The sequence below is a fragment of the Escherichia sp. MAL-1 genome, assembly GCF_052948035.1.
In genome coordinates, this window is sequence record NZ_CM129609.1 from 2,639,001 (window position 1) to 2,696,022 (window position 57,022).

61 protein-coding genes and 5 pseudogenes (2 of these 66 only partly in view) are annotated in these 57,022 nt (G+C 47.5%); 27 read left to right on the forward strand and 39 right to left on the reverse strand.

Annotated features, from left to right (window positions below; all coding sequences use genetic code 11):
* The 4 genes from uspF to ACU8XX_RS13045 all read left to right on the forward strand — a co-directional run.
* A protein-coding gene (uspF, locus tag ACU8XX_RS13030; RefSeq protein ID WP_001300461.1) for a universal stress protein UspF crosses the window boundary here: on the forward strand, positions 1-86 show its end. The gene continues 349 nt to the left of window position 1, outside the view; 86 of the gene's 435 nt are visible here — the last part of the coding sequence; its start codon lies beyond the left edge, outside the window; it ends in the stop codon at positions 84-86.
* Between the two features lie 777 nt (positions 87-863).
* Positions 864-977, forward strand: a complete 114-nt coding sequence (locus tag ACU8XX_RS13035) for a YnaM/YnfT family protein (protein WP_120795384.1) — start codon at positions 864-866, stop codon at positions 975-977.
* 68 nt (positions 978-1,045) lie between these two features.
* Entirely contained in the window at positions 1,046-1,279 is a 234-nt protein-coding gene (ydfK, locus tag ACU8XX_RS13040) for a cold shock protein YdfK (RefSeq protein ID WP_000836772.1), read from the forward strand.
* Between the two features lie 316 nt (positions 1,280-1,595).
* Positions 1,596-2,186: a recombinase family protein gene (locus ACU8XX_RS13045; protein WP_000086519.1), complete on the forward strand. Its 591-nt coding sequence runs from the start codon at positions 1,596-1,598 to the stop codon at positions 2,184-2,186.
* A 97-nt stretch (positions 2,187-2,283) separates the two neighbouring features.
* On the opposite strand, the gene ACU8XX_RS13050 is transcribed toward ACU8XX_RS13045, so the two are convergent.
* From ACU8XX_RS13050 to ACU8XX_RS13175, 26 genes and pseudogenes are all read right to left on the reverse strand, one after another.
* Positions 2,284-2,859, reverse strand: coding sequence for a tail fiber assembly protein (locus ACU8XX_RS13050; RefSeq protein ID WP_000885599.1), 576 nt, complete (start codon positions 2,857-2,859; stop codon positions 2,284-2,286).
* The gene (locus ACU8XX_RS13055) at positions 2,859-6,086 is read right to left on the reverse strand and encodes a phage tail protein (protein ID WP_446908300.1); all 3,228 of its coding nucleotides are present in this window, start codon (positions 6,084-6,086) and stop codon (positions 2,859-2,861) included. The genes ACU8XX_RS13050 and ACU8XX_RS13055 overlap by 1 nt, the downstream gene beginning before the upstream one ends.
* A gap of 64 nt (positions 6,087-6,150) precedes the next feature.
* On the reverse strand, positions 6,151-6,750 hold the full coding sequence (locus tag ACU8XX_RS13060) for an Ail/Lom family outer membrane beta-barrel protein (protein ID WP_240765168.1): 600 nt from the start codon (positions 6,748-6,750) through the stop codon (positions 6,151-6,153).
* A gap of 66 nt (positions 6,751-6,816) precedes the next feature.
* A pseudogene (locus ACU8XX_RS13065) lies at positions 6,817-8,109 on the reverse strand (phage tail tip domain-containing protein); the annotation flags it as partial.
* Positions 8,088-8,831, reverse strand: a complete 744-nt coding sequence (locus ACU8XX_RS13070) for a C40 family peptidase (protein ID WP_000140696.1) — start codon at positions 8,829-8,831, stop codon at positions 8,088-8,090. The gene ACU8XX_RS13070 and the pseudogene ACU8XX_RS13065, both read right to left, overlap by 22 nt.
* Positions 8,832-8,836: 5 nt before the next feature.
* Positions 8,837-9,178: pseudogene (locus tag ACU8XX_RS13075) on the reverse strand (phage minor tail protein L); the annotation flags it as partial.
* A 72-nt stretch (positions 9,179-9,250) separates the two neighbouring features.
* Positions 9,251-9,436 (reverse strand): annotated as a pseudogene (locus ACU8XX_RS13080) (phage tail protein); the annotation flags it as partial.
* Positions 9,437-9,470: 34 nt separating this feature from the next.
* The gene (locus ACU8XX_RS13085) at positions 9,471-12,704 is read right to left on the reverse strand and encodes a phage tail tape measure protein (RefSeq protein WP_446908301.1); all 3,234 of its coding nucleotides are present in this window, start codon (positions 12,702-12,704) and stop codon (positions 9,471-9,473) included.
* Positions 12,705-13,175: 471 nt separating this feature from the next.
* Positions 13,176-13,535, reverse strand: a complete 360-nt coding sequence (ydaY, locus tag ACU8XX_RS13090) for a protein YdaY (RefSeq protein WP_122452218.1) — start codon at positions 13,533-13,535, stop codon at positions 13,176-13,178.
* Between the two features lie 150 nt (positions 13,536-13,685).
* On the reverse strand, positions 13,686-14,648 hold the full coding sequence (locus ACU8XX_RS13095; RefSeq protein ID WP_001328756.1) for a phage tail tube protein: 963 nt from the start codon (positions 14,646-14,648) through the stop codon (positions 13,686-13,688).
* Positions 14,649-14,674: 26 nt separating this feature from the next.
* Entirely contained in the window at positions 14,675-15,067 is a 393-nt protein-coding gene (locus tag ACU8XX_RS13100) for a phage tail terminator-like protein (RefSeq protein ID WP_032237746.1), read from the reverse strand.
* Positions 15,064-15,444, reverse strand: coding sequence for a hypothetical protein (locus ACU8XX_RS13105; protein ID WP_001029819.1), 381 nt, complete (start codon positions 15,442-15,444; stop codon positions 15,064-15,066). The genes ACU8XX_RS13100 and ACU8XX_RS13105 overlap by 4 nt, the downstream gene beginning before the upstream one ends.
* Positions 15,445-15,828: a hypothetical protein gene (locus ACU8XX_RS13110; RefSeq protein ID WP_000524259.1), complete on the reverse strand. Its 384-nt coding sequence runs from the start codon at positions 15,826-15,828 to the stop codon at positions 15,445-15,447.
* A gap of 74 nt (positions 15,829-15,902) precedes the next feature.
* Positions 15,903-16,583 (reverse strand): annotated as a pseudogene (locus ACU8XX_RS13115) (terminase small subunit); the annotation flags it as partial.
* A gap of 3 nt (positions 16,584-16,586) precedes the next feature.
* A complete protein-coding gene (locus ACU8XX_RS13120; RefSeq protein WP_000126788.1) occupies positions 16,587-16,796 on the reverse strand; it encodes a hypothetical protein in 210 nt (69 codons plus the stop codon).
* Positions 16,774-17,706 (reverse strand): GREB1-related protein, encoded by a 933-nt coding sequence (locus ACU8XX_RS13125; RefSeq protein WP_001204037.1) that lies wholly within the window; start codon positions 17,704-17,706, stop codon positions 16,774-16,776. Before ACU8XX_RS13125 ends, ACU8XX_RS13120 begins: the two co-directional genes overlap by 23 nt.
* Before the next feature lie 526 nt (positions 17,707-18,232).
* Positions 18,233-18,490, reverse strand: a pseudogene (locus ACU8XX_RS13130) (ParB/Srx family N-terminal domain-containing protein); the annotation flags it as partial.
* Positions 18,491-18,627: 137 nt separating this feature from the next.
* On the reverse strand, positions 18,628-20,085 hold the full coding sequence (gene trkG / locus ACU8XX_RS13135; protein ID WP_001097895.1) for a Trk system potassium transporter TrkG: 1,458 nt from the start codon (positions 20,083-20,085) through the stop codon (positions 18,628-18,630).
* Between the two features lie 137 nt (positions 20,086-20,222).
* A complete protein-coding gene (locus ACU8XX_RS13140; protein WP_240765169.1) occupies positions 20,223-20,687 on the reverse strand; it encodes a lysis protein in 465 nt (154 codons plus the stop codon).
* Entirely contained in the window at positions 20,684-21,181 is a 498-nt protein-coding gene (rrrD, locus tag ACU8XX_RS13145; RefSeq protein ID WP_001135310.1) for a lysozyme RrrD, read from the reverse strand. Before rrrD ends, ACU8XX_RS13140 begins: the two co-directional genes overlap by 4 nt.
* Positions 21,181-21,396, reverse strand: coding sequence for a phage lysis protein EssD (gene essD / locus ACU8XX_RS13150; protein ID WP_000839565.1), 216 nt, complete (start codon positions 21,394-21,396; stop codon positions 21,181-21,183). The genes rrrD and essD overlap by 1 nt, the downstream gene beginning before the upstream one ends.
* Before the next feature lie 251 nt (positions 21,397-21,647).
* Positions 21,648-22,022, reverse strand: a complete 375-nt coding sequence (locus ACU8XX_RS13155) for a cell envelope integrity TolA C-terminal domain-containing protein (protein WP_001348108.1) — start codon at positions 22,020-22,022, stop codon at positions 21,648-21,650.
* Positions 22,023-22,193: 171 nt separating this feature from the next.
* Positions 22,194-22,622: a cell envelope integrity protein TolA gene (gene tolA / locus ACU8XX_RS13160; protein ID WP_000506936.1), complete on the reverse strand. Its 429-nt coding sequence runs from the start codon at positions 22,620-22,622 to the stop codon at positions 22,194-22,196.
* A 1,044-nt stretch (positions 22,623-23,666) separates the two neighbouring features.
* Positions 23,667-24,209 (reverse strand): DUF1133 family protein, encoded by a 543-nt coding sequence (locus ACU8XX_RS13165; protein WP_000640161.1) that lies wholly within the window; start codon positions 24,207-24,209, stop codon positions 23,667-23,669.
* Positions 24,206-24,496: a DUF1364 domain-containing protein gene (locus tag ACU8XX_RS13170; protein ID WP_000247763.1), complete on the reverse strand. Its 291-nt coding sequence runs from the start codon at positions 24,494-24,496 to the stop codon at positions 24,206-24,208. Before ACU8XX_RS13170 ends, ACU8XX_RS13165 begins: the two co-directional genes overlap by 4 nt.
* Positions 24,496-25,095, reverse strand: coding sequence for a DUF1367 family protein (locus ACU8XX_RS13175; protein ID WP_000940319.1), 600 nt, complete (start codon positions 25,093-25,095; stop codon positions 24,496-24,498). Before ACU8XX_RS13175 ends, ACU8XX_RS13170 begins: the two co-directional genes overlap by 1 nt.
* Before the next feature lie 813 nt (positions 25,096-25,908).
* On the opposite strand from ACU8XX_RS13175, the gene ACU8XX_RS13180 reads away from it, so the two are divergent.
* The 4 genes from ACU8XX_RS13180 (at position 25,909) to ACU8XX_RS13195 (ending at position 29,752) form a co-directional block, all read left to right on the forward strand.
* On the forward strand, positions 25,909-26,247 hold the full coding sequence (locus tag ACU8XX_RS13180) for a DUF1971 domain-containing protein (protein ID WP_000149055.1): 339 nt from the start codon (positions 25,909-25,911) through the stop codon (positions 26,245-26,247).
* A gap of 723 nt (positions 26,248-26,970) precedes the next feature.
* Positions 26,971-28,170, forward strand: a complete 1,200-nt coding sequence (locus tag ACU8XX_RS13185) for an MFS transporter (RefSeq protein WP_001117226.1) — start codon at positions 26,971-26,973, stop codon at positions 28,168-28,170.
* Positions 28,171-28,181: 11 nt separating this feature from the next.
* On the forward strand, positions 28,182-28,874 hold the full coding sequence (locus tag ACU8XX_RS13190) for a gamma-glutamylcyclotransferase (RefSeq protein WP_000957772.1): 693 nt from the start codon (positions 28,182-28,184) through the stop codon (positions 28,872-28,874).
* Positions 28,871-29,752 carry a LysR family transcriptional regulator gene (locus tag ACU8XX_RS13195; RefSeq protein ID WP_000019009.1) on the forward strand — a complete coding sequence of 294 codons (882 nt, stop codon included), beginning with the start codon at positions 28,871-28,873 and terminating at the stop codon, positions 29,750-29,752. Before ACU8XX_RS13190 ends, ACU8XX_RS13195 begins: the two co-directional genes overlap by 4 nt.
* Positions 29,753-29,882: 130 nt before the next feature.
* On the opposite strand, the gene ACU8XX_RS13200 is transcribed toward ACU8XX_RS13195, so the two are convergent.
* The 6 genes from ACU8XX_RS13200 to ACU8XX_RS13225 form a co-directional block, all read right to left on the reverse strand.
* The gene (locus tag ACU8XX_RS13200; protein WP_000625667.1) at positions 29,883-31,160 is read right to left on the reverse strand and encodes a DUF2254 domain-containing protein; all 1,278 of its coding nucleotides are present in this window, start codon (positions 31,158-31,160) and stop codon (positions 29,883-29,885) included.
* A gap of 63 nt (positions 31,161-31,223) precedes the next feature.
* Entirely contained in the window at positions 31,224-33,221 is a 1,998-nt protein-coding gene (locus tag ACU8XX_RS13205; RefSeq protein ID WP_001676522.1) for a BCCT family transporter, read from the reverse strand.
* A 340-nt stretch (positions 33,222-33,561) separates the two neighbouring features.
* Positions 33,562-33,984, reverse strand: a complete 423-nt coding sequence (locus tag ACU8XX_RS13210; protein ID WP_001151151.1) for a DUF977 family protein — start codon at positions 33,982-33,984, stop codon at positions 33,562-33,564.
* 40 nt (positions 33,985-34,024) lie between these two features.
* The gene (locus tag ACU8XX_RS13215; protein ID WP_001262352.1) at positions 34,025-35,095 is read right to left on the reverse strand and encodes a hypothetical protein; all 1,071 of its coding nucleotides are present in this window, start codon (positions 35,093-35,095) and stop codon (positions 34,025-34,027) included.
* Between the two features lie 71 nt (positions 35,096-35,166).
* On the reverse strand, positions 35,167-35,592 hold the full coding sequence (locus tag ACU8XX_RS13220; protein WP_000693836.1) for a toxin YdaT family protein: 426 nt from the start codon (positions 35,590-35,592) through the stop codon (positions 35,167-35,169).
* The gene (locus tag ACU8XX_RS13225; RefSeq protein WP_000391949.1) at positions 35,576-35,857 is read right to left on the reverse strand and encodes a transcriptional regulator; all 282 of its coding nucleotides are present in this window, start codon (positions 35,855-35,857) and stop codon (positions 35,576-35,578) included. The genes ACU8XX_RS13220 and ACU8XX_RS13225 overlap by 17 nt, the downstream gene beginning before the upstream one ends.
* Before the next feature lie 100 nt (positions 35,858-35,957).
* Here ACU8XX_RS13225 and ACU8XX_RS13230 point away from each other — a divergent pair, with 100 nt between their 5' ends.
* From ACU8XX_RS13230 to ACU8XX_RS13240, 3 genes are all read left to right on the forward strand, one after another.
* Positions 35,958-36,377 carry a hypothetical protein gene (locus ACU8XX_RS13230; protein WP_000362155.1) on the forward strand — a complete coding sequence of 140 codons (420 nt, stop codon included), beginning with the start codon at positions 35,958-35,960 and terminating at the stop codon, positions 36,375-36,377.
* A gap of 254 nt (positions 36,378-36,631) precedes the next feature.
* Positions 36,632-36,766 carry a phage protein gene (locus tag ACU8XX_RS13235; protein ID WP_000233809.1) on the forward strand — a complete coding sequence of 45 codons (135 nt, stop codon included), beginning with the start codon at positions 36,632-36,634 and terminating at the stop codon, positions 36,764-36,766.
* 10 nt (positions 36,767-36,776) lie between these two features.
* The gene (locus tag ACU8XX_RS13240; protein WP_001169151.1) at positions 36,777-36,932 is read left to right on the forward strand and encodes a YdaF family protein; all 156 of its coding nucleotides are present in this window, start codon (positions 36,777-36,779) and stop codon (positions 36,930-36,932) included.
* Here ACU8XX_RS13240 and ACU8XX_RS13245 read toward each other — a convergent pair.
* The gene (locus ACU8XX_RS13245; RefSeq protein WP_001312793.1) at positions 36,929-37,417 is read right to left on the reverse strand and encodes a superinfection exclusion B family protein; all 489 of its coding nucleotides are present in this window, start codon (positions 37,415-37,417) and stop codon (positions 36,929-36,931) included. The genes ACU8XX_RS13240 and ACU8XX_RS13245 overlap by 4 nt on opposite strands.
* Positions 37,418-37,858: 441 nt before the next feature.
* On the opposite strand from ACU8XX_RS13245, the gene kilR reads away from it, so the two are divergent.
* From kilR to ttcA, 10 genes are all read left to right on the forward strand, one after another.
* A complete protein-coding gene (gene kilR / locus ACU8XX_RS13250; RefSeq protein WP_000560225.1) occupies positions 37,859-38,080 on the forward strand; it encodes a killing protein KilR in 222 nt (73 codons plus the stop codon).
* On the forward strand, positions 38,080-38,250 hold the full coding sequence (locus ACU8XX_RS13255) for a YdaE family protein (RefSeq protein ID WP_001352098.1): 171 nt from the start codon (positions 38,080-38,082) through the stop codon (positions 38,248-38,250). Before kilR ends, ACU8XX_RS13255 begins: the two co-directional genes overlap by 1 nt.
* A 74-nt stretch (positions 38,251-38,324) precedes the next feature.
* Positions 38,325-38,600 (forward strand): protein RacC, encoded by a 276-nt coding sequence (locus ACU8XX_RS13260; RefSeq protein WP_000632297.1) that lies wholly within the window; start codon positions 38,325-38,327, stop codon positions 38,598-38,600.
* A gap of 101 nt (positions 38,601-38,701) precedes the next feature.
* Positions 38,702-41,302 (forward strand): exodeoxyribonuclease VIII, encoded by a 2,601-nt coding sequence (recE, locus tag ACU8XX_RS13265; RefSeq protein ID WP_000105143.1) that lies wholly within the window; start codon positions 38,702-38,704, stop codon positions 41,300-41,302.
* Positions 41,295-42,104 (forward strand): recombination protein RecT, encoded by an 810-nt coding sequence (gene recT / locus ACU8XX_RS13270; protein WP_000166319.1) that lies wholly within the window; start codon positions 41,295-41,297, stop codon positions 42,102-42,104. Before recE ends, recT begins: the two co-directional genes overlap by 8 nt.
* 56 nt (positions 42,105-42,160) lie before the next feature.
* The gene (gene ralR, locus ACU8XX_RS13275; protein WP_001317028.1) at positions 42,161-42,355 is read left to right on the forward strand and encodes a type I toxin-antitoxin system endodeoxyribonuclease toxin RalR; all 195 of its coding nucleotides are present in this window, start codon (positions 42,161-42,163) and stop codon (positions 42,353-42,355) included.
* Positions 42,348-42,557: a double-strand break reduction protein RcbA gene (rcbA, locus tag ACU8XX_RS13280; protein WP_000276809.1), complete on the forward strand. Its 210-nt coding sequence runs from the start codon at positions 42,348-42,350 to the stop codon at positions 42,555-42,557. The genes ralR and rcbA overlap by 8 nt, the downstream gene beginning before the upstream one ends.
* 78 nt (positions 42,558-42,635) lie before the next feature.
* Positions 42,636-42,851, forward strand: a complete 216-nt coding sequence (gene xisR / locus ACU8XX_RS13285) for an excisionase XisR (protein WP_000079604.1) — start codon at positions 42,636-42,638, stop codon at positions 42,849-42,851.
* Between the two features lies 1 nt (position 42,852).
* The gene (locus ACU8XX_RS13290; RefSeq protein WP_000040852.1) at positions 42,853-44,088 is read left to right on the forward strand and encodes a tyrosine-type recombinase/integrase; all 1,236 of its coding nucleotides are present in this window, start codon (positions 42,853-42,855) and stop codon (positions 44,086-44,088) included.
* A gap of 51 nt (positions 44,089-44,139) precedes the next feature.
* Positions 44,140-45,075: a tRNA 2-thiocytidine(32) synthetase TtcA gene (gene ttcA, locus ACU8XX_RS13295; protein ID WP_240765170.1), complete on the forward strand. Its 936-nt coding sequence runs from the start codon at positions 44,140-44,142 to the stop codon at positions 45,073-45,075.
* Between the two features lie 128 nt (positions 45,076-45,203).
* On the opposite strand, the gene dbpA is transcribed toward ttcA, so the two are convergent.
* The 4 genes from dbpA to ydaN form a co-directional block, all read right to left on the reverse strand.
* Positions 45,204-46,577, reverse strand: coding sequence for an ATP-dependent RNA helicase DbpA (gene dbpA, locus ACU8XX_RS13300; RefSeq protein WP_000123737.1), 1,374 nt, complete (start codon positions 46,575-46,577; stop codon positions 45,204-45,206).
* 29 nt (positions 46,578-46,606) lie between these two features.
* A complete protein-coding gene (ynaL, locus tag ACU8XX_RS13305; protein ID WP_001296046.1) occupies positions 46,607-46,780 on the reverse strand; it encodes a proline-rich small protein YnaL in 174 nt (57 codons plus the stop codon).
* A 274-nt stretch (positions 46,781-47,054) separates the two neighbouring features.
* Positions 47,055-48,038: a zinc transporter ZntB gene (gene zntB / locus ACU8XX_RS13310; RefSeq protein ID WP_000387388.1), complete on the reverse strand. Its 984-nt coding sequence runs from the start codon at positions 48,036-48,038 to the stop codon at positions 47,055-47,057.
* A gap of 13 nt (positions 48,039-48,051) precedes the next feature.
* The gene (gene ydaN / locus ACU8XX_RS13315) at positions 48,052-48,099 is read right to left on the reverse strand and encodes a protein YnaN (protein ID WP_211180494.1); all 48 of its coding nucleotides are present in this window, start codon (positions 48,097-48,099) and stop codon (positions 48,052-48,054) included.
* A gap of 193 nt (positions 48,100-48,292) precedes the next feature.
* Between ydaN and dgcM the strand changes: the two genes are divergently transcribed.
* A complete protein-coding gene (dgcM, locus tag ACU8XX_RS13320) occupies positions 48,293-49,525 on the forward strand; it encodes a diguanylate cyclase DgcM (protein ID WP_000628058.1) in 1,233 nt (410 codons plus the stop codon).
* Between the two features lie 20 nt (positions 49,526-49,545).
* Here the strand turns inward: dgcM and smrA are convergent, their stop codons facing one another.
* Together smrA and ACU8XX_RS13330 are read right to left on the reverse strand one after the other, a co-directional pair.
* Positions 49,546-50,109, reverse strand: a complete 564-nt coding sequence (gene smrA / locus ACU8XX_RS13325; RefSeq protein ID WP_001046829.1) for a DNA endonuclease SmrA — start codon at positions 50,107-50,109, stop codon at positions 49,546-49,548.
* A gap of 329 nt (positions 50,110-50,438) precedes the next feature.
* Entirely contained in the window at positions 50,439-51,347 is a 909-nt protein-coding gene (locus ACU8XX_RS13330; RefSeq protein ID WP_000885454.1) for a LysR family transcriptional regulator, read from the reverse strand.
* 175 nt (positions 51,348-51,522) lie between these two features.
* Here ACU8XX_RS13330 and abgA point away from each other — a divergent pair, with 175 nt between their 5' ends.
* The 5 genes from abgA to fnr form a co-directional block, all read left to right on the forward strand.
* Entirely contained in the window at positions 51,523-52,833 is a 1,311-nt protein-coding gene (gene abgA / locus ACU8XX_RS13335) for a p-aminobenzoyl-glutamate hydrolase subunit AbgA (protein WP_000444949.1), read from the forward strand.
* Positions 52,833-54,278, forward strand: coding sequence for a p-aminobenzoyl-glutamate hydrolase subunit AbgB (gene abgB / locus ACU8XX_RS13340; RefSeq protein WP_001156412.1), 1,446 nt, complete (start codon positions 52,833-52,835; stop codon positions 54,276-54,278). Before abgA ends, abgB begins: the two co-directional genes overlap by 1 nt.
* Before the next feature lie 33 nt (positions 54,279-54,311).
* Positions 54,312-55,838: a p-aminobenzoyl-glutamate transporter gene (gene abgT, locus ACU8XX_RS13345; RefSeq protein WP_240765172.1), complete on the forward strand. Its 1,527-nt coding sequence runs from the start codon at positions 54,312-54,314 to the stop codon at positions 55,836-55,838.
* Between the two features lie 10 nt (positions 55,839-55,848).
* On the forward strand, positions 55,849-56,364 hold the full coding sequence (gene ogt / locus ACU8XX_RS13350) for a methylated-DNA--[protein]-cysteine S-methyltransferase (protein WP_000945011.1): 516 nt from the start codon (positions 55,849-55,851) through the stop codon (positions 56,362-56,364).
* A 194-nt stretch (positions 56,365-56,558) separates the two neighbouring features.
* Positions 56,559-57,022, forward strand: partial view of a fumarate/nitrate reduction transcriptional regulator Fnr gene (gene fnr / locus ACU8XX_RS13355; protein WP_000611911.1) — the 5' portion only. It continues 289 nt past the right edge of the window; only the first 464 of its 753 coding nucleotides appear in the window; it begins with the start codon at positions 56,559-56,561; its stop codon lies off the right edge, out of view.

The following is a 57,022-nucleotide window of genomic DNA, read 5'->3' on the forward strand; positions in this document are numbered from 1 at the left end:
GACCGGATATCACCACTTATCTGCTCGGTTCCAACGCCGCAGCTGTAGTGCGTCACGCAGAGTGCTCCGTGCTGGTTGTGCGCTGATACTAACGCCCGCACATTGCTGCGGGCTTTTTGATTCATTTCGCAAATGTGCTGACATTTTCCCCTCTAATCCGTACCATACACGCCACAGTTTTTTATATCAGATTTCTTATGCTGGGCGTTCCGGCATGACGCATACTCTTCTGATGCCATATAACGAATTGAGTCGCTTTTAAATGTCGCAAAATCAAGAAATTAGTAAGAAAGAACAATACAACCTGAACAAGTAAGGGCAAAAATCACAACTATCTGACTCATAAGTGTTTTACTTATTTTTCAATGTGTTAAACATCATCAGCGAGAACAATAAACTACGATAATCCACTCTTTTTTTGCCCCTTTTTTGCCCCTTTTGCAGCGTTTTGCCCCATTTTTGCCACAAAAAAAATTCCAAAACGTCTCAATCAAAGTCAAACCAACCGCAGCACGTTCTTGCATACGACGTGACTGCGGTTTTTCAACTATTCAGATACATCACTCCCATCACATTCATTCCTCCGCATCATAGGCATATAGGCTATATCACCTTGATATTTTTCTTCTTCAGATAAAAACTGTTATCTATGTATACTTTTAAACCCAATCTGTGTAGAGTCTCTGCATAAGATAGTTTGCAGTTGCCGCTTCAGCTTGCGCCATAAACCGCCTGATTTTTGCTGCCACCTGTTAGCATTCCTGTATACCTGAAACGACAATGTTTATCTACGAACTTTAAGAACACCCAAGATAAAAATTGTCAACTATATCATATATAACACATTACTAATTCGAGGCTATATGAACAGCATACTGATAATCACATCTCTCCTTATCATATTCAGCATTTTTAGTCATGCCCTAATAAAATTAGGGATTGGCATATCCAATAACCCAGACAAAACCGATGTATAAGTCAACATATCCTGAATCAGACATACAATATCGCAATGAAAATCAATAATATTTTAAGGAATATCTTCATGAAATCAAAAGACACCCTAAAGTGGTTCCCTGCGCAGCTTCCTGAAGTAAGAATTATCCTAGGGAATGCTGTAGTGGAAGTAGCAAAACAGGGAAGACCTATCAATACCAGAACATTGCTTGATTACATTGAAGGAAACATAAAGAAAAAATCATGGCTGGATAACAAAGAATTATTACAAACAGCGATATCAGTTCTTAAAGACAACCAAAATTTAAATGGTAAAATGTAATATAATAAACTTACTTTTTTATCATTTTTCCACTTTAACAACATTTTGCTCCACTTTTCCACGACCAAACAACTTGAAATCTGGTTAAAATAACACGCAACACTATTCTTCTTCCTTGAGTCCGCCCGGAACTCGAAAAACAAACCGAGTTAAAGCCATTTTTCACAAAATCGATTTTGGGTCTCACCAAAATTACGGGGTTGCATACGCATTCGTTTATTTTCGAACGTGTACATACAAATATGCACAAAAATAATCATAATTATTTTCTGAGATGCATTATGATATGAACACCAATTTCGTATAGAGTCTCACTATGTCTCGAATTTTTGCTTACTGTCGGATATCAACGCTGGATCAGACCACCGAAAATCAACGCCGGGAAATCGAAAGTGCAGGTTTTAAAATCAAACCTCAGCAAATAATCGAAGAACACATTAGCGGCTCAGCAGCAACCAGTGAGCGTCCTGGTTTTAACCGGTTGCTTGCTCGCCTGAAATGTGGTGATCAATTGATTGTGACAAAACTGGATCGCCTTGGTTGTAATGCAATGGATATCAGGAAAACAGTGGAACAACTGACCGAAACAGGTATCAGAGTGCATTGCTTAGCATTGGCTGGCATTGACCTGACCAGTCCAACAGGAAAAATGATGATGCAAGTAATTTCAGCAGTCGCTGAATTTGAACGAGACCTTTTACTTGAACGCACTCATTCCGGGATAGTAAGAGCCCGCGGCGCAGGGAAACGTTTTGGTCGACCACCTGTGTTAAATGAAGAACAGAAACAGGTGGTATTCGAACGAATTAAGTCAGGTGTAAGTATAAGTGCCATTGCCCGGGAATTCAAAACCTCGCGGCAAACCATTTTAAGAGCCAAAGCAAAACTTCAGACACCTGACATATAAAAAATAATCTCGGTGTGAGATGCTTTACGTCTTCCAAGCCCCCTTCCTTGCCGTAAATGGAAAGATACATCTAATTATAGAATTTATATGTTTTACCCTACGGCAGTGCTGGCCATTCAATATCCTGTGCAGTTGACGTATCAACACGGTTCAGCAATACCCGATACTTTTTCCATGCTTCCAGCAACGAGATTTCTTCCTCCGTTGCAATTTCCAGATCTGCAGCATCCTGAAGCGGCGCAATATGCTCACTGGCTACCTGCATCAGGTTGTTTTTTGTTTCTTCCGCCTCCCGGATCCGGAACAGTTTTTCTGCTTCCGTATCCTTCACCCAGGCTGTGCCGTTCCACTTCTGATATTCCCCTCCCGGCGATAACCAGGTAACATTTTCCGGTAACGGACCGAGTTCAGAAATAAATAACGCGTCGCCGGAAGCCACGTCATAGACGGTTTTTCCCCGATGATCTTCAACGAGATGCCACGATGCCTCATCACTGTTGAAAACAGCCACGAAGCCTGCCGGAATATCTGGCGGTGCAATATCGGTACTGTTTGCTGGCAGACCTGTATGAGGCGGAATATATGCGTCACCTTCACCAATAAATTCATTAGTTCCGGCCAGCAGATTATAAATTTTTATGGTCCGTGGTTGTTCACTCATTCTGAATGCCATTATGCAAGCCTCACAATATAGTTAAATGCGATGTTTTTGACGGTGTTTTCCGCGTTACCAGCAGCGTTAACGGTGATGGTGTGTCCATGTGAGCCAATCGCAACCGAGTGCGTATGAGCACCAATACCGACAGTATGTGCGTGTGCACCTGCGCTTGCAGCAGTACCCGATACAGAGTGCGTATGAGCGCCTGCAGAAGAAGTGTTAACACTGTATTTAGAATAATCAGGTGATCCACTTCCCGGAGCACCACTGGAACCACCTGAAACAAATGTCATCGAATGGGTATGTGCACCGGCTGAAGCAGCCGTACCGCTAACACTATGGGTATGCGCACCAGTGTTATTCGTGGATTTAGTGCCGTAATCAAACGACGATGTGGTTTTCGTCCCCAAATCCGTACTGGATACGCAGGCGCTGTGGGTGTGTGATTTAATGCCGTCCTGTTCCTGAGACAATACGGCCCGACCACTGGCGGGCTTGCCCTTAATCGTCCAGCCACGCATATCAGGGATCACGCCTGACGGATAAGCGGCTGCAAGTTTCGGGTATGCAGATTTGTCAAAAGTCTGCCCCTGCATCAGGGCATAACCAGACGGAACGGTATCTGATGGCCACGGGATTGGTGCGCCGACTGGGTAGCTTTCTGGTGGAAGATTTTTCGAGGTATAAACTTCTGCCCAGTCTTCCTCAAAACCATAGCCATCTCTTGAGGAACGGTAGAACAGACCTCCATTTCTGTAATGTGCCTTCATCTGCAAGGTCCGGCAACTTCCGACTCCGGTATAGAAGTTAACCAGAATATAGGTGTCGCCAGAGCGGGTGACATTGTAAGCGCCTGATTCGGCATTCCAGGGAACGCCACCATCCGCATCGGCATATGTATCCGTTGCCCTTCTGGCAAAAGCAGCCACATGCGCGGCGGTTAAAGTGATATCAGTAGAACCATCAAATGGAACACCGGATATTTTTCTTGCAGTCTGAAGTTTTGTAGCAGTTGCAGCATTACCAGTGGTGTTCTGATTACCCGTAGTGTTTACACCTGGAAGGTTAATATTTGCAGAACCGTCGAAAACAACTCCACCGATAGATCTTGCCGTCTGCAATTTCGTGGCTGTACTTGCATTACCATTCAATGAACCAGTTAATCCACCTGTAACAGACAACGGACCTGAAACTGTTCCTCCGGTTGTTGGCAGTGCTCCAATATCTGATGGTGTAGGTTTCTGATGTGAGCTATACATCGTATAAACAACACCATAGGTAACGCTGGAAGGCTTACTCGCTGAATATGTTGGCGAGGTATAAACAGAAACTGACGCATTTGCAGTACAATCCCAATGGATATTTACACTCGTCGCATAATTGCCAATCTCAACGTAAATATCATATGTATCGCCGGATGTGTTGATCCAGGCGAAATTCGTTAATCCGACGGCTGTACGCTTCCACAAAGCCCCGGTAATTCCTTTGGGGTTTCCATTGCCTGCTCGTAGAACCAGTTCTGAAATGCCTGCCTGATGTGGGGAACCGACGTTGTAACCAGCGCCACCAATCAATGCGATGTAAACGATGGAACTCGCTTGTGGCATGGTAACCGTAGCCAGTTTGAACCACCCAGCCCCGCCAGAGAAAGACATCGTTACTGAATTTAAAGTACCAATATCTTTCGGCGTTAATGTTATATCCGCAGTCAGTGCTTTTCCGTTAACTTTTCGGTTAGATGGCACCCTGCTATTCGCATTGTCATTGGCTGCTTTAACTGCTTTTGGCGTTGCGGCCAGCGATTCACTGGTGCTATCAACAGCACTGCTAAGTTTCACAACACCTTTAGTTGTAAGGCTTGCGTCTTCCATCGCAACTGCACCGGCAATCTCTTCAGCACGATCAGCAGCAGCTTCCGCACGGGTCGCAGCGGATTCAGCAGTAGTTTTGCTCTGAGATGCTGCCGTCGCACTGCCTGCCGCCTCTGTTGCTTTCGTGGATGCCGTCGTGGCGCTGCCCCGCGCTGCTGACGCCTGTCTGGTCGCCTCATCTTTTGAAGCAGACGCCGATGATGCCGATGACGCCGCCGAACTGGCTGACGATGCGGCAGCCGTTTTTGAGGATTCTGCGCTGGTTTCCGACGCTTTCGCGTTCGTTTCGGATGTCTTCGCTGCGGAAGCAGACCTCGCTGCTGCGCTGGCCTGTTCAGTAGCTTCGCCAGCCTTCGTTGTGGCTGTTGAAGCAGACGATGCGGCACTTTCTGCCGACTTTCCGGCAGCGGTGGCACTGGCTGAGGCCTGCCCGGCACTTGTTGACGCGGCGCTGGCAGATGATGCAGCCGCTGTTTTTGAGTCTGCTGCTGCGGAGGCACTCTGTTCCGCTGCCGTTTCAGAAGACTTAGCGTTCGTCTCGGACGTTTTTGCCGCGTTCGCGGAATTGCCTGCCGCCGTTGCCGAGGAAGCGGAACTACTGGCGCTCGAGGCTGCGCTCATTTCTGATGATTTTGCCGCCTCTTTTGAAGCCGACGCATCCCTGGCTGAGGAGGCAGCTTCTGACGCTTTCGTGGTCGCGGTGGATGCAGAAGTGGCGGCTGATTGTTGTGACGCTGCCGCATTCGTTTCTGACGTTTTTGCCGCACCGGCACTGGTGGCCGCCGCGCTTTTTGAGGACTCTGCAGCGGCAGCACTTTTTAATGCTTCAGTGGCCTTTGTTGATGCCGTTCCTGCGCTGGAAGACGCTGACTGAGCCGACGACGCGGCCTGTCCGGCTGACGTGCTGGCTGCGCGTGCTGAGCCTGCAGCATCAGTCGCATGGGTTGCCGCCTCACGGGCAGATGTGCCGGCATCACTGGCTGACTTCTTCGCGGCTGCCGTGTTCTGTGCCACCGCGGACGCGTTACGCGCCACCTCTTCCACCATCAGTTCAAAACGGCGCAGAGCCTCCGGACGGGCATCATCCTCCGTCATGGCACCGAGAAAATCATTCAGCGTACCGGGTCGGGAATCTTCATACACGGTGATGGTCCCGGCATGTGACGGCGGGAATCCTTCCACCAACAGAATAACGCTGTACTGACCGTACTCAACGTCCATGCTGTAACGCCCGGCTTCATCCGGATTTTCTGAGGCCAGCGTGTTCACCACCACCGTGGTGCTGTTACGTTTTGCTTTCAGCTGGATTGTGCAGTTCTGTACCGGTTTTCCTGTGCCGTCTTTCAGTACACCTGAAATCTTTACTGCCATATTCACCCCACAAAAAAGCCCGCCTGAACCGGCGGGCTGTCATAACACTGTGTTACCTGGCTAATCAGAACTTATAACCGACACCCACGATGAAACCGTCAGTGCGCCAGTCGCCACTGCCGGAGCCTTCATAAGCAATATCAATGGCCACGGATTCGGTCGGGTTAAACTGCACGCCAGCTCCCCACGCCAGAGACGTGTTGCTGTGGCGACCGTCATCACTTCCGGTCAGCACATCGTGCTTTTTCCCCTTGTTGTCAGTTACGCGGAGATAATCCCCGGAGAAAGTCGACACACGGCTGTAAGCCACACCCGCCATCGCATACGCGCTGAACCATTCATTCACGCGCACAGACGGCCCCGCCATTACGCTGAACCAGCGGTTACGAACGGAATCTTCATGCCAGCGGGTATCGCTGTAACGGGTAATCTGGCGATTCTTGTCTCCTGCATAGCTGAACGACGTCACCATCCCCAGTGTGTCCGTAAACTCATAACGGTATTTCACGTTAATCCCGTTCAGATCATCGCTGCCGGGAACGTTCGTCGAGGCATGAAGATACCCCGCGCTCAGCGTGGACTGATGTTCAGACGCCCATGCAGGCGCACCGGATACGGCCAGACAAATGGCTGCGGACAAAATGGCGGCATAAAGTTTACGCATAATTACCTCTCGCTTTTCTGCAATAAAAAAGGCGTCATTTCTGACGCCCGTTATGGGTTATAAAATTCAGCTGATACTGATACCTGCTGTGGATTTCTTCATCACCACAACCAGCAGATCGCTGATACTGGTTGTTGGTGTCCAGTTATTCGCTCCTGATGAAGATACGGTGAATGTCAGTGTCAGTGTCCCCTGTCCGGCAGGCATATCTATAACTGAAGAAAATACGCCCTGAGCATCCGTCGTGGACTGATTAAAAATCTCCTGACCATTGCGGGTCACTCTTAACCGGCAGGTTGAATACCAGTATGACTGTTGGTTATTACTGTTGAAATTCTCATGCTTACCACCGCGGAATAACACTGGCGGTATCATGACCTGCCGGTCAAATTTCTGATCATCACTGATTCTTACCGTGATGGTGCCACTGGCATAACTGTTCGTGCGGGGGAAAGACTTGCTGACCGTTTTGACAATATCGCCTTCAATCTGATTGGCTGACAGTTTCCCCTTAATCTGACAGTTTTCATTAATCGTGACATTGTTGAGCGTCCCTGAATTTGCATTCACATTACCGCTGATATCCGCATTTTTAGCGGTCAGCTTTCCGTCTGGTGTCAGGGAAAATGCCGGCGGATTTCCACCGCTGGTAATGGTGGGAGCCGTCAGGCGTTTCAGGAACACGTCATTCATGAATATCTGGTTGCCCTGCGCCACAAACATCGGCGTTTCATTCCCGTTTGCCGGGTCAATAAACGCGATACGGTTAGCGGCAACCAGAAACTGGCTCAGCTTGCCTTCCTCCGTGTCCTCCATGCTGAGGCCAATACCCGCGACATAATGTTTGCCGTCTTTGGTCTGCTCAATTTTGACGCCCCACATCGCATTCCATTTATCGTTAGCGTCCTTCCACTCTTTCGAAAACTCATCCAGTCTGCTGGCGTTATCCTCCGTCAGATCAACTTTTTCCAGCAGCTCTTTACCGAGATGGGATTCGGTTATCTGGCCTTTGAAAAAATCCAGGTAACCTTCCGCATCATCGCTCGCCCGACCGACGGCCTCCACGAATGCCGATTTGCCAACGGTGTTCACACTGCGGATATAAAAGTAATAATCATGGCCCGGTTTGATATTGATACTGGCGGCTATCCAGTACAGCCCCGCGCCAAGGTAGCGGGCTGTGGTTTCAACCTGCCTGATATCGGTAAGACGGGCTGATAATTCATTTTCGCCTGCATCACGCCCGGCAATGCGCACCTGATACCAGCCCTCATTCAGTTTCTGGCGAAACGACGGAAGCTGCGTGGCCAGCGCCCGGATGGCTTCGGCCCCCGTTTTCACACGAAGGTCGATGCGGCGGCCAAATCGTTGTAAATCCCCGTAAAGGCAGATGCGTGCCATGCCCGGTGACGCCAGAGGGAGTGTGTGCGTCGCTGCCATTTGTCTGTATACCTCTCTCGTTTGCTCAGTTGTTCAGGAATATGGTGCAACAGCTCGCCGTCGCCGCAGTAAATGGCGGCATGATTCGGCACCGATGAACCAAAACAGCACAGCAGCACATCGCCCGGCTGCGCCGCTGACAACGGCACCTGATACAGCCCTGTGGCCTCCAGATTATCCAGATAGAGATTCTGACCGTGACGCCACCAGTCATCCCCGCGATGAAAATCCGGCATCTCAATTCCCGCCAGATGGTAAGCATCCCGGAACAGCGTGTAACAGTCCGTCACCCCGTGCTCAAAGCGCCGCCCGGTGAGATGCGGCACACAGCGGAATTTATGAATCGCCCCCCGGCAGACCAGCCACCACGGCAAATCACTCTGCACCTGCAGCCGCCGGTCGGCCTCACTCAGCCAGGGCAGACCACCGGGGTGACTGTGGACCAGTGCCACAATCTCACCCTGCATCTCTGCCCGCAGCCAGTCCTCCGGCGACATCCGGAAATACTCCTCCGGCTCACCGGAGATATTCACGCAGGGAAAATATCTTTCTCCCTCCGGCGTTTTCACCACGAAGCCGCACGACTCCGCTGGCGCACATCGGCGGGCGTGCGCCAGAATCGCTGATTCTGTCTCTGTCATGGGATTTACTGCGAAAGTTTGTTAATGGAAAGGAAGCTGCCAAAGTTGCCGACATTATTGCGAAACTTACAGCCACTCAGGCATTTGCTGCATTTATCCTTCGTGATATCGGACGTCGGCTGGTCATATTCATCCGCGACCGCCGGACCGTGATAACCGCACTCATCGCCGCGATAGGTCCAGGTGCAGGTGTTGGCCAACATGATACGTCCCGGAAAAACAGCGCCATCTGTTTCCGTCGGCGTGGACAGTACAAAGGAGGCACTCACCGCGCTCAGTTCGCTGCACTGCTCGATGCGCCAGCGGCTGATCACCTCCTGCTCCGGATCGGCGTCACTGTTTCCGTTATAGGTGATATGTTCTGTCGCTGACCACGTTCGACACACCACTCTGATTTTTCTGTTAATACCCGGCGGGCGCCAAAAAAAAGATTTATAGCCTTCATGCCGGGCTAAAAATTTTTCAAATGAATCACGTTCATTCGCCTCAACTTTGAAATCACAGGTGAAAACGCGCAGAGAATGATTAAGTCCATTTGGACTTCGTTGCTCATAACCATCGCCAAATCTTACAGTTTTTATCGATGGTTTATTTTCTGTTTTCATTCCATCCTCTGGTAACCAGTGAAATTCTTCCGTATTAGCCACTTAACATTCCCCCATCACGTCGCATATTTAACAGATTGCCCTGCACCCGCTGATCAACCATCCCCATAAGTGCTTTTATTGCCTGAGGGCCAATCTCTCCATTCTGGCCGTCATTTTGAATAGTGATTTGGTATACAGGGGCATAGGTAATATCTCCGCCTCCATTACCACTTTTACTATTAATAGCTCTGACACCAAGAGAACCATCGGAAGTTCGTGTTAATGGCATAATGGCTTCCGGTCCAGCCTCACCAAAAACACCAGCCCCTTTTGCAAAAGCAAAAAATTGCGGGGAATCATAAATACCGTTCGAATACGTGCTCAATGACGGAGACTCATAAACACCGCCCTTTGCATTCGGAATAAATTTACTAATAGCACTCCCGATAGTTCCTAAAATCCCCCCAGAAGAACTGTTACTAATGCTGTCGAAAATCCCAGTAATTGAAGCCTTTAATGCTATTCGACTAAGATCCGAAATCACGGAAGTAGCGAAAGAACGAAAATTTGCCTTGCCTGTCGTGACAAAATCACCCAGCGCATCGGTCATCCCATCAAACATCTGAGTCGTGGTTGATTTTATCTGCTCACTGATATCCTTAGTGTCATCCAGCCAGTTATTGAATCCCTGGGAGGCACCACTAACCCAGTCTCCTGCCTGAATATCGAGCTGCTCGTTTTTCTGTCTGACAATTTCTTTTTCCCGTTCCAGAGCATCATTCAGAGCCTGCATTTTCTCTTGAAAAACATGATCTGACATTCCACGGGATTTATCTGCATAGTCACGTTCAAGTTGCAGACGCTGATTGTTATATCCATGTTCAATCCGCAGTAATTCCTGCTGGCGTTGCTGATTTTTATCGCCAACCCCATAACCAGCAATCTGAATATCATACCCCTGCTGACGATTATCAATCGAAGCCTGCAATGAATCACGCCATGCTGTTATTTCGGCGGATTCCTTGATTAGCCTGTTATTCTTTTCAATCGCAACATTTTTCTCCATCAACGCGGTTATTTCTTCCCGGTGTAAGAGAAGCGATTTCTGATCCTGGGTTAATTTCGATGATGGTCGTGACTCTAGGTCGGCAATCCGCTGACGCCACTTAACCAGTTCCTGTTCAGAGGAACTTAATTTAACGGTCAACTCAGCTTGTGAACTTAGTAACGCATTCTGTTGATTCAGATGATCAATCATTCGTTGGGCTGCATCATCAGAATAACCTTTCGCCTTTGGTTGCTTTGGATCTTTATAACGCTCATTTATTTGAGCGATAAGATTATTATATTCTTCCTTTGAATACTGATTCTTTAGCTTTTCCAGTTTTGCAAGTTCACTAGCTCTCTGCTGCTCCCGGGTCTGATATTGTTTTGAAAAGGCATCTGCTCTCTGTCTGAGTTCAATTCCTTCCTGTTGTCGCTTGTTGTAATCGTTTATTGATGAATTTAGTACGTCCTGAGCAATTTTTTCTGCTTGAAGTACGCCCAATTGCTGCTTTAATCGTGCCAGCCTTTTATTTTGAGCTCCGCCATCTCCAATGCCACCTAACCCGAAAACTCCGGGTCGGGTATTTTTTTCTATTTCATCAATTTGACGGAGAACATCTGAGATTTGTTGATCAAGGGAGGTCTCACGGCCAATATCCAGCATGGAATCCCATGCCCATTTTGCGGAGTCTGCGACAGCTTTCCATGCAGTCTCAAGATAACCAAGATTTTCTTTAATCTGGTTGGTGCGCTGGATCATTGAGGATGAGTATTCTTCTGTCGCAATGCGGGCGGCCTCCTGCTGGTTCCCTTCATCCTGTAGCGCCTTAATCTGGTTATAAGTCGCAAGTGTCAGAAAATGGTACTGATCATTAAGTTTTGATATGGCACTGACAGGATCCTTTGCAATTTCATTGAAGTCATTAACCAGTTGTTCGGTTGATATTCCTGTTACTTCGCTCGTTTTTACTATCGCTGTCGTCACTTGCTCCAGCGAACTGCTCGCTACCTTTCCCGAACGCACAAGCTGATTTAATACTGCCGCCGCAGCACCAGTTGTCGAATCAGCCGCATTCCCGGCACGTTGAGCTATATCGCCCAATTGCCCGCTGGTTGTCCCCAACTGATTTCCGGTAAGAATAAGAGATTTATTAAATTCGTCCTGCTCCTGAGAGCCTTTATAGTAAGCCAGTCCTAAGACCCCAACGGCTGCTGCGGCCAGGGTAAAAGGATTAATTAATCCCAGCACATAAGAACCTACACCTTTGAGCGCCGGGCCAATCCCACCGAACATATCTTTTAGCTGGCCGCCCTGCTGCATTAACACCATAAATGGCGACTGACCAGTGGACAACCCAACAACAATATCCGTCATTTGTGCAGGCAACATGCGCATAGCAAAAGCCGTTTGTTTTGCCGACATTCCGGTTTTGCTTAATTGTGATTGAGTAACCTCAAGCTCACTCCGCATAGCACGAAGTTTTCCAGAAAGCTCCTCATACATTTCAGGAGAAAGCATCCCCTTAGCTTTTGCTTCATTGAGCTGTTTCTGTTGTTCTACCAGACGATTAAAAGCAGTTCCGACAGGATCAAGTTGAGCAATCAGACGTTGCAAAGCAACAACCTGTTCATCATGCGCTTTTGCTGCTTCTCGCTCTGCCTGAGCCTCTCCGGTAAGCTCTCGCCGTGTTTCCTGTATTTTTCGGCTATAATTCTCAAACTGAGAACCATTTATTTTCCCGGATGCAAACGCAGCATTAAGTTCATCATGCTGTTGTTCAAGATTTCTTAGCGCCGCAGCCAGAGGGTCGATCTTGTCCAGCATTCTTTGAAAGGCCTGAGCCTGCGCTTCCTGCTGGGCGGCAGCAAGTTTTCCGGCCTTCTCGACTTCTCTCTGCGCTTGCGCAACCCCGCTCAATTCCTCTGTGGTTTCATTAAGTTTACGGACAAGAAATTCATATTCTTCTTTATCAATAAGCCCTTTATCGAAAAATTTCTTTAATTCAGAATAGCGTCGACCGACAGTATCAATTGCGGCACCAACTGGATCAATAGCTGCTTTTAATTTTGCGAGCGCGTTCTTCTCATCTTCTGTTGCCTTAGTCACTTTCCCTGCGCTATTTGCAGCAGTTTCCCCGGCCTGCGTCATTTTGACTAATGAGGAGGTCAGATTGTCAGCATTATTTTTTGCTCCAGTGCTATCAATAATTATTGCGAGACGCGAGGTTTGCTCTGCCATTTATTAAAACTCCAGACAACAAAAAGCCCACCGAAGTGGGTTTCAGGCGACATAATAGTAGATATAGCGATTACGAGGCCACGCAATGCTTTTCTCCAGGAGCATCATCGATTTAATTAAAGACACCATCACATCTCTGTAACAGAGTGTACGTAATTAACAACTACACACACTGCTCCTGAAAATACTGGTCATCCAGTGCAAAGATCACTGCTTCAAACTCATCGCGCTCAATCAATACCGGATGAGTGGCTAAATATTCATTTATCTCTGTCAGAGATAAAGGCAAAGGCACCCCGGTCATTCCAGCATAACGTCGGGCACGGGATATTACCGAATAGGCGTACAACAATTCCTTAAGCACCGGGTCTATTTCTGGTTCCGGTATCGGTGGCAACCTGAGTTTTTCTCGCTTCCATCTTGCCTTTTCCCCCCTTTCTCCCCCGAACTCCGATAACCACCGCTGGGCGGCTATGGCTTTTTTATCGTATCCTGCTTCTGCTGCTCTTTACCCTGGGCGATGCTGGCTGCTTCTGCAAGGATCTGCCAGTACAACTCTGGATTCTGCTTAAGCAGCGCGATCCCTCGTTCTGGCGTATATTCCAGTGCAACCTCAGCACCATTAACCAGTTCACCAACCCCTTTCCAGTCTTTCAGCAGATAACGAGCAGCATTATCAATGAGTAAATCATCAACAGAATCTACCTCGGAAACCTTTGAAATATCAAACTCCTTCGTTCCGACGTGCAAACTGGCATCCATTTTCTCAATGTGACGACGGATTAATGCATTACGGGAGCGATACTGATCGTTATCGCTGCTTGCCACCAACAGTTTTAACCCGTCTACAGGTTTTAAGTCCTTCATTGGCGTAAACCAGCGTTCTCCACCGATGATAATTTTCTGATTAAGAATAAACATCCATAACCTCATTCAATGCGTCCCCCTGTAGTGCAGTACCACAGGGGGAATAACGGAAAATCAACTAATCGCATCAGCACTGGCTTTTGCGATCACGGCAGTCGGGGAGCATTTTTTTCTGGTTATCGTAGGTGCTTCATCTGCTGCGGTAATGCTCAATTGAACCTGGATAATGTCAGTATTACCCCCATCAGGCCATTCACCTGACACCTGAACCTTCGGGAAACTGAAAGTGTATGCCCCCTCTCCATTCGAAAGCGTGAAGCTGAACGGAACTGTTTCTCCAGTCAGTGTTTTACTCCAGATTTCCCACGCGGCTTTAGACCATGAAAGCGTCACCGTACCGGACGGTGTAAAAGTAGTCGGAATATTTGCTCCTGCATAAGGCGAGCCAGTCCCGATACAACGCTGTGTCTGGAGTTTGTTATCGAACTGAATATCAAAACTGTCGATACAAAAACCGTTACCTCCGGCAACACCATTCAGGCTTACTGCTGAAACCGCCTTAAACGAATAGCGTAACTTTCCTGCACTATCCACAGGTTCGCCTTTGATAAAATTCGTATCATCGGCCTTTGATTCCCAGCCCAGCCCGGCAAAGGTTACGGTCGCTGTAATATCGCCGTCGTTAGGGATCTGCATTTTCCATGAGCCAACCTGCGCTCCTCTGACGACAGAGGCAATTCCGACATCGGACGCATAGGTCGCCAGAGAAAATGTTATTCGCTCATTCCCCATTGTCAGAGAATCGCCTGACCATTCCGCGCCGAAACAGGATGCAAGAAAATCATCATGTTGACCCCAGCGAAATTTGGTACCAACATCACCGCCGACATCCACAGTGCCAGGCGTCGCCCCCTGAGCCATCCGGGAGCCACCAATCTCATTATTTTCGCCTTTATTCTGGGTGGGTTTTACTCCCCAGCTTGTGCGTTTTAATAAACTCCAGTCACCACTTGCTGGCGTAGTGCCTGCAACTGTCTCCCGGATAAATGCCGAGATAACCTTTGCACCTGAACTCACAGGAGCCTCCTATGTCATTAATTGCGCTAGAGCGCGTGATATGGAATTTGAAGATTAAGCTGGAACCAGCCATTCTTTTCGCCGACGGCTATTGAGGAAACAGCCTGGTAACTGAGACGATCGTCATCCTGAAACTCAAACAGTTCCCGCAATTTATCGGCTGTCTCAGTAATGAGTTTTGAACCAGAACCTGCGGGGACAAATAACTGAATAATGATTATCCCCGTGCGATAAACAACCGGCCCCGCGCCAATTTCATTAACTCCAGCCTGCCCGGGAATATTACTTAACCGCGCCCAGATTAACTTACCGGAAGGATCGAACGTTGGCGCGTTCGGATACAATACGTCTTTTCCATCAATAATCGTCTGTGCCGTCATTCTGGAAATAACCGTATTTCTGATTTCAGTAAACGTCATTTGTAAGCCTGTAAAACACCATGAAAAGCGTTGGCATACACGCCAGTTGGCGCTTGTTGTGAATGACCGTTTTCAAGAGCCTCTGCATAAGGAAGGTTATTCTGGATATAAATAACTCCGTAATTTGCAGCTTTCGAAATAACCCCGATCCCACGCTGAACCGCAATCGTACCGTTCGGATCCACGTTATCAGATATACCAAAATCGGGATGCTGTAACGACACCAGGTTGTTATTTCTGAAACGTCCGGTATCAACCGGAGCAGCAATATCAATAGCAGTAAGAATCTGCATAGCGATGTAGCGAATTTTCAGCCCCACATCTTCCTCAATCATCCCGGCAAATATTGACGGTTCTATATCCCATGCCTTTGCCATTTACGCTCTCCTTAACTGGATAGAGTAAACTGATGCGGAAGGATCTACACTCGCTGTAATTACCTCGTATCGTTGTAACTGCCTTAATACAGGATCATAAATCTCAATAATATGGTCGACAGCGGGTTTATCCGTAACCTCGCATACCAGAGCGGTTAATTTAAGGTCACCATGCAAAATATTAATCCCATCAATTCTGCCCAGCTTATAACGTGTCAACACGCCTCGCCCGGTATAGATTGCGGTGGATTCGCCGCCAGTTTCCGTCACAGGATCCCAGTGCCGGTGCGTAACGTAAGAACCAGAAAAATCACTCACGGCGTCCGCTAAATCCTCATCAAAAGCAGCGGCAACCTCTGACTGAATCTCTTCACGAAGCCCCATTATCCCCCCCTCACAACCCTGACTTGTGAGCGACTAAGTCCGTACGGTTTCAGCAGTGCTATCGCAAGCTGTAAATCGGGTTTGCCATCTCTGGAAGCCTGCGCCGCTGCCTTGTCGAATTCTGCTATATCGCGCCACTGGTAGAGATGATTCTCGCCCCAGCAATAACGGCAGTTAACACGGCGAAATTGTGCAAGCTGATTGGGGTCGGCCAGGACAATGGCCATCAACTGACTCACTAGTAAATCCAGGTCTGCGGTATAGCGTTTCTGGTACTGATTGCGGAAGTAGCTGATAGCGCGAAAAACCCTGGCATTTCTAAGCATACGACTGGCGTTGCTGTTAGCTGTCGCACCTTGCCCCTCATAACCGGCTAGTCGGTACGCCTCTGTCGGCTTTTTACCCTGAGCAACAAGCATCGCAAACTTAGCCTGCTGGTCAGAAATGCCGAATTCATCGGGACAGAACGAAAATTCCTCCGCGTCGCCCTCATTCAGGCCCGCATCGAATACTGGCTTTTTTTCCTGAGATTTTTCGTTCCGCTTTTGTGCAGTCTGCGCAGATTTTTTCTGCGCACTTTTTTGCGCAGTTTTGCGCATTTCTGTCTGCGCATTTTTCGGAGTTTTTTTGATGTAACGACGGGCTGTTGCGTAATTCAGTCCCCTTGCTTCACACCATGCCACCGGAGATATACCGGAGCGGGTGTATTCAGCAATATACTCCTGCTGCAACGCCCCCCAGTCCGGTCTGCTCATCAGTTAGTCCTGATTTTTATCCACCCTGAGTAGTTCGCGCAGAGCAAAGGCATCCCCTTTTCTGGCAAGCTTAAACAATGCCGCTCGTAACTCGGCTTCACCTTTCGCTCTGCCCTTACGGATGGCCGCATAAAAATCTGTCATTGCTTCCCGATTTTCTTTCAGTCGGTTCAGATCAACATCCAGAACGTCAGCGATTTGTTGTGCAGTCATCCGGCACGCTGCCAGAGACTCGACTTTCGAATACGGAATCATTTGTCACCCCCATTGATATGCAGGGTGTCTTCTTCCTGTATTTTTCGTGAAGGATTTTTACTGCAGCGTTGTTCCAGGTGACCTGATGGTGAATGCGTTTATGGCTGGCACCCATCAGTGAGATTTTTACGCACGACGGCGCATACATGACGGAGTAAAAACTTTTAACGTAGGTTCCGGAATCCAGATACAGCTCGGTCATTCCGCCGCTGTTTTTCTGCGTCTGTTTCTGCCCTAACTGGACAGCACCGATCGTCATAAACAATTCACCACAGCGACCGAGATTCGTGTACGTATTCACATCCTCGTTAATGCGCCCCATGAATGAGAACGGTCGATCAACCGAACAGATAAAGCTGTTCATTGCCTTGCGTTTCACCCACGAAGCATGGCCGCCATTGTCACCAAGAAAATCCCCGCCCTGCGACATAGCGATGGAAAGAGCAGGTATTGATTCGTAGTACGCCAGCATTTCAGAAAGGATCGCATCCAGTTTCCTTATCGGAAAATAGGCCTGGTCATAGTTGCGATCCACCCGAAACTGGAACTCGTGATAATCATCATCGAGCTGAATGAAGTATTTACACCCGACCAGTTTTGCCAGGTCGAAACAGGCATTACGGGCGTAAAAAATTGAGCGGCGGTCACAGAAATTATCGGCTTCGTCAAAACGACTGGCGATATCGGCTTTGGAAAACACCAGCACCTGTTCACCAAATTCAGCCATGTACTGATTCCGTGTCTTATCTTCATCATCAACAACGATAAAAATTTTCCCGGTATAGCCAGCACGACGCAACGTCCGGTAAGTCAGAACTTTGTCCGGTCGCCCGTGAGTCAGAATAAAGGCGCAAAAATCATCACGCATATTCCTCCTCCTCACCACCATGCATGATCTCCACCATGCGCTGCGTCATCCGGACAAATCCATTTTCAATAGCCTGCTGATAATCAATGATCACCAGCGCCGACTCCTCGAAAAAACACTGAATTTCAGAGGGGGCGTGAGCGTAATAGTCCGCAATTCTGCTGAAATTAAACACCGTGTGACGTTCTGCCGCACACAGGAGGAATTTCTCAATATCAGGCTCAAGGGACGCCGAACGTATCCGGCTGATCAGCTCCTGAGTTTTCGTATCGTCGTACAGTTCACTGATATCCGGTTTACCGCCCGACGGCTCATAAACAGGCGTATCAATTTTCGTCGTATACGGCTCCTCCTCATTTCCTGTACCGGGCAAAACATCCGTCAACAGTTCATCAATTTCTGTCGGGATGAAGCCTGTCAGGGAGACATCAAAATCAGCATTGATTAGGTCCGACAGCTCCATCCGCAACAGATCTTCATCCCAGCCAGCATTCATCGGCAGGCGATTATCTGCCAGGCGGTACGCCTTTTTCTGCTCATCCGTCAGGCCAGACAGAACAATGACCGGAACAGAATCCATTTTGAGCATTTCAGCCGCCATAACACGACCGTGACCCGCAATAATTTCGCCCTTTTCGTCAATCAGCACCGGATTAGTCCAGCCGAATTGCTTAATACTTTCTACCAGTTGTGCCACCTGCTCAGGGCTGTGCGTCCTGGCGTTGTGCGCATACGGTGACAATTCTTGTAATGGGCGATAGACTATCTTTAATTTCTCGCTCATACAGCCTTGCTTTATGAATAAAACGCACCCCAGCAGCCAGTGCTACTGGGGACGGAGGGGTTGCTGGTAAAGTTAGGTATTGGATCAATGAGTGAGTCAACATAATATTAAACTCACAATTATAAATCAGCCATATATTAGGAGCGCCAAAAAAAACCTGAAAACAATATAATAACAGGATAAATTTCAAGGCGACCAAGAATCATAGCTATGCACATTAAACATTTTGCAATGTCATTAAGCACTCCGAATGACGATGCAGTAGCCCCAAAACCTAATCCCATATTATTAATACATGCAGCCACTGTTGCAAATGATGTAAGAAAATCATATCCCATACCATTTAACACCAGTATAAAAAACACCGTGAAGAGAGTATAAAGAAAAAAGAAACTCCATACAGACCTCATTACACGATCTGTAACTATCTTCCCTCCTACATTTACACTCAACAACGCTCTGGGATGAGAAAGCTGATTTATCTCGTGTTTGCTTTGTTTGAAAAGTATAAGAAATCGAAGTGACTTAATTCCACCACAAGTTGAACCTATACATCCCCCAAAGAAACTTGACAACAGCAAAAACACTATCGTGTGCGTGGGCCAACTTGCATAATCCTGCGTAGCTAAACCATTATCAGTGAGCATGGAGCTGGCAAGAAAAAACGAATGAATAAAACTTCCATGCAAGTCATACATACCTATATGCCAGACCTGGAAAGAGGTAACAATGATCACCCCTAAGGCTATTAACAGAAAGAAACGAAGTTCAATATCTCTGATTAAAGGTTTTATCGTTTTCCTGCTAATAACAATATACCAAAGAGTGAAGTTGAAAGCCGATAGCAGGGAAAAAGAACCAGCCACCAGCTCAACCAAATAGTTATTAAAATATCCGATACTCTCGCTATGAGTTGAGAAACCACCAAGCGAAACTGTGGAAATCCCGTGACAAATAGCATCAAACAAAGGCATTCCTGCAAGTCTATAACAGACAATACAAGCAATACCTAATAAAGAATAAGTTATCCACAGTGTCCGTGACGTATCGGCCAGGCGGGGAGTGAGTTTGTCATCCTTAAATGGCCCCGGCATTTCTGACTGATAAAGCTTTGCACCACCAATACCCAATAATGGCAATACAGCAACCGCCAGAACAATAACTCCTAAACCACCTATAAAATTTAACTGTGACCGATAGTACAAATATGCCCGAGGTAATGAACTAACATCATCAATTACAGTTGCTCCTGTTGTTGTTATTCCAGAAACCCCTTCAAACAGAGCATCAATGAACGTTAAATTAAGTTCTGAGTCAATCCATAAAGGGAATGCACTAATAACAGAAAACAAAATCCAAAACATTACAATTATAATAAACCCATCACGGGTACGTAATTGAATGCCAGATTTCTTAGTTGTATACCACGCTCCGCCACCAATGCAAAAAAATATAACGAAAGTTATAAAGAAAACGAACAGGCTTTTTTCTTTATAAAACAATGCTACAACCATTGGTGGCAACATTGAAAGACTATAGAGCCAAACCAGGAACCCACACATATGAGTAACAACTCTTACATGAGATGTATTCATATCTAAATATTCTTTCAATTATAACCACCTTGCTGCAATATTATGATTATACTGTATAAAATTTAACTCCTCTTAGATCTTACTTCACTGTTCCTTATGAAACAATCATCAAAATGAATCATATTGTAGTTAAGATTTTACTTTAAACACTGCTCGGTTATGTATTGCTGAGCACCTTCAAGTTGGGCCTGCATCATTACCAGTCGTTCCCGGAGGGTGAAATAATCCCGTTCAACGGTGTCTGCCAGTCGGGGGGAGGCTGCATTATCCACGCCGGAGGCGGTGGTGGCTTCACGCACTGACTGACAGACTGCTTTGATGTGCAACCGACGACGACCAGCGGCAACATCATCACGCAGAACATCATTTTCAGCTTTCGCATCAGCTAACTCCTTCGTGTATTTTGCATCGAGCGCAGCAACATCACGCTGACGCATCTGCATGTCAGTAATTGCCGCGTTCGCCAGCTTCAGTTCTCTGGCATTTTTGTCGCGCTGTTCTTTGTAGGCGATGGCGTTATCACGGTAATGATTAACACCCCATGACAGGCAGACGACGATGCAGATAACCAGAGCGGAGATAATCGCGGTTACTCTGTTCATTGCTGACCCCACAAACAGATTTCACGCTCAATCTCACGACGAGTCATGAGACCTTTCCATTGCTTACCGCCAGCATATGTCCAGCGACGTAGCTGATCACATGCGCCTTTGATATCGCCCTGGTTTATTTTGCGAAGAAGCGTCGATGTTCTGAAATTGCCAGCACCCACGTTGTAAACGAATGAGTAAAGAGCGCCGCGCGTTGTTTCCGGTATATCGACTTTGATGTACGGGTTAATTTGTCTGGCGACCGTGGCAAGGTCTTTATTCAAGAGTGTTTTGCATTCTGCTTTGGTATACGTTTTACCGAGCATGATGTCTTTTCCTGTATGCCCGTGACATACAGTCCATACACCAACAATATCTTTGTATGGTATGTAGCTGACACCTTCCAGACCATCGTTACCACTTGGGCCAGTGATTAACACTGATGCTATAGCAATTGCTCCGCCACCAATAGCAGCAGCAACGACTTTTCGTAATGATGGAGGCATTATTCACCTCTCGCAGCCTTGCGCTTATCTTCTTTAATCTTGAAATAAAGGTTTGTCAGGTACGTCAGCAGGCCAAATACCAGACTACCCAGCACACCGATTGCAGCCCACTGTGACGGAGTTACTCTATCGAGCAACTGTAAAAACCAGTAGCCAGCACTGCCTGCGGAGGTGCCGTAGGCAATGCCTGTTGAAATTTTGTCCATGGATTTCATAGCCTCACCTCCGCACGGAACGGATGGCATAGTTATTATGTGTAGGCTTTCAGACACATCAATCAGAGCCTTAATTGATATATATGCTGGAGACGATGCAATATAAAAAGCTCGCCGTAGCGAGCTAATAAAATGTATTTCTCTGATATTATGTTTATTTGTATTAGCTCAGACTTGACATCACAGGTTTCGTATATAGAACATCATCAAATCTGTCAGTTTGCTATGAATGAGATATAGTAATTGAAGAGCTAACCTCGCATGTCAAAGCCAGATTTCTGAAAATCTCTGTAGACTTCCGGATTGTTGAAGGCCGGAAATTTGGCTTTATGAGCTGCGGACTTTATCGCTTCGCAATAGGCTTTATCACCGTTACTGGTAGATATTTTTAACGCCGTGCCATCCTGAGAGAATTCCATATGCAACCTGCATTTTTTCCCTTTCCAGTTATGCGGCTCATCAAGTTTGGCATTAATTGCAGCTCTGATTCCCCGCGCTTGCGCCCCCCATTCATCCTGATCATCCCAGCGTCCTGAACTGCAACTACCTGTAGCAGTAGTTTTGTGGCAATCTGAAGGGTGTAAAGGTGTGCATCCCGCAACAAAACCGACCCAAAAAGTCAACATAACGATTTTCTTTAATCCCACTTCTTGCTCCTCAATCCATTAAAATCTCAGCAATAGTAGTTGTTACGTCCGCCACTGGCTCAGAGCTGACTATCCGCTAAATTTAGCTCAGTGCCGTAGCTGTGTCAGAACAAACCTAAGCCGAAACCGTTTATTACAAAACAATAAATATCAGGGTTTAAAATCCAGCACCCCATTTTGAAATACTTTATATACTTCCGGCGAAGGGGGGGCAGGTATATCAGCATTCTTTATCGCATTCATCGCTTCACGACATAAATCGAGGTCTCCACTTTCTCTTTTAACCTCCAGTAGAAGGCCATTCGGGGCCATATGCATTCTCAGTGTACACTCTTTTCCTGAATACTTACTCGCATCCCCGAACTGTTTTTCGATGGCGCTCTTGATTTGATGGGCATACAGACGGATATCCTCACTAACATCAGAAGTACGTTCAGATGAACTCACATACTGTGTCTCTATTGCTTTATCGGAGTAATATGATGTACGGTCATGATAATTTGTCGATACAGCATCAGTGCACCCGATAATAATCCCACTAATAATCAACGTAAGAATTGATGCGCTACGAAAACCCATTTTTCCTCACATATGTCATATAGTAAAGGATTATATATACCGTTGTTTTGGACGCTCAAACAGCGAATCAGATCAAATAAAACGCACATTTGTTAACATTTACACAAAGTCTGCGTGGGATATTCTGAAAGAATATCCATAATGTGGAGAGAATCTATTGAAGTGCATGGTGCCGGGTGCCTCCCGGTGAACAAAATGTTCGTGATACCTGTCGGCGACAGAAAAGGTTAATGGTATCACCCCACCGCACAGGGGGATTCACCATGCAGGAGTTTTCTTAGCAAACTCACTGCGCGCCCGGCAACTCCCAACCACATAAAATGCGGAGTTTGTGGTATTTATGCATATAACTCGCAGGAATTATCTTAAAAAACTGATGTCGATCCGGATTAAAAAGAAGCAGGTCATCATCAGATGACTGGAAAAAAGGAAAACAAAAAATACTCATCATACAGTTTTGATTGCAGGGATGAGCCTGCTATGCACAATATGCAGAATATAAGCAAGATAAAAATATGCAGGCATATTATTTCGGATTTTGTTATTAACACAACCTTTTTAATAATCATTTGGCATACAATAAACCAGCCCAAAAAGAACCGCCTAAACAGGCGGTTGGTCAATACAAAGGATGCTTCGTCTTTATTATAGTAATCTGAGGCGTCGGGTGTCTTGTATCAGACAACATATTGTCCCGCTAAACAGCGAATTACAAACCACCCTGCAATGATCTCTCATCTCATTTTATATGAGTTGACGACATCAGGATAACGCATCATCAGCCCCTGCCAAGAAATATCAAAACTCCCGCCAGCAATGTGTTATCACAATATTGTAAAAAAAACACAGCACCGAAACTATAACTGGTCTCTGTTATAATTTGGAGCAGAAAGACCAGTTGCCCAACTAGCAGCATTCTCCCCTGCTTTCCTGACGTAAAAAAACCGCATTAAGCGGTTTTTTTACGATGTCCATGTCTGCAATCCGCCTCGCGATACAGCTTTGCGAAGCATAGCAAAATTGAAGCAGTTTATACGTAAGAAATCAAGCCATTTTCTCAGCAAATGATTCACGCATGGGAATATATAGGGCATACTCAGCAACAGCTAACCAATTAGCAATCCGTTTTTCGCATGTGCTAAAACACCACTCTGGGTGTGCATCATTTAGCAATTCAGCCATTTTGCGCTTAGTCATCCCCCGCCCTTCATAGCGTTGCCGGAGAATGCAAATCAATCCTGGATGCTCTGCCAGCACCTCACTTATGACTCGATCAATACATAACGCCTCTGCATCAGTACAATGCGCCAGCCAGCTCTTTTGCTTGCCGTTGATCATCTCTCGCAAAAACGCTTCCAGCTCAGCTTTCTCTATTCCCGCTTTTTTCATTCTGCGCAGGGCTTCATTAATGGCTGTTTTCGTCAGTTTTTTGGATGCCAACAACTGATTGAACATATTCCCTGACCTGCCACCGCCAATATACGACCAGCGCCCCCACATACGTAGTTTTCCCTGAATCCAGACACTTTCCAGCGTGGTGAGGCGAAGGTGTTCTCCGCTTTTTCCTGTATTCGTTGGGTAAATCATAAATGACCTTTCTTTCTCCAGATTTCTTGTGTGCGAAAAACCCCTTCAGCATGCATCAGGCGCAATTCTTCTTTGGTGTAATCGCTGGTTTTTACCCGCCCGTCGATTAGATCGTGGCATGAGCTACAGGCTATCGCCGCCTGCATATCGTGTGGTTTTGTCGCTGTTCCGCACGTCCCCGCCAGCCTGTAATGCGCCAGCACAGAGGTTTCGGGATTGTGATTGCAGTAGCCAGGGATTCTGATCTGGCACATCTGGCCTTTAGCCGCTTTACGTAAATTCACCATTACGCAAACTCCAGTAGTTGTGCGGCCACATTTTCAACTTCCTCCTGAGAGGAGAATTTACGAAACAGAATCCAGTTCCACAGCACATTCAGTACAGATTTATAAACCTGCTGAAACTCGACTTCGTCCATATTCGCAAAAGCGATGGATTTTGCCCGACGCCCACGGCTACCGTCCGGATAAATATGCTCGGTGTAAAATCCGGCCTGAATGGTTACCCACTCGCGGAAAGCCTCAAACGACTTTAGCAACGCCGTATCCCGGGTTCTACGAGTCGCAACGGTGTTAAGGTATTGCTCTGCGGCATCACTCAGGGCTGGCGTGTGTTCCCGACCAACTGATTCGCACAGGTAATCAACGAAACCAGACAGCAGTTCTCGTTCGCGAGGCGTGATCGCCCCACCGACCGGAGTCCAGTAATCGAATCCCAGTTGCAGGAGTTTGAAAAAACGCTTGTGGAATGCGTAGTTACGCACACGCTTAAAGTCTGCGTGTATCCACTCACCTATTTTGATTTGATGCAGAAAATCGCAACTCTCCGGCGTCGCCGGGAGAAGTAAACCAGAAGAAGTTTGTTTGACCAGTTGTATATGCGCCATTTCTCAATCTCTCGATGGCGCAGCGCAGCAGATGCCAGTTGTTCAGGCTGACGAATAAAGTATAAATAAACTGGCTATGGTGTAAAGCCCCACATAGCATGAACAAACACTACATATCAAATAGCTGGTACAAGGATAGAAATACGACATTTATTATTAAAAACGATTAGATAAATTACATTTTAATGTTATGCAAAAGTTCTTTTTTATCATAACATTTCAATAAAAGCATTACAGATGCAATCATCCCGTCATCATCAATTATTTAAGGTGGTTAAACATGGAAAATAACAAGTTCGCACATCTCGCTCCTTTTTTATCCGTAATCCTTTTCGCTTGTTGTTTTATATGGGCATTATTTTTATAAAGTAGCCACATGATAAGTTGCTGGAATCATATTTCCCACTCAAGTCATTAACATTTGATAAGATATATCTAAAAGGACGCCTTTACATTATTTATGTGCATATAATTTATTTATATACACAGTAAAGGTATCCTGGGAAAATATTTATCGTTAAAAAATACATCATAAATAATCAAGCTGAAATTTCAGAACACAACTAATACACACAATAAGGTTCAGTAACAATAATCTATGTGGACTACATCGAGATTTTTTGATTAAACTTTAATAACTTATTCCTAACACACAGAATGCATAAACTAAAAGTAAAACAAATAGTTATACGAAAAACAACCATATTTATTATATCTTCTCCTCTAATCAACATATCAATTATGTGTTTCATAACAGCTTGACATAACCCTCAAAAACACGCATTTATAATGCATGTTTTTGAGGAGGTGGTTATGACACACAAGAGAATTCCTAAAGATTGGGTAATCAAACGCTCAACTCCGTTCTTCACAAAAGAGAACGTACCTTCAGCGTTATTAACACATCATAATACAGCAGCAGGTGTTTTTGGGCAGTTGTGCGTAATGGAAGGCACTGTAACATATTATGGTTTTACTGATGAGAATGCTACTGAACCGGAGATAAAAGTAGTCATTAATGCTGGCGCTTTTGCAACAAGCCCACCACAATACTGGCACCGTGTTGAACTAAGCGATGATGCTCAGTTTAATATTAACTTTTGGGTCGCTCCAGACTTCTCGGGCGAAAAAGTCTATAGCACCAAAAAATAGATGATCATATTAAAAATGCTTTAACAGTCAGACCCGGCAGGGCTATCCCCGACGGGTCTCATTTTTGTAAATATATTGGTTCTACATTGACAGGAGACTTCAACCATAAGAAGTAATCTGAATACTTGAGCAATAAATTTACTTAAGATTAATGAGCGCACCTTGCCGGACAAAGATAAACCAAGGTAACACCTTTTTTCTAGCCAGTATGTAATCAATCAGAAAGCCGCTCCATAAGAACAACAGCAAGACAATAAATTGCCATTACAGCCGCAATAGCTAGCGCACATTTGAGAACCAGCACGACAACCTCCTGTATTGGACGTACACCAGTTCTGATAAATATGAGGCTGTCTCATCATTGATTCAATATAACTATTGGGTATAGTTTCTGTGATTTTGTTCTGTAGAAATGGAACACAACAACCAGTCACCACCAGCACTTCTTTAAATACGCCAAGTCCGACGCAAGCTAACCTTCTAGTCCGCTTTGAGCGAGGAGCGGACCAAACCCGGCCAACTGACTCTTAAAGGGGCCGCAGGAATTTTTCGTCTGAACTTTCGAAGCTCCTCTCCCTGAAGACAGAAAACTTCTGTGTGCTGTGGGAATATTGAATCTTTGCCTTAGATATAAATAATTTTATCCCGCCTGAAGTTTACATTATTTTATTTATCTGTTTTTCTAAATCAGACTGCACTCCTTACTTAAATCAGGAGCCAGTCATGCCATTTGTTATTTATGTGTTTACTATCAGTGCCTTTGCGCTCGGACTCGCGGAATTTGTCCCCATTGGGCTGACAGACGTTATGGCTCAGGGGTTGTGTGTGGGTGTGGAGCAGACCGGGGCAGCGGTTACAACCTATGCACTGGGGGCAACGTTCGCGGCACCCGTACTGTCTGCGCTGACAGCAAGCTGGAGCCGGAAAAATGTAATGCTTACAACTGCCGTTGTGTTTACTGCCGGTAGTCTGGCGGCCGCGTTTGCAGCCACATTACCTCAGCTCCTGTTAGCGCGGTTCATTGCTGGTCTGGGACACGGCCTGTTTCTGGCTGCGGCATCCAGTACCGCAGCTCGTCTTGCTGGACCGGGTAAAGCAGGCAGAGCGGTGGCTGTGGTATTTGGTGGCTTTACTCTGGCGATGGCAATCGGCGTACCGCTGAGTACATGGTTGGGGGGGGTGGTCTCATGGCGTCCAGTTCTCGGCGCTATTGCCGCTTTTGGCGCGTTCGGATTCCTTGGACTGTTGTTCGGTATGAAAGATCCCGTACGCAGCGTGCCCGGTGAACATAGTGACTCAGCAATGCAGAATATCGGCATGCTGTTTAACCGTAAGTTGCTGGCCGGCGCGCTGGTTACGGTGCTGGCGTATGCAGGCTCGTTTACGGCTTACACCTTTATCGCACCTATTCTGACGCAGGTGACAGGGGTTACCGGAGCAACGGTGAGTCTGTTTATGCTGGTTTACGGTATTACAGCTGCGGTAGGTAATATTCTTGGTGGGAAACTTACCGACAGCATGGGGGTTAATCGTGCCAATATACTCATCATTAGCGGCATTGTTGTTGTCGTGCTTGGTATGTGGCTGCTGTCATCCTCACCGGTGAGCATGGGCATTCTGGTTGCGCTGCTGGGTATGGTGACATTTGCCGCAGTGCCGGCACTGCAGGCCCGTCTGATTGGTGTCGCTGAGCAACATGCTCCTCATGCGCATGGTGTTGCTGCCGGCCTGAATATTGCGGGCTTCAACTCAGGTATAGCGCTGGGATCAGTACTGGGCAGCATTACTATAAGCCACGCCGGTATCGTGTATACCGGTATCAGCGGTGCGATTGTTTCTCTGCTCGGCCTGCTGTTGCTGCTTGCACAAATCCGTCGCAGCCACAGTCGTAAATTTCAACAGGTTAAAATCGTAGGCCAGTAAAGGGAGGTTATATGCTTACCCGTGAAAATATGCTTAATGGCACATTTGTCAGGGTGCATGAAGCGCTGCTCCCGGCGAATATGCTCTGGGACGCTGAAAAAATACGCGCATCAATGAACTCTACTCTGGAGGAGCGCCCGACGGGTGCTCCTGTCTGGATATTTGCCTACGGGTCATTGATGTGGAATCCCGTGCTGGCGATTGAAGAAATGCAACGGGCCCGTCTGAAAGGATGGCAGCGCAGTTTCTGCATTCGTTTGATATCCGGACGAGCGACTCCTGATGTCCCCGGCAGGATGTTATCGCTCGACGAAGGTGGAATTACCGAAGGTATTGCGTTCAGACTGCCGGAATCGACTCTTATTAATGAGCTGGAAATTGTCTGGACGCGCGAGATGATAACCGGTCTTTACCGTCCGGTCTGGGCAGACGTTTCGCTAGGAAACGGTGAGGAAATTCAGGCGCTGGCTTTCGTATCAGACAGACTGCATCCGCATTATGAACAGGACAATCTTACAGCGACCGTAGCGTTGAGCATCGCATCTGCCCGTGGAGACATTGGCACGAATGCAGATTATGTATGGAAACTGCAGGCCACTCTGGGTGCGTTGGGAATACGGGATGATTACGTGAGTGAACTGGCCCTTGCTCTGCATGAGGCTCCCTGTAACGATAAACTTCATCAGCGAGGCGCTTCACTATGAGCCATCTGAGCCATCTGCGAACGTTTCTTGAGGCCTATCGCTCTGGCTCCTTTTCAAAGGCGGCAGAACTACTGGGCATCACTCAGCCCGCGGCGTCACAGCATATCCAGTCTCTTGAGACTCTGGTTGGTAAGCGTCTGTTTATCAGGCAGGCCAGAGGCGTGACGGCAACCGAAGCTGCGGATGAGCTTGCCCGCTCAGTTTCACCCTTCATTGATGGTCTGGAAGAAAAGCTGTCCTCTTTCCGGTCAGGCTCTGTACGCGGGGGAACAATTAATCTGGCAGGACCGCCAGATTTTATTCATTCCCGGCTTGGGACAGTAATGGCTCCACTAATGAAGGAGGGGTATCGCCTACGCTTTCATACCGGCAATAAGCAACGTATTTATTCCCTTTTGCATGACGGGAGCGCCGATCTCGCTGTTACCGCATCTATGCCTGATGACCGTCTGTACGGCTATGCACATCTACTGACTGAACGCATGCTCCTTGTTCATGCTCCCGCCATGTCAGAGATCATCGGATCAGAACCTGGTGCTGAAACGCTTGCCTCATTACCGCTGATTGCTTATGACGAAGAGTTGCCACTGATTAGAGCGCTCTGGGCCTCCATGTTTCAGAGAGCCCCTGAGATGCAGGCTACATTCACCATTCCGGATTTACGTATTATCCGCGACTTGGTCTGTGACGGCCACGGGTGGACAGTGCTGCCGGATTATCACTGTGACAATGACCTGAAAAGTGGTCGCCTGATTTCAGTGACACCTGCAGACCTCGCTCCGACTAATCATCTTTATCTGGTCTGGAACAAAAGGACGGCTAATAACAGCCGAACCGCCTATGTTCGGGATTACATTCTTAAAACGTTTCCGCGTTGATGTTTGAAACGGATGATTGGCGATGCGTATCATAAGTTACGTATGTCCGCTTCTGGCACAAAGCAGACGCCCACTCTCACGCGAATGCTTTGCCCTTGACTTGCCAACAACCGTATCGCTTGCTCCGCAACTATGGTTTTTTATTAGAATCTTCGCCACTAAATAAATTATAATAAATTGATTTTATTAGATATCTATCAGAATCTATATGGTCAGCACGAGTAGCATGCTCTAATGTTTCAAATGCTAGGGTTTGTGCGGCTTCAGCAAAAATTCCAGGCCAACCCTTACTCAGCATCGACAGTCCTTTAAGTACCCTTATCTGAATTTCCCTCATACTGGCACCATCGCGCGCAACAGGTGAGAAAAAGTCTTCAAGTAGATCGTTATTCTGAAGTGGTGCAACATGTACAGAAGGATATTTCACTTCTATTTCATCAGATTTATTCTGCGCGTAAGCGGAAAGTATACGTACACCTCTGCCAATGACATCAATGGCGGTTCCAGGATCGTTCACTGCGGGGGAAAGGGCTCGGCAGGCTATTTCGGCCATGACGCTAAGACAAAATCGGGGGTCCTGAGCAAATGAACGTACATCCGAGACAATAATCGTCTCAAGTAAATCGGTGCTGATTGATGACTCCTGGCCCTGACTCAGGTACAAAACTGGCGTGGACGGATGTATGAAACTGCCCGGCTGCGCCACGAGGTATACATGACGGGGATCATTGGTCAGCAGCTTGCTGAGTTTCACCATATCAACATATTCAACATAGCCAATCTTTTTCGGATAAACTGCAACCGTTCCTTTCGGCTGTTCATTGTTCTCAAGCCATGGATATCCGCCGAGACAGGGATTTCTTGCTCTCGCAATAAATGTTTCGATGGCCGCCTGTTCTACTTTTGCCGTTGTCTCACCAACCCTCCCCAGAGAGGTCAAATGCTGTATCCAGCGAAGCAATGTGATGAGGATTAAGGCAATGACAACCAGTGTTACAATGAATAAAATGACTCTCCCCCTTTCTCCATAAGCTCCCATATTGAGGGCAATAATCCCTACCAGACTGAAGAGAAAAGAACCGATGAAGGTGGCCAGTACATTTTGTGTGGTGACGTCTTCAACAACTAAACGAGTAGCTCTGGGAGTCACATTAGTAGTGGCTGAACCGTAGGCTGTGACCATGATGCTCAGCGAAAATGTGGTCACTGCCAGCATACTCGATGCCAGTATGTTCAGAATGTTATCGACTGCTTCCGCACCAACCTTCACGGAAACCGACTCAGGTATCATTGATTTAAAAAGAATTGATAAAAGGGCCGTTATTATTGCGACAATTGCGAATAACGTTGCCCTGAACCATAGTTTTTTAAATGTCTGCTTCAGCATCCATTTCCAGCGTGAAATCATTCTGCATTCCCTCATATTGCAGCCGGGATAAATAAATGCCGCCTCTGTGGCGGCATGTTGCTGTTAACGAACCAGATGCAGGAAGTGCAGGTGTTTTTCGTACTGGTCCAGTATGTCATTAATCAGCTGTTCCTGATTCCAGCCCATTACATCATAATTTTGGCCGCCCTCTTTGAGATAGACTTCAGCGCGATAATATCGATGTTGTTCACTCTGCTGCTCATCATTATCCAGCGCAGCGAGCGCGAAGGTCGGTGAGTTATACCCGCGAAGCCTCACTTCATATATATAATTCAGCTCGTTGCCCAAATCGACTTCAAGGCGAATACGATCCTCGGCGGCGTCACTGATGTGGCTTATCGTTCCCTGCTTGTTAAGTTCCTCCTGAACCAGCGTCATGGCGGGTTGGATAATGTCGTCCATAAAACGTTTCACAAGAGAGCGCTTCGGCAAATACGCGATATTGCGTAACCTTCTCTGCCAGGGAATTGGGTTACGTGCAGCCGTAGGAGCAATAGTCGCCATGCTAAGGCTTTCACGCTTGGTCAAATCCCGACGCAGGGCTTTTAACAGTCCGTATATGGATATTAATAAGATAACTGAGAAGGGCAATGCACTCGCTATCGTTACGGTTTGCAACGCACTCAGCCCCCCTGCGATCAGCAGGGCAATAGCAACAACGCCCATGAGCGATGCCCAGAAAATTCGCTGCCAGACGGGCGTGTTTGCCACCCCACCTGATGCCAGAGTATCCACAACCATTGCCCCCGAATCAGCAGACGTTACAAAGAAGACGATGACCATCGCCATTGCAATGAATGACAGCACGGAAGAGAACGGGAAATGCTCCAGGAAATTAAACAGGGCAAGCGCAACATCCTGCTGAACGGTATTGGCGAGGTCAGTGGCGCCCTGGTTCATGATGAGATAGATGGCGCTGTTTCCAAACACCGTCATCCACATGAGCGTAAAGCCGGCGGGAACAAACAACACGCCAGTCACGAACTCACGAATTGTCCTGCCGCGGGAAACGCGTGCAATGAACATACCTACAAACGGCGACCATGAAAGCCACCATCCCCAGTATAATAATGTCCAGCCCCCCAGCCAGTTGCTCGACTTGGGTTCATACGCGTAAAGGTTGAACGTTTTACTCACCAGTTCCGACAGATAACCACCCGTATTTTCCACAAATGACTTCAGCAGAAGCACAGTGGGACCCAGGCACAAGACCAGCGCCAGGAGCAACACCGCCAGGCCCAGATTAAGCTCAGACAGGATGCGTATTCCCTTGTCCAGGCCGGACACCACCGAAATCGTCGCTAACCCCGTGATGACCACGATCAAAATGACCTGTACCGTTTCATTGATGGGCACGCCGAAAAGATGGTTCAAACCGGCATTCACCTGCAATACACCGTAACCCAGCGATGTTGCAACGCCAAAGACAGTGCCTATCACGGCGAAGATATCAACCGCGTGGCCTATAGGCCCGTAAATGCGATCGCCGATAATGGGATAGAGCGCAGAACGCAGCGTTAAAGGCAGACCGTGACGGTAACTGAAAAAGGCCAGAATCAGCGCCACGATGGCATAAATTGCCCATGCGTGCAGACCCCAGTGGAAGAACGTCAGGCGCATGGCTTCCTTCGCTGCCGCAACGGTCTCTGGAGTGCCGACAGGTGGCGAAAGATAATGCATCACAGGTTCGGCAACGCCAAAGAACATCAGGCCGATCCCCATCCCTGCCGAAAAAAGCATCGCGAACCAGGAGTGGTAGCTGAAATCAGGCTGCGCATGGTCTGGGCCCAGCTTTATATCACCGTAACGTGAGAGTCCAAGGAACGTGACGCTCAGTAAAATCAGGGCCACAGCAAGTATGTAGAACCAGCTGGCATTCGTGAAGATTTGTTGCTGAAGTAGTTTAAAATTTTTGTCGGCGACATCCGGGAATACGGCGGCAAAGGCGACAAGAAGGAAAATTAGCAAAGCAGATGTAAAGAATACCGCTTTGTTAATCTGGCTTGTAGACTTCTTTGGGGTTGTATCATTTTCACTCATAATCATTTATTCCATTAATTAAATCCGCACTGGATAGAAGGTACTACCTCTCACAGAGTAGCAAAGTTCAACTGGCTATGCGGGGTTAATCGGAATGCATGGTGGAATGAGTGCCGATACAAATCATCCTATATTCTAAGGAGTTTTAAGTTACTCAGCCTGCCAATTACTGGGGCATTTAATTTGTATGATCTGTATCAAAGCTGGGATATAAGTTAAGTGAAGTATATTAGGCACGAATTACCAGCGTCTGCTCTTGGCACAAAGCGGACAACCACGCTAGCTCTACCCTGTGCCACAAAATGTCAATTTGCATCTGAACTAATGCACTTTAATCTCGTCACTTCAATAAATACCGAACATCCCCCTGATAAAACGACAATATGCGCTGCATAACTTCGCTCTTCCGGCACTCGCGACAGATTATGTTTAGGCGACTGTCGTAGCGACGTATTTCTCCGTCAGGTAATGACCAGATAAGGTCCGGATCAACCACAACCGGTTTCTTCAGCTTTGCCCTCGATAATTTTTTGCGGGCATTTTGCCAGTCTTTACGAGCCTGTTCAGACGGGAACAACCCGTAGCCAGAATTGTATACATCGCCACTGGCAACCAGCTCTCTGGCCAGAACGCTCATCAGATATCTTGTTGCCCCAGTTTTAGCTTCCAGTTGTCGTAACGTCTCGCGCCCACTCTGGCGTACGAGTTCAAGAACCTGCCCTTTAATTTTTTCCCGCTCTTCTTGTGTAAAAACTTTTGCCACAAGCCCTCCTGAAAATTACCTCATGACCAGAAATTAACACTTACCCCCTGAAGCCCGGCGGAATTTCGTTATCCGGTTCAGAAATATGATTCACACAACGCTGGTTGTTCGTGCCGCTTACCGGGAGCAACCAGGGGTTCTCAAAATTCCGGTCCGGTCCAAAAAACGTCGTCGCTCGCTGAACAAATTCCGTTCCCGTTTTCCCGGTAGCCGCCAAGTATCTTGCGTAACGCCTCACGCCATCCAGCATGGCCTCTGGTGGCACCCCCTCGCGTAATCTGGCCTTCCAGGCACTGAAAGCGGATTTCTTCGGGTTTGCCCCAGCACGCAACGGGTACTCCCGCCAGACCTGTTCGAACACATCCGGATAATCCACTCGTCCCACAGACTGCCCGGTGTTTTCCGGGACTACCCGATCGGCTTCCCGCTGAATGGCGGAATCGGCTTCAGGCTGCTGCAGTTGGTGTGATTGCTCCGCCCTTGCGGTCATCACCTGCTGCACAGCGCCCGAATCGGCTTTCAGCGCATACGCTGAATCGGCTTCCGGTGTCGTGCCTGCTGGCTGACCAAGATTGACGGTCTGAACATCCCCTGCCTGGTTCGTGGCGTTTTTTACGCCATGGACCATAGTGTTTTGATCTTCTTGATCTGTATCTTTATCTGTATCTTTATCTGTCGTGACTCGTCGTGACATGTGCGTGACATTTCGTGACGCGCCGTGACAATCGCCATTTTGTTCCCGCTTTCTTTCCCTCTCTCGCTGCGCCCTCTTGCGCTCTGCAGGAGATTTTGCGGTTTGCGAAATATTGCCGTTGTCCTCTTTAAGCACCTGGCGTTTTTCCCATCCAGTGATTAAATCACCATCAAGTACCCGCCCCTGCATCGTCTGCAAAATTGAATCAATTACCTCTTCTGTCACGTCGAGCGCACTTGCCAAATCTTCTGTCGTGACATCAATGTGACCTCGCGTGACATTTCGTGACGCGCTCACCAGGAGGTGGATATACACTGCCATCACTGTTGCAATTGGCTGTCCTGACACCCTGGCAATTGTTCGCCACTTAGGGTCATTTGGCATGTCATGCCATAATCTGAGCCAGGCGTTAGCCATACTCACCTCTTTTGATACCGAATCTTTTTACTCACAAATTGCCGGAAGTGATCCGGTATGAATATTGCGAGTCAATGCACAGCCACAATATTTCCTGCAGGGCCACCACGATTCATCTGGTTGAAACCAGCGATCGCCACTGCGACAAAATCATCAGCGTCTCTCACCAGTCGTTCCCGCGTCTCCACTAGTTCCCGAAAATAGGCTGAGCTATGGCTGCGCATTCGGGCCACCAGCAGAGGTGGCATTGCTTTTTCGATAGCTGGTAACAACGCCTGAATTTTTTCAACTGCATCAGGGGTGTCTTTCTCTACCCAGCGGAAAATTTTCTGGGTATTGCGAGCCAGGGCTTCCGGATGGCTGTCGTCATACAGTTCTGGGAACGTCATACCCAGTTCAAAATAAGCCCTGGTTATTTCAGCTGCCGGAACTTTTTCACCGTCCGGATGCGCCCAGGCATTCATCGCCATGCGGATGTGTTCATGCTTGATTTTCATGAATCAAGCTCCTAGAAAGTGGTTGTGTTAACATTTTGGTATCTTCCAGCTCGGGCCAAATATTCATCCAATCAAAAGGCCTTAGTTGCTGACGTGTAACTTCACCATTACTGGCTCGCTCAATAAGGACACATAACGATGCCCCTAACACTTGACCTTTACTCAATGCCTTTCTTAGATAACCGATGCTGGTACCACACTCGCATGCAAACATACGCTGTTCATCTGACGAAAGAGAATTGAGAAATATTCTTAATTCTTCCATAGCTACTCCTTAGTAAACACAGCAAAGAATACCCATAGGTAAACAAAAGTCAATACCCACAGGTTGTTTACCTTGCAGTAATCGCATCTATTATTTACCTATGGACAAATATGAATTTAGACGACAGCAACTCATCAAAATTCGTGATGAGAAATGCGATGGTAAAGCGGTTAACGTGGCCAGAAAGATCGGGCGCGAGCCTTCTTATGTATCAAGAATGTTGTACCCAGAGGGGAAAAAGGGAAAAAAACGGATCGCTGATGATATGGTGGAGATTATCGAAGAGTCCTTTGGGTTACCCCGGGGATGGATGGATGGTATCGTTTCATCATCAACGAACACAGCCTCCAGTTATGAAACAAGGGTTCTAACGCCACGACAACGTATTTTTTTAGATCTCTTAGACGAACTGCCAGAAAGTGAAGCGGATAACTTATTAAAAACTCTTGAAGAGAAAAAACAGTATTACAATATGATCTACGAAGAAATCCGTAAAAAGAAAGCACAAAACGCATCATAGCTCACCAAACAACTAGTCACCAGTTAAGACACCGCAAAAAGTTACCCATGGGTATTTACTTTTTAAATACCTATGGGTATCCTTCTTTTCATACCAACCCACCCCGCCCCACAGAATGCAGGGCAATACTTCGAGTTACCAGGCAGTGGTCAGGGGTTAAGTAGCCAGCCCGAGGCGTAAGAACATGACGGCGGGATTCAAATTTTGCAGTGCAGCAGTTAGTTCCGCCACCCGGCGTTAAGGGGAGAGATAAGATGGTGCATTACGAAGTAGTTCAGTATTTGATGGATTGTTGCGGTATCACTTACAACCAGGCTGTGCAGGCTTTACGCAGCAACGACTGGGATCTCTGGCAGGCAGAAGTCGCTATACGTAGCAACAAGATGTGAGATTCGCAAAATGCAAAAAATCGACCTCGGCAACAACGAATCCCTGGTGTGCGGCGTGTTCCCCAACCAGGATGGAACGTTCACTGCCATGACGTATACCAAAAGCAAAACATTTAAAACCGAAACTGGTGCGCGCCGATGGTTGGAGAAGCACACAGTAAGCTAACGATTAAAACGTCTACTCCTGCTGTTCCAGAATAACTTCATAAAATGGGAGTATTTTTCGGTGACGAGATAATAAGAACAGTTTGCGCTATCACTCTGATGTTGAATGATGCCCTTCCGTTCTAATTTTTTCATAACCGGGTTACGGCAAGGAGAAGTGATAATAAGATTTCCTGTTTTAAGGAAATCTTTAAATACAGCGATTTCTTTCTCAGATAAACGAAGCAATACTCGTTGCTCTGGTAGTAATGAATAATGCTTTTGAATATGTGCTCGCAATCTTGAGAAGGAAATGGCGACCACGAAAGAAAAGGCAAAAACGATAATCTGAAAGAGCCAAGGTATTTCAGTATAAGCATTGAATGCGACAGTAAACTCTTTCGGTATCAGCCAGAGAGTGAGACCAAAAATGATAATCGTATACATAAGTCTTTCGAGTGGCTCGTTAGCAAAAAGTTTCAACAATGGAGTAAATACATCCAACATATCAATAACTCTCAACTGTAAGGGTATTGAAATGTTAACACAAGCTCTCGCTGTAGGGGTATAGCCGAGACCACCGAAGCCCGGAGGTGGTGAAATAAAACCGGGCACAACACGAAGGCGCATTTCCGATATCCATAAAGAGTCGGTCTTGTCTGTTAAATTTAAATGGTGGGAGTGCGCCTCCGGTTGTAAATAACGACATTGCTGTGTGTAGTCCTGGCGGCATCAGTTTTTTTCTTGAAGTTCGGCTGATGTCCGCCCTTTTTAAAGTGAATTTTGTGATGCGGTGAATGCGGCTAAGCGCACGTGGCACAGTTAAAAGTCATGTCAGTCCTTATTGGTTTGGGTGGGAAAGCCGACTGTAATTGTTAACTGGTTGCAGTCACCTGGAGGCACCAGACACCGCATCAACAAAGTTCATTTGTAAAAATGGAGATAATTATGATTGCACATCACTTCGGAACTGATGAAATACCACGTCAGTGTGTGACTCCTGGCGATTATGTTCTTCATGAAGGCCGGACATATATTGCCTCGGCAAACAATATTAAAAAGCGAAAACTATATATTCGTAACCTGACCACAAAAACATTCATTACTGACCGCATGATTAAAGTCTTCCTCGGTCGTGATGGTTTACCTGTAAAGGCGGAGTCATGGTGATGACTAAGAAAATAAAATGTGCTTACCACCTTTGCAAAAAAGACGTTGAAGAAAGCAAAGCTATTGAAAGAATGCTTCACTTCATGCACGGGATTTTATCAAAAGACGAACCGAGAAAATATTGCAGTGAAGCTTGTGCCGAAAAAGACCAGATGGCACATGAACTTTAATTAATTGACTATTCGAAACTGAATTTATGCCAGAAATGGCAGGTATTCGCTCAACCTTAATTAAGGAGAAAAACATGATTACCAATTATGAAGCCACTGTTGTAACTACCGATGACATTGTTCACGAGGTGAATCTGGAAGGAAAGCGCATTGGCTACGTAATTAAAACAGAAAATAAAGAAACCCCATTCACTGTGGTTGATATCGATGGTCCATCAGGCAACGTAAAAACACTTGATGAAGGTGTCAAAAAAATGTGCCTGGTGCATATCGGAAAGAATCTGCCCGCAGAAAAAAAAGCCGAATTTCTGGCAACTCTAATTGCAATGAAATTAAAAGGTGAAATCTGAAAGAAATAGCCTGCGTATGGCGCAGGCTATGAACAGTGTGTATCCGGCAAGATCATTCACTGAACAAAACGAATTTTAATCTGAGTTGAGGTTAAAAAACAATGAGCACAAAACCACTCTTCCTGTTACGGAAAGCGAAAAAATCATCCGGTGAACCTGACGTCGTCCTGTGGGCAAGCAACGATTTTGAATCGACCTGTGCCACTCTGGACTACCTGATCGTTAAGTCAGGTAAAAAACTGAGCAGCTATTTTAAAGCTGTTGCCACGAATTTTCCTGTCGTTAATGACCTGCCCGCTGAAGGTGAGATCGATTTTACCTGGAGTGAACGCTATCAACTCAGCAAAGACTCCATGACATGGGAACTAAAACCGGGAGCAGCACCAGACAACGCTCACTATCAAGGCAATACCAACGTCAACGGCGAAGACATGACTGAGATTGAGGAGAATATGCTACTCCCAATTTCTGGCCAGGAACTGCCCATTCGTTGGCTTGCTCAACACGGCAGCGAAAAACCGGTAACGCACGTTTCACGCGACGGACTCCAGGCATTACACATTGCTCGGGCTGAAGAACTACCGGCTGTTACTGCCCTGGCTGTTTCCCACAAAACCAGCCTGCTCGACCCGCTGGAAATTCGCGAACTCCACAAACTGGTTCGTGACACTGACAAAGTTTTCCCTAATCCTGGTAATTCAAACCTGGGACTGATAACTGCTTTTTTCGAAGCATACCTGAACGCTGACTACACCGATCGAGGACTGCTGACAAAAGAGTGGATGAAGGGTAATCGTGTTTCACACATCACTCGCACGGCTTCCGGTGCTAATGCTGGCGGCGGAAACCTCACCGATCGCGGCGAAGGTTTCGTACACGATCTGACGTCACTGGCGCGCGACGTAGCCACTGGCGTACTGGCCCGTTCAATGGATCTGGACATCTATAACCTTCATCCGGCACACGCTAAACGCATTGAGGAAATTATCGCTGAAAATAAACCGCCCTTTTCTGTTTTCCGCGACAAATTCATCACCATGCCTGGCGGGCTGGATTATTCCCGCGCCATCGTGGTTGCGTCCGTAAAAGAAGCACCAATTGGGATCGAGGTCATCCCCGCGCACGTCACTGAATATCTGAACAAAGTACTGACTGAAACCGATCATGCCAACCCTGATCCGGAAATCGTGGATATTGCCTGCGGTCGCTCCTCTGCCCCGATGCCGCAGCGAGTAACAGAAGAAGGAAAACAGGATGATGAAGAAAAACCGCAACCATCTGGAACAACGGCAGTTGAACAGGGAGAGGCTGAAACAATGGAACCGGACGCAACTGAACATCATCAGGACACGCAGCCGCTGGATGCTCAGTCACAGGTAAATTCTGTTGATGCGAAATATCAGGAACTGCGGGCAGAACTCCATGAAGCCCGGAAAAACATTCCATCAAAAAATCCTGTCGATGACGATAAATTGCTTGCTGCATCACGTGGTGAATTTGTTGACGGAATTAGCGACCCGAACGATCCGAAATGGGTAAAGGGGATCCAGACTCGCGATTGTGTGTACCAGAACCAGCCAGAAACGGAAAAAACCAGCCCAGATATGAATCAACCTGAGCCAGTAGTGCAACAGGAACCGGAAATAGCCTGCAATGCCTGCGGCCAGACTGGCGGGGATAACTGCCCTGACTGTGGTGCGGTGATGGGCGACGCAACATACCAGGAAACATTCGATGAAGAGAGTCAGGTTGAAGCTAAGGAAAATGATCCGGAGGAAATGGAAGGCGCTGAACATCCGCACAATGAGAATGCTGGCAGCGATCCGCATCGCGATTGCAGTGATGAAACTGGCGAAGTCGCAGATCCCGTAATCGTAGAAGACATAGAGCCAGGTATTTATTACGGAATTTCGAATGAGAATTACCACGCGGGTCCCGGTATCAGTAAGTCTCAGCTCGATGACATTGCTGATACTCCGGCACTATATTTGTGGCGTAAAAATGCCCCCGTGGACACCACAAAGACAAAAACGCTCGATTTAGGAACTGCTTTCCACTGCCGGGTACTTGAACCGGAAGAATTCAGTAACCGCTTTATCGTAGCACCTGAATTTAACCGCCGTACAAACGCCGGAAAAGAAGAAGAGAAAGCGTTTCTGATGGAATGCGCAAGCACAGGAAAAACGGTTATCACTGCGGAAGAAGGCCGGAAAATTGAACTCATGTATCAAAGCGTTATGGCTTTGCCGCTGGGGCAATGGCTTGTTGAAAGCGCCGGACACGCTGAATCATCAATTTACTGGGAAGATCCTGAAACAGGAATTTTGTGTCGGTGCCGTCCGGACAAAATTATCCCTGAATTTCACTGGATCATGGACGTGAAAACTACGGCGGATATTCAACGATTCAAAACCGCTTATTACGACTACCGCTATCACGTTCAGGATGCATTCTACAGTGACGGTTATGAAGCACAGTTTGGAGTGCAGCCAACTTTCGTTTTTCTGGTTGCCAGCACAACTATTGAATGCGGACGTTATCCGGTTGAAATTTTCATGATGGGCGAAGAAGCAAAACTGGCAGGTCAACAGGAATATCACCGCAATCTGCGAACCCTGTCTGACTGCCTGAATACCGATGAATGGCCAGCTATTAAGACATTATCACTGCCCCGCTGGGCTAAGGAATATGCAAATGACTAAGCAACCACCAATCGCAAAAGCCGATCTGCAAAAAACTCAGGGAAACCGTGCACCAGCAGCAGTTAAAAATAGCGACGTGATTAGTTTTATTAACCAGCCATCAATGAAAGAGCAACTGGCAGCAGCTCTTCCACGCCATATGACGGCTGAACGTATGATCCGTATCGCCACCACAGAAATTCGTAAAGTTCCGGCGTTAGGAAACTGTGACACTATGAGTTTTGTCAGTGCGATCGTACAGTGTTCACAGCTCGGACTTGAGCCAGGTAGCGCCCTCGGTCATGCATATTTACTGCCTTTTGGTAATAAAAACGAAAAGAGCGGTAAAAAGAACGTTCAGCTAATCATTGGCTATCGCGGCATGATTGATCTGGCTCGCCGTTCTGGTCAAATCGCCAGCCTGTCAGCCCGTGTTGTCCGTGAAGGTGACGAGTTTAGCTTCGAATTTGGCCTTGATGAAAAGTTAATACACCGCCCGGGAGAAAACGAAGATGCCCCGGTTACCCACGTCTATGCTGTCGCAAGACTGAAAGACGGAGGTACTCAGTTTGAAGTTATGACGCGCAAACAGATTGAGCTGGTGCGCAGCCTGAGTAAAGCTGGTAATAACGGGCCGTGGGTAACTCACTGGGAAGAAATGGCAAAGAAAACGGCTATTCGTCGCCTGTTCAAATATTTGCCCGTATCAATTGAGATCCAGCGTGCAGTATCAATGGATGAAAAGGAACCACTGACAATCGATCCTGCAGATTCCTCTGTATTAACCGGGGAATACAGTGTAATCGATAATTCAGAGGAATAATTCAGCCTGGCGGTGTAATGCACCGCCAACTTGAAATATTTTTTATGAGAAAAATTATGAGATATGACAATGTTAAACCATGTCCATTTTGTGGTTGTCCATCAGTAACGGTGAAAGCCATTTCAGGATATTACCGAGCGAAGTGTAACGGATGCGAATCCCGAACCGGTTATGGTGGAAGTGAAAAAGAAGCACTCGAAAGATGGAATAAACGAACCACTGGAAATAATAATGGAGGTGTTCATGTATAAAATTACCGCCACTATTGAAAAGGAAGGTGGCACTCCTACTAACTGGACAAGATATTCAAAATCTAAACTAACGAAATCAGAATGCGAAAAAATGCTCTCAGGTAAAAAAGAAGCAGGCGTTTCCAGAGAGCAGAAAGTAAAACTGATAAATTTTAATTGCGAGAAACTTCAGTCCTCGAGAATTGCATTGTATTCAAATTAAAACTTCATAGCTGATTATTAATAATCAACATCGGGCGTCAATTTCAGTATAACATTGGCGCCTGCCAGAGGTGATGCGATGGCACAAGTAATCTTTAATGAAGAGTGGATGGTTGAATACGGCCTGATGCTTCGCACTGGTCTGGGGGCCAGACAAATTGAAGCATACCGCCAGAACTGTTGGGTGGAGGGCTTCCACTTCAAACGAGTATCTCCTTTAGGTAAGCCAGACAGCAAACGAGGGATTATCTGGTACAACTATCCAAAGATAAATCAGTTTATCAAAGACTCATGATATGTCTAAATTACCAACAGGTGTCGAGATTAGAGGTAGATACATTCGCATCTGGTTCATGTTTCGAGGAAAACGATGTCGGGAAACATTAAAAGGCTGGGAGATTACAAACAGTAATATTAAAAAGGCCGGAAATTTAAGAGCGCTGATAGTTCATGAAATAAACTCCGGTGAATTTGAGTATTTAAGACGTTTTCCCCAGTCCAGCACTGGGGCAAAAATGGTGACAACGAGAGTCATAAAAACGTTCGGAGAGCTTTGTGATATCTGGACAAAAATTAAAGAGACAGAGTTAACAACAAACACAATGAAGAAAACGAAATCACAATTAAAAACACTCAGAATAATAATTTGTGAAAGTACCCCGATATCACATATTCGTTATAGCGATATCTTAAACTACCGGAATGAACTGCTGCATGGAGAAACGCTTTACCTGGATAATCCAAGATCCAACAAAAAAGGAAGAACCGTGCGCACAGTTGATAACTATATCGCCCTGCTCTGTTCGCTGTTGCGTTTTGCGTATCAGTCGGGATTTATATCAACCAAACCATTTGAAGGAGTAAAAAAATTACAGCGAAACAGAATAAAGCCTGATCCGTTATCTAAAACAGAATTCAATGCATTAATGGAAAGTGAAAAAGGACAGAGCCAGAACTTGTGGAAATTTGCCGTTTACTCAGGACTTCGTCACGGGGAACTGGCAGCTCTGGCGTGGGAGGATGTGGATCTCGAAAAGGGAATAGTGAATGTCAGAAGAAACCTGACGATACTTGATATGTTCGGTCCCCCAAAAACAAATGCCGGGATCCGAACAGTAACACTACTGCAGCCTGCTCTTGAAGCACTGAAGGAGCAATACAAACTGACCGGGCATCATCGCAAAAGCGAAATCACCTTTTATCATCGGGAGTACGGCAGAACCGAAAAGCAAAAACTGCATTTTGTTTTCATGCCCAGGGTGTGTAACGGAAAACAAAAACCTTATTACTCGGTAAGCAGTTTGGGGGCAAGGTGGAATGCAGCAGTAAAACGTGCTGGTATTCGCCGCCGTAATCCGTACCATACGCGGCATACTTTTGCCTGCTGGCTGTTGACGGCAGGAGCGAACCCGGCATTTATAGCCAGCCAAATGGGGCATGAAACTGCGCAGATGGTGTATGAAATTTACGGTATGTGGATTGATGACATGAACGACGAACAGATAGCCATGTTGAATGCGCGGTTATCGTAGTTGCAAAGTTTGCCCCCAATTTGCCCCATTTAGTACCAGAGAACTGAAATAATGCAAGATAATCAACAAATTACAAAGAAAGAACAATACAACCTGAACAAATTACAAAAACGTCTGCGTCGTAACGTGGGCGAAGCCATTGCTGACTTCAATATGATTGAAGAAGGCGATCGCATCATGGTTTGCCTCTCCGGGGGTAAAGACAGCTATACCATGCTGGAGATTCTGCGCAATTTGCAGCAAAGCGCGCCAATCAATTTTTCGCTGGTGGCTGTTAACCTCGATCAAAAGCAACCGGGCTTCCCGGAACACGTTCTGCCCGAGTATCTTGAAAAGCTGGGCGTTGAGTACAAGATTGTTGAAGAGAATACTTACGGTATCGTGAAAGAGAAGATTCCAGAGGGCAAAACCACTTGCTCACTGTGTTCTCGCCTTCGTCGCGGTATCCTTTATCGTACCGCAACGGAACTGGGGGCGACGAAGATCGCGTTGGGTCACCATCGTGACGATATCCTGCAAACGTTGTTCTTAAATATGTTCTACGGCGGTAAGATGAAAGGTATGCCTCCGAAACTGATGAGCGATGATGGCAAACATATCGTTATTCGTCCGCTGGCCTACTGCCGCGAGAAAGATATTCAGCGATTTGCCGATGCAAAAGCGTTCCCGATTATTCCGTGCAACCTGTGCGGTTCACAGCCTAACCTGCAACGTCAGGTGATTGCTGACATGTTGCGTGACTGGGATAAACGTTATCCAGGGCGTATCGAGACGATGTTCAGCGCGATGCAGAATGTGGTGCCGTCGCATCTGTGCGATACCAACCTGTTCGATTTCAAAGCCATCACCCACGGTTCTGAAGTGGTTAACGGGGGTGATCTGGCGTTTGATCGCGAAGAGATCCCACTACAACCGGCGGGCTGGCAGCCAGAAGAAGATGAAAATCAGTTGGATGAGTTACGGCTGAATGTGGTTGAAGTGAAATAACCAGGATAGCGCCCGATGCGCAAGCGTATCGGGCTACTCTTATGGAGGCCGGATAAGACGCGGCCAGCGTCGCATCCGGCAATCCCGAATAAGATGTTTACTCTTGCACCCGGCAATTCAACATTTCATTATTTTAATAACCGCACCCGGCACGTTTTTCCTTTAATCTTCCCGCCCTGTAACTGTTTCCATGCTTTATGAGCAACAGCCTGACGGACCGCGACATAGACATGCGCCGGATGCACGGCGATTTTGCCAATATCTGCGCCATCAAGCCCGATATCTCCTGTCAGTGCACCTAATACATCACCCGGGCGCATTTTGGCTTTTTTCCCGCCATCGATACACAACGTTGCCATTTCTGCTTCCAGCGTCGCAATGGAACTATTAGCTGGCGGCGTTTGCCAGTTAAGTTTTATCTGCAACATGTCAGAAATGATATTGGCCCGCTGTGCTTCTTCCGGAGCACAGAAACTGATCGCCAGACCGCTATTTCCTGCACGAGCTGTACGACCGATGCGATGTACATGAACTTCAGGGTCCCACGCCAGCTCAAAGTTCACCACCAGCTCAAGCGATTTAATATCCAGACCACGCGCAGCAACATCAGTCGCGACCAGTACACGGGCGCTACCGTTAGCAAAACGTACCAGGGTCTGATCGCGATCGCGTTGCTCCAAATCGCCGTGTAATGACAATGCACTTTGCCCTACTTCATTCAGCGCGTCGCAGACAGCCTGGCAATCTTTTTTGGTATTGCAAAACACCACGCAAGAGGATGGCTGATGCAAGCTTAATAACCGTTGCAACAGAGGAATTTTGCCTTTGCTGGATGTCTCATAAAATTGTTGTTCAATGGGTGGCAAAGCATCTGTTGAGTCAATTTCAATCGCCAAAGGATCGCGTTGCACTCGTCCGCTGATTGCAGCGATGGCTTCCGGCCAGGTTGCCGAAAACAGAAGCGTCTGTCGAGATGCAGGCGCAAAACGGATGACATCATCAATGGCATCGCTAAATCCCATATCCAGCATGCGGTCGGCCTCATCCATCACCAGCGTATTCAACGCATCCAGTGATACCGTGCCTTTTTGCAGGTGATCCAGCAAACGCCCCGGCGTTGCCACGATAATATGCGGCGCATGTTGCAACGAATCACGCTGCATACCGAACGGTTGACCACCGCACAACGTCAAAATTTTGGTATTTGGCAGAAAACGCGCCAGCCGACGCAATTCACCTGCCACCTGATCCGCCAGTTCACGCGTAGGACACAGCACTAAAGCCTGGGTTTGAAATAGCGACGCATCAATTTGCTGTAACAAGCCGAGGCCAAAAGCCGCCGTTTTGCCGCTGCCGGTTTTCGCCTGCACGCGAACATCTTTTCCGGCAAGGATCGCCGGAAGCGCGGCGGCCTGCACCGGCGTCATGGTTAAATAACCCAACTCATTAAGGTTCGTGAGTTGGGCGGGAGGCAAAACATTCAGGGTAGAAAAAGCGGTCACAATCTATTCTCGTGGTCATCGACGCAAAGTTAGCAGGCGCGTATCCTCGCAGATCTACGCTCACGATGCGACAATTTAATCGGTTCTTCATCGGGTGGTGGGTCAGGCATGGGTTGCGGGCGAGGGATCGGATCGGGCACTGGAACAGGATCGCCAGGAATCGGTTCAGGGACAGGAATTTGCAAATAAATAAGTGTCGTCATATTTCCCTCTGGTCATTGGGTGGACTCTTAAAGGGTAGACGCTGATAAATAACAGGCAAAAAAAAGCCGACTCATCAAAGTCGGCGTCGTACGAATCAATTGTGCTATGCAGTAATTCAAAAAAGGAAGTAAGACAATATGGAGCGCAACGCCCATCGCTTGACGTTGCATTCACCTGCAAGAGAGATATTGCCCTGAATGGGTAGAGAGTTTATTGACTTCGCTCAAACTTTGCGGCGTTTTTGTATACAGACAGCCGGAAAAATTGCTTTTGTTACAACCATTTACTACGATGCAACCATAAAGCAACACCACCAATAAGAACAACTAACAGAATACAAAAAATTGAAAATCCGAATTGCCACCCGCCGCCAGGGATCCCACCAAGGTTGACGCCAAATAACCCGGTCAGAAAGGTACTGGGTAAAAAGACCATTGCCATCAACGACATTGTATAGGTACGACGAGCTAAATTTTCCTGCATCACCTGAGCGATTTCATCCGCCATCACGCCAGTCCGTGCTATACAGGCGTCGATTTCGTCAAGGCCGCGCCCAAGGCGATCGGCAATATCCTGCATCCGACGGCGTTGGTCATCGCTCATCCACGGCAAACGTTCACTGGCAAGACGAGCATAAACATCACGTTGCGGTGCCATATAGCGACGCATCACAATTAATTGTTTGCGCAGCAGAGCCAGGAATCCACGCGGTGGAATTTGCTGATCAAGGAGATTATCTTCAAGGTCGATAATTTTATCGTGCAGCTGCTCGATAAATTCACTGGAATGATCGGTCAACGCATCGCACACATCCACCAGCCATCCCCCGCAATCGGTCGGACCCGTGCCCTCTTCCAGATCGCTCACCACATCGTCCAGCGCCAGCACTTTGCGTTGTCGGGTCGAAACAATTAACCGCCCGTCCATATATACACGCATGGCGACCAGTTGATCGGGGCGTTCATCGGTGCTGCCGTTTATACAGCGCAATGTAATCAGCGTGCCTTCACCGAGACGGCTGACTCGGGGACGCGTGCTCTCGCCCGCCAGCGCATCACGTACGTTATTGGGAAGCAGCGGTGTTGTCGCCAGCCATTGGGCGCTATCATGGTGTACATAATTAAGGTGGAGCCAACAGGGATGCGCTTCATCAATCACATCTGTATTTTCCAGCGGTTTAACGCCGCCTCTACCATCCAGCATCCAGGCAAATACTGCATCCGGGACATTAACGTCCGATCCCTTAATCGCTTCCACAGTGCCTCCATCATCAACGCATTATTTTGTAGTCTAGCCTTCTGGCCCTGTTACGCAACATCTCATCACCCCATTACCCTGAAATGATTAATAAAATTCTGTCTAAATTGAATACAAAAAGCAAAATGCTTTTCCGTATACAAACCGTGTGAAGTGTTAAATAGCGTCTATCATTATCAGAATTATCTGATCATATGACGTGGCTTTTTTGCGATCGGATAGCAACAAAAATTGATAAAAATAACGGGATCTCAATGATTACGCACAACTTCAATACCCTGGACTTACTCACCAGTCCTGTCTGGATCGTTTCGCCCTTTGAGGAACAGTTAATTTATGCCAATAGCGCGGCGAAACTGTTGATGCAAGACCTCACGTTTAGTCAGCTACGAACCGGACCCTATTCCGTCTCCTCACAAAAAGAACTGCCGAAATACCTCTCCGATCTGCAAAACCAACACGATATTATCGAAATCCTCACTGTTCAGCGTAAAGAAGAGGAAACAGCATTGAGCTGTCGGCTTGTTTTGCGAAAGCTGACAGAAACAGAACCGGTGATTATTTTCGAAGGTATCGAAGCGCCGGCAACGCTGGGTTTAAAAGCCAGTCGCTCGGCAAATTATCAGCGCAAAAAACAAGGTTTTTATGCGCGCTTTTTTCTGACTAACTCTGCACCAATGTTGTTGATTGACCCGTCACGAGATGGACAAATCGTCGATGCTAACCTCGCCGCGCTCAATTTCTATGGTTATAACCATGAAACGATGTGCCAGAAACATACCTGGGAAATAAATATGCTCGGGCGTCGCGTCATGCCTATCATGCATGAAATCTCGCATTTACCCGGTGGTCATAAACCTTTGAATTTTGTTCATAAACTGGCGGATGGTTCGACTCGTCATGTGCAGACCTATGCCGGACCGATTGAAATTTATGGCGACAAGCTCATGTTATGTATTGTGCATGATATTACTGAGCAAAAACGGCTGGAGGAGCAGCTGGAACATGCTGCTCACCATGACGCGATGACCGGATTACTGAATCGGCGACAGTTTTATCACATTACGGAACCAGGCCAAATGCAGCATCTCGCCATCGCTCAGGATTACAGCTTGTTGCTCATCGACACCGATCGTTTTAAACACATTAACGATCTCTATGGGCATTCTAAAGGTGATGAGGTGTTATGCGCCCTCGCCCGCACCCTCGAAAGTTGCGCTCGCAAAGGCGATTTGGTGTTTCGTTGGGGAGGCGAAGAGTTTGTCTTATTGCTACCAAGAACCCCACTGGATACCGCGCTTTCGCTGGCTGAAACTATCCGCGTAAGCGTGGCAAAAGTGAGTATTTCGGGCTTACCACGCTTTACCGTCAGCATTGGTGTGGCGCATCACGAAGGAAATGAAAGCATCGATGAACTGTTTAAACGCGTTGATGATGCTTTGTATCGGGCGAAAAATGATGGACGCAACCGCGTGCTGGCGGCATAAGCCGCGGATGCGTCTCGAGATCAACGACTGCGCTTAGCGTGGCGCTCCCAGTTTTCTTGCTTCGCCTGCGCCGTTTTACGTAGTGCGACGTAACACGCCCCGCTGCCGCCATGATGCGGTAGCGCGGTGCAATATGCCTGAACATCATCAAATTCGGTCAGCCAGCGCGCCACATAGCTGCGGACAATATTGGCATGCGATTTATCATCCCGCCCTTTACCATGAATAATCAGCACGTTACGCAAACCATCCGCCAGGGCTTGTTGAATAAAACTGAACACCATTTTGCGGCACTCTTCCACCGGCTGGCGCAAAAGATTCAGGCTCGCCTGTTGCGGATATTTACCACTGCGCAGCTTATCCAGCACCCCATGTTGCAACCCTTCCCGCCGAAACTCCAGCGGCTGACTTAGTGGGATGATGTCGAGAAATCCGGTGGTGAGGAAATTATCAAGCTGCAGCGTGTCGATACGCTGCGGCGCACGTTGGTTACGCGTTGGATGCCAGTGGACATCGGTAGCACGTTTCAGCGGCTGGACATCTTCCATGGCGTCAAGAAACAGCGATTTGTCGTCAAGGTTCATGTTACATCCTCCCGCAATTAAGAGCGCGATATGATAACCAGACCGGGTCGGTCCAACAACGTATTACCCAAATTTCCAGTAATAAGTTCCAAATATTGCCGATATTTTAAGCAAAATACTTATGCATGATTATTCATTCACGATATTAATAATGTAACTTATATTTTCGTGAAATCTGTCACTGAAGAAAATTGGCAACTAAAGGTTAAAACCGTTATAACACAGTCACCGGCGCAGAGGAGACAATGCCGGATTTAAGACGCGGATGCACTGCTGTGTGTACTGTAGAGTCTGGCGGATGTCGACAGACTCTATTTTTTTATGCAGTTTTAACTTTGCAGATAGCCGCATTCTCGCCGGAATTGCGTGATTAATGACGCGGTCAGTGGTGTCTGGCGACTATCACGCCGCTGAATCAAATAATAGGCCGCTTTCGGTAAAATTTCGCTAACCGGCAACATCACCAGCCCCTGTCCGTGCAAGGGATCGCAGCCCATTTCTTCAGGCAGTATGCTGAGAAAATCGCTTTTTGCCACCAGACTGATACAGGCTGAGAACGTCTCGCAGACTACACCGACCTGTGGCGTTTGCGCCTGATCGTCAAGCAATTCACTCAACTGTTTGTAGTAACTGCCGTGTGGCGTCGGCATTGTCCAGCTGTAATCCAGTAACTGTTTGATCGAACGGGCACCAATGGCGGGGTGTCCCGGGCGGCAAAAGATCGCGAATTGCTTTTCCAGTAATTTCTCAAAAGTAAATTCGTGGTCGTACGGTCCCTGATAATAGGTATTGATGGTGAAATCCAATTCTCCCTGACGCAATTCATTAATCATCGACACCAGTTGCCCTTCCATAATGCGTACTTTTACCTGCGGATGCTGCTGATGAAAACGAGATATGACAGCTGGCATCAGACTGCGGGAAATACTGGCCCCCATGCCGATATTAATCTGCCCTGCCAGTTGCCCTTGTCGTTGGCGAATATCCTCTTGGGCTGCGCGCAGCTCTTCAAGAATAAGACTGGCGTGCTGATAAAAACTTTCACCGGCATCAGTTAACGTCACGCCTTTACTACGGCGAAAAAAGAGTTGCGCCGCTAACCCTTCTTCCAGCTCCTGAATAGATTTACTCAGTGCCGGTTGCGACATATTCAACATTCGGCTCGCTCCGCGAATGCTGCCCTGACGAGCCACTTCAACAAAAGCCCGAATTTGATGAATTTTTACCTGAAAAGCCATGACGCCACCGATAACCGTTATTTATCAGACCAAAGAAACTGGCATCTACTTTAATGCAGATGATTGTGTCAGGGTAATTTATGAACGGTTAAAACTGTGAAAAATCAGTTAGTGATAAGTAAAAACTATCGCTACGTGAACCGGGTCACACTTTTTACTGATGACGGGAAAGGTTATGGAGTCTTTGAATCAATTTGTTAATTCGCTTGCCCCAAAATTATCGCACTGGCGACGTGATTTTCATCACTATGCAGAGTCTGGCTGGGTGGAATTCCGCACTGCCACCCTTGTTGCGGAAGAATTGCAGCAGCTCGGCTATTCACTGGCGCTGGGCCGCGAAGTAGTTAATGAAAGTAGCCGGATGGGACTACCTGATGAACTCACTCTACAACGCGAATTCGAGCGCGCTCGTCAACAGGGTGCGCTAGCACAATGGATTGCGGTTTTTGAAGGTGGTTTCACGGGTATCGTCGCCACCCTGGATACCGGTCGCCCCGGTCCGGTGATGGCTTTCCGTGTCGATATGGACGCGCTGGATCTCAGTGAAGAGCAGGATGTCAGCCATCGCCCCTACCGCGACGGTTTTGCGTCATGTAACGCCGGAATGATGCATGCCTGTGGTCATGATGGACATACCGCCATTGGGCTTGGGCTGGCGCATACCCTTAAACAATTCGAGTCCGGACTACATGGCGTCATCAAACTGATTTTTCAGCCTGCAGAGGAAGGTACGCGTGGCGCGCGGGCGATGGTCGATGCAGGTGTCGTAGATGATGTTGATTATTTTACTGCCGTGCACATTGGCACTGGCGTACCTGCGGGCACCGTGGTGTGCGGCAGTGATAATTTTATGGCAACCACCAAATTTGACGCGCACTTCACCGGTACCGCCGCTCACGCAGGCGCAAAACCAGAAGACGGTCACAATGCCTTGTTGGCGGCAGCACAAGCCACTCTTGCACTGCATGCAATCGCCCCGCACAGCGAAGGAGCTTCCAGAGTAAACGTGGGCGTTATGCAGGCAGGAAGCGGTCGTAACGTTGTTCCTGCCTCGGCGTTGCTGAAAGTGGAAACACGCGGGGCCAGCGACGTCATTAATCAATATGTTTTTGACCGTGCACAACAAGCGATTCAGGGCGCAGCAACCATGTATGGTGTCGGCGTTGAAACTCGTCTGATGGGTGCAGCTACCGCCAGTTCTCCTTCGCCGCAATGGGTCGCATGGTTGCAAAGTCAGGCGGCTCAGGTCGCGGGGGTCAATCAGGCCATTGAACGTGTTGAAGCGCCTGCGGGTTCCGAAGATGCCACATTAATGATGGCCCGCGTGCAGCAACATCAAGGGCAAGCCTCCTACGTGGTGTTTGGCACACAGCTGGCGGCAGGTCATCACAACGAAAAATTCGATTTTGACGAGCAGGTTCTCGCTATTGCCGTCGAAACGCTGGCGCGCACCGCGCTCAATTTTCCCTGGACGCGAGGTATCTGATGCAGGAAATCTATCGTTTTATCGACGATGCGATTGAAGCCGATCGCCAACGTTATACCGATATTGCCGATCAAATCTGGGATCATCCAGAAACACGTTTTGAAGAGTTCTGGTCAGCGGAGCATCTGGCTTCGGCGCTGGAATCTGCAGGCTTCACCGTTACCCGCAACGTAGGCAATATCCCAAATGCCTTTATTGCTTCGTTTGGTCAAGGCAAACCGGTTATCGCCCTGCTGGGAGAATATGACGCCCTGGCAGGTTTAAGTCAGCAAGCTGGTTGCGCGCAACCTATATCCGCGACGCCCGGTGAAAATGGTCACGGTTGCGGACACAATTTGCTGGGAACCGCCGCCTTTGCCGCTGCAATAGCCGTCAAGAAATGGCTGGAACAATATGGGCAAGGCGGCACAGTGCGCTTTTATGGTTGTCCTGGCGAAGAAGGCGGCTCGGGTAAAACGTTCATGGTCCGCGAGGGGGTATTTGATGATGTGGATGCGGCACTCACCTGGCACCCGGAAGCCTTTGCCGGCATGTTCAATACCCGCACGCTGGCAAACATTCAGGCATCATGGCGCTTTAAAGGGATCGCAGCACATGCCGCGAATTCCCCTCATTTGGGACGCAGCGCCCTTGATGCCGTAACGTTGATGACCACTGGCACCAACTTCCTCAACGAACATATTATTGAAAAAGCGCGCGTACACTATGCCATCACAAATAGCGGCGGGATCTCACCCAACGTGGTCCAGGCGCAGGCAGAAGTGCTTTATCTTATCCGCGCCCCCGAAATGACCGACGTGCAGCATATTTATGATCGGGTCGCCAAAATCGCCGAAGGTGCGGCATTGATGACCGAAACCACGGTTGAATGCCGCTTCGACAAAGCCTGTTCCAGTTATCTCCCGAATCGCACCTTAGAAAATGCCATGTACCGAGCCCTATCCCATTTTGGTACCCCGGAATGGAACTCCGAAGAACTGGCTTTTGCGAAACAAATTCAGGCTACGCTCACCTCCAACGATCGGCAAAACAGTCTGAATAATATCGCCGCAACCGGTGGCGAAAACGGCAAGGTTTTTGCACTACGTCATCGTGAAACGGTACTGGCGAATGAAGTCGCTCCATATGCCGCCACCGATAACGTGCTTGCAGCATCGACAGATGTCGGCGACGTCAGTTGGAAACTGCCTGTTGCCCAGTGTTTCAGCCCCTGTTTTGCCGTCGGTACACCGCTACATACGTGGCAACTGGTTAGCCAGGGGCGAACATCTATTGCTCATAAAGGAATGCTGCTCGCGGCGAAAACTATGGCTGCAACCACAGTCAATCTCTTCATTGATTCAGGGCTATTGCAAGAATGCCAACAAGAGCATCAGCAAGTTACGGACACGCAACCGTATCACTGCCCTATCCCGAAAAACGTGACACCGTCACCTTTAAAATAACAACAACGCAAACACAACAACCGAGGAATGTCCATGAGTATGTCATCCATACCGTCATCCTCCCAATCCGGGAAGCTCTATGGCTGGGTCGAAAGAATTGGTAACAAGGTTCCCCATCCTTTTTTGCTCTTTATCTATTTGATTATCGTACTCATGGTGACGACGGCAATTTTGTCGGCCTTTGGCGTCAGTGCGAAAAACCCGACCGATGGTACGCCGGTCGTGGTGAAAAACCTGCTCAGTGTGGAAGGATTACACTGGTTTTCACCCAATGTTATTAAAAACTTTAGCGGTTTTGCCCCACTTGGCGCGATCCTGGCGCTGGTTTTAGGTGCCGGTCTGGCGGAGCGCGTCGGCTTACTGCCAGCGCTAATGGTTAAAATGGCATCGCATGTTAATGCCCGCTACGCCAGTTATATGGTGCTGTTTATTGCTTTTTTCAGCCACATTTCTTCCGATGCGGCGTTAGTGATCATGCCACCGATGGGTGCGCTGATTTTTCTGGCGGTGGGCAGACATCCAGTTGCAGGTTTACTGGCCGCCATTGCAGGCGTAGGTTGCGGCTTTACGGCTAATTTACTGATTGTCACAACCGACGTGTTGCTGTCGGGGATCAGCACGGAAGCGGCGGCTGCGTTCAATCCGCAAATGCACGTCAGTGTAATTGATAACTGGTATTTTATGGCCAGCTCCGTAGTCGTACTGACGATTGTTGGCGGCCTGATAACCGACAAAATCATCGAACTACGGTTAGGTCAATGGCAGGGAAACAGCGATGAGAAACTGCAGACATTGACCGAAAGTCAGCGTTTTGGTTTACGCATAGCAGGTGTCGTATCGCTACTTTTTATTGCTGCGATTGCGCTGATGGTGATCCCGGAAAACGGGATATTGCGCGATCCGATTAATCACACCGTGATGCCATCACCCTTTATTAAAGGTATCGTGCCACTGATCATTCTTTTTTTCTTTGTGGTCTCGCTGGCTTATGGCATCGCTACTCGCACAATTCGACGTCAGGCGGATTTACCGCATTTAATGATTGAACCGATGAAAGAGATGGCGGGATTTATCGTGATGGTTTTTCCCCTCGCCCAGTTTGTCGCCATGTTTAACTGGAGCAACATGGGGAAATTCATCGCCGTGGGGCTGACCGATATACTGGAAAGTTCAGGGCTTAGCGGCATCCCGGCGTTTGTCGGTCTGGCGTTGCTTTCCTCTTTCTTATGCATGTTTATCGCCAGCGGTTCCGCAATCTGGTCGATTCTGGCCCCCATTTTCGTACCAATGTTTATGCTACTTGGCTTTCACCCGGCATTTGCGCAAATCCTCTTTCGTATTGCCGACTCATCCGTATTGCCTTTAGCGCCAGTATCTCCTTTTGTTCCACTGTTTCTTGGATTCCTGCAACGCTACAAACCAGACGCGAAACTGGGTACTTACTATTCGTTAGTCTTGCCCTATCCACTTATCTTTTTGGTGGTATGGCTGCTGATGTTGCTGGCGTGGTATCTTGTCGGTCTGCCGATAGGTCCGGGTATTTACCCACGTTTGTCTTAAGAGAGAACGGATGCTGAGATTACTTGAAGAAAAAATTGCCACGCCACTGGGTCCACTGTGGGTGATTTGCGATGAGCAATTTCGCCTGCGGGCGGTTGAATGGGAAGAGTACAGCGAACGCATGGTGCAGCTGCTGGACATCCATTATCGCAAAGAAGGCTATGAGCGCATTTCTGCCACCAATCCAGGCGGTTTAAGCGACAAGCTTCGTGAATATTTTGCCGGTAATCTTAGCATTATTGATACGCTTCCCACTGCTACGGGGGGGACGCCATTTCAGCGCGAAGTCTGGAAAACACTACGCACTATCCCCTGCGGGCAGGTAATGCATTACGGCCAACTGGCTGAGCAATTGGGCCGTCCTGGCGCGGCGCGTGCCGTTGGTGCGGCAAACGGATCGAATCCCATCAGCATCGTCGTACCTTGCCATCGGGTTATTGGCCGAAACGGCACCATGACCGGATATGCAGGCGGAGTTCAGCGAAAAGAGTGGTTATTGCGCCATGAAGGTTATCTTTTGCTGTAAACATTAAACAATTTGTGCCAGCTTGTTCACACTTTTATGTAAAGTTACCCTTAACAACTTAAGGGTTTTCAAATAGATAGACATATATTTACATCTAATATCGGAATTCTCTGCTGTTAAGGTTTGCTTAGACTTACTTGCTCCCTAAAAAGATGTTAAAATTGACAAATATCAATTACGGCTTGAGCAGACCTATGATCCCGGAAAAGCGAATTATACGGCGCATTCAGTCTGGCGGTTGTGCTATCCATTGCCAGGATTGCAGCATCAGCCAGCTTTGCATCCCGTTCACACTCAACGAACATGAGCTTGATCAGCTTGATAATATCATTGAGCGGAAGAAGCCTATTCAGAAAGGCCAGACGCTGTTTAAGGCTGGTGATGAACTTAAATCGCTTTATGCCATCCGCTCCGGTACGATTAAAAGTTATACCATCACTGAGCAAGGCGACGAGCAAATCACTGGTTTCCATTTAGCAGGCGACCTGGTGGGATTTGACGCCATCGGCAGCGGCCATCACCCGAGCTTCGCGCAGGCGCTGGAAACCTCGATGGTATGTGAAATCCCGTTCGAAACGCTGGACGATTTGTCCGGTAAAATGCCGAATCTGCGTCAGCAGATGATGCGTCTGATGAGCGGTGAAATCAAAGGCGATCA

Bases quoted from the DNA above. Each gene is read 5' to 3' on its own strand.
- ACU8XX_RS13170 (WP_000247763.1), bottom strand. From the start codon at position 24,496: ATGGTGAATTTACGTAAAGCGGCTAAAGGCCAGATGTGCCAGATCAGA.
- smrA (WP_001046829.1), bottom strand. From the start codon at position 50,109: ATGAACCTTGACGACAAATCGCTGTTTCTTGACGCCATGGAAGATGTC.
- ACU8XX_RS13140 (WP_240765169.1), bottom strand. From the start codon at position 20,687: ATGAACAGAGTAACCGCGATTATCTCCGCTCTGGTTATCTGCATCGTC.
- ydfK (WP_000836772.1), top strand. From the start codon at position 1,046: ATGAAATCAAAAGACACCCTAAAGTGGTTCCCTGCGCAGCTTCCTGAA.
- abgA (WP_000444949.1), top strand. From the start codon at position 51,523: ATGGAGTCTTTGAATCAATTTGTTAATTCGCTTGCCCCAAAATTATCG.
- ACU8XX_RS13230 (WP_000362155.1), top strand. From the start codon at position 35,958: ATGGACAAATATGAATTTAGACGACAGCAACTCATCAAAATTCGTGAT.
- ACU8XX_RS13255 (WP_001352098.1), top strand. From the start codon at position 38,080: ATGACTAAGAAAATAAAATGTGCTTACCACCTTTGCAAAAAAGACGTT.
- recE (WP_000105143.1), top strand. From the start codon at position 38,702: ATGAGCACAAAACCACTCTTCCTGTTACGGAAAGCGAAAAAATCATCC.
- ACU8XX_RS13110 (WP_000524259.1), bottom strand. From the start codon at position 15,828: ATGGGGCTTCGTGAAGAGATTCAGTCAGAGGTTGCCGCTGCTTTTGAT.
- ACU8XX_RS13220 (WP_000693836.1), bottom strand. From the start codon at position 35,592: ATGAAAATCAAGCATGAACACATCCGCATGGCGATGAATGCCTGGGCG.
- ynaL (WP_001296046.1), bottom strand. From the start codon at position 46,780: ATGACGACACTTATTTATTTGCAAATTCCTGTCCCTGAACCGATTCCT.
- ACU8XX_RS13195 (WP_000019009.1), top strand. From the start codon at position 28,871: ATGAGCCATCTGAGCCATCTGCGAACGTTTCTTGAGGCCTATCGCTCT.
- ACU8XX_RS13045 (WP_000086519.1), top strand. From the start codon at position 1,596: ATGTCTCGAATTTTTGCTTACTGTCGGATATCAACGCTGGATCAGACC.
- ACU8XX_RS13050 (WP_000885599.1), bottom strand. From the start codon at position 2,859: ATGGCATTCAGAATGAGTGAACAACCACGGACCATAAAAATTTATAAT.
- ACU8XX_RS13205 (WP_001676522.1), bottom strand. From the start codon at position 33,221: ATGAGTGAAAATGATACAACCCCAAAGAAGTCTACAAGCCAGATTAAC.
- kilR (WP_000560225.1), top strand. From the start codon at position 37,859: ATGATTGCACATCACTTCGGAACTGATGAAATACCACGTCAGTGTGTG.
- tolA (WP_000506936.1), bottom strand. From the start codon at position 22,622: ATGGGTTTTCGTAGCGCATCAATTCTTACGTTGATTATTAGTGGGATT.
- trkG (WP_001097895.1), bottom strand. From the start codon at position 20,085: ATGAATACATCTCATGTAAGAGTTGTTACTCATATGTGTGGGTTCCTG.
- ACU8XX_RS13200 (WP_000625667.1), bottom strand. From the start codon at position 31,160: ATGATTTCACGCTGGAAATGGATGCTGAAGCAGACATTTAAAAAACTA.
- recT (WP_000166319.1), top strand. From the start codon at position 41,295: ATGACTAAGCAACCACCAATCGCAAAAGCCGATCTGCAAAAAACTCAG.
- ACU8XX_RS13105 (WP_001029819.1), bottom strand. From the start codon at position 15,444: ATGGCAAAGGCATGGGATATAGAACCGTCAATATTTGCCGGGATGATT.
- ACU8XX_RS13085 (WP_446908301.1), bottom strand. From the start codon at position 12,704: ATGGCAGAGCAAACCTCGCGTCTCGCAATAATTATTGATAGCACTGGA.
- ACU8XX_RS13155 (WP_001348108.1), bottom strand. From the start codon at position 22,022: ATGTTGACTTTTTGGGTCGGTTTTGTTGCGGGATGCACACCTTTACAC.
- ACU8XX_RS13245 (WP_001312793.1), bottom strand. From the start codon at position 37,417: ATGTTGGATGTATTTACTCCATTGTTGAAACTTTTTGCTAACGAGCCA.
- ACU8XX_RS13190 (WP_000957772.1), top strand. From the start codon at position 28,182: ATGCTTACCCGTGAAAATATGCTTAATGGCACATTTGTCAGGGTGCAT.
- ACU8XX_RS13235 (WP_000233809.1), top strand. From the start codon at position 36,632: ATGGTGCATTACGAAGTAGTTCAGTATTTGATGGATTGTTGCGGTATC.
- ACU8XX_RS13060 (WP_240765168.1), bottom strand. From the start codon at position 6,750: ATGCGTAAACTTTATGCCGCCATTTTGTCCGCAGCCATTTGTCTGGCC.
- ACU8XX_RS13165 (WP_000640161.1), bottom strand. From the start codon at position 24,209: ATGATTTACCCAACGAATACAGGAAAAAGCGGAGAACACCTTCGCCTC.
- abgB (WP_001156412.1), top strand. From the start codon at position 52,833: ATGCAGGAAATCTATCGTTTTATCGACGATGCGATTGAAGCCGATCGC.
- rrrD (WP_001135310.1), bottom strand. From the start codon at position 21,181: ATGCCTCCATCATTACGAAAAGTCGTTGCTGCTGCTATTGGTGGCGGA.
- ttcA (WP_240765170.1), top strand. From the start codon at position 44,140: ATGCAAGATAATCAACAAATTACAAAGAAAGAACAATACAACCTGAAC.
- xisR (WP_000079604.1), top strand. From the start codon at position 42,636: ATGGCACAAGTAATCTTTAATGAAGAGTGGATGGTTGAATACGGCCTG.
- ACU8XX_RS13240 (WP_001169151.1), top strand. From the start codon at position 36,777: ATGCAAAAAATCGACCTCGGCAACAACGAATCCCTGGTGTGCGGCGTG.
- ACU8XX_RS13070 (WP_000140696.1), bottom strand. From the start codon at position 8,831: ATGACAGAGACAGAATCAGCGATTCTGGCGCACGCCCGCCGATGTGCG.
- ACU8XX_RS13330 (WP_000885454.1), bottom strand. From the start codon at position 51,347: ATGGCTTTTCAGGTAAAAATTCATCAAATTCGGGCTTTTGTTGAAGTG.
- ACU8XX_RS13290 (WP_000040852.1), top strand. From the start codon at position 42,853: ATGTCTAAATTACCAACAGGTGTCGAGATTAGAGGTAGATACATTCGC.
- ACU8XX_RS13215 (WP_001262352.1), bottom strand. From the start codon at position 35,095: ATGGCTAACGCCTGGCTCAGATTATGGCATGACATGCCAAATGACCCT.
- ACU8XX_RS13180 (WP_000149055.1), top strand. From the start codon at position 25,909: ATGACACACAAGAGAATTCCTAAAGATTGGGTAATCAAACGCTCAACT.
- ACU8XX_RS13175 (WP_000940319.1), bottom strand. From the start codon at position 25,095: ATGGCGCATATACAACTGGTCAAACAAACTTCTTCTGGTTTACTTCTC.
- ACU8XX_RS13185 (WP_001117226.1), top strand. From the start codon at position 26,971: ATGCCATTTGTTATTTATGTGTTTACTATCAGTGCCTTTGCGCTCGGA.
- ACU8XX_RS13260 (WP_000632297.1), top strand. From the start codon at position 38,325: ATGATTACCAATTATGAAGCCACTGTTGTAACTACCGATGACATTGTT.
- dgcM (WP_000628058.1), top strand. From the start codon at position 48,293: ATGATTACGCACAACTTCAATACCCTGGACTTACTCACCAGTCCTGTC.
- abgT (WP_240765172.1), top strand. From the start codon at position 54,312: ATGAGTATGTCATCCATACCGTCATCCTCCCAATCCGGGAAGCTCTAT.
- ACU8XX_RS13120 (WP_000126788.1), bottom strand. From the start codon at position 16,796: ATGACTGCACAACAAATCGCTGACGTTCTGGATGTTGATCTGAACCGA.
- ralR (WP_001317028.1), top strand. From the start codon at position 42,161: ATGAGATATGACAATGTTAAACCATGTCCATTTTGTGGTTGTCCATCA.
- ACU8XX_RS13125 (WP_001204037.1), bottom strand. From the start codon at position 17,706: ATGCGTGATGATTTTTGCGCCTTTATTCTGACTCACGGGCGACCGGAC.
- ogt (WP_000945011.1), top strand. From the start codon at position 55,849: ATGCTGAGATTACTTGAAGAAAAAATTGCCACGCCACTGGGTCCACTG.
- rcbA (WP_000276809.1), top strand. From the start codon at position 42,348: ATGTATAAAATTACCGCCACTATTGAAAAGGAAGGTGGCACTCCTACT.
- ACU8XX_RS13035 (WP_120795384.1), top strand. From the start codon at position 864: ATGAACAGCATACTGATAATCACATCTCTCCTTATCATATTCAGCATT.
- essD (WP_000839565.1), bottom strand. From the start codon at position 21,396: ATGAAATCCATGGACAAAATTTCAACAGGCATTGCCTACGGCACCTCC.
- ACU8XX_RS13225 (WP_000391949.1), bottom strand. From the start codon at position 35,857: ATGGAAGAATTAAGAATATTTCTCAATTCTCTTTCGTCAGATGAACAG.
- ACU8XX_RS13055 (WP_446908300.1), bottom strand. From the start codon at position 6,086: ATGGCAGTAAAGATTTCAGGTGTACTGAAAGACGGCACAGGAAAACCG.
- ACU8XX_RS13100 (WP_032237746.1), bottom strand. From the start codon at position 15,067: ATGACGTTTACTGAAATCAGAAATACGGTTATTTCCAGAATGACGGCA.